General features: G+C 68.0%; 37 protein-coding genes. 24 read left to right on the forward strand and 13 right to left on the reverse strand.

Features of this window, described 5'->3' with window-relative positions:
- Nucleotides 1-239 precede the first annotated feature (239 nt).
- A complete protein-coding gene (gene eccE / locus ACWGCN_RS31510) occupies nt 240-1,979 on the reverse strand; it encodes a type VII secretion protein EccE (RefSeq protein ID WP_387448975.1) in 1,740 nt (579 codons plus the stop codon).
- 118 nt (nt 1,980-2,097) lie between these two features.
- Between eccE (ACWGCN_RS31510) and eccB (ACWGCN_RS31515) the strand changes: the two genes are divergently transcribed.
- Nucleotides 2,098-3,606 (forward strand): type VII secretion protein EccB, encoded by a 1,509-nt coding sequence (gene eccB / locus ACWGCN_RS31515; RefSeq protein ID WP_452458428.1) that lies wholly within the window; start codon nt 2,098-2,100, stop codon nt 3,604-3,606.
- Between the two features lie 49 nt (nt 3,607-3,655).
- Here the strand turns inward: eccB (ACWGCN_RS31515) and eccA are convergent, their stop codons facing one another.
- Nucleotides 3,656-5,497 (reverse strand): type VII secretion AAA-ATPase EccA, encoded by a 1,842-nt coding sequence (gene eccA, locus ACWGCN_RS31520; RefSeq protein ID WP_378993622.1) that lies wholly within the window; start codon nt 5,495-5,497, stop codon nt 3,656-3,658.
- 157 nt (nt 5,498-5,654) lie between these two features.
- Between eccA and eccD (ACWGCN_RS31525) the strand changes: the two genes are divergently transcribed.
- From eccD (ACWGCN_RS31525) to eccCa (ACWGCN_RS31535), 3 genes are read left to right on the forward strand one after another with little or no spacing between them, the layout of a single operon-like run.
- The gene (eccD, locus tag ACWGCN_RS31525) at nt 5,655-7,115 is read left to right on the forward strand and encodes a type VII secretion integral membrane protein EccD (RefSeq protein ID WP_378993621.1); all 1,461 of its coding nucleotides are present in this window, start codon (nt 5,655-5,657) and stop codon (nt 7,113-7,115) included.
- Nucleotides 7,112-8,524, forward strand: coding sequence for a type VII secretion-associated serine protease mycosin (gene mycP / locus ACWGCN_RS31530; protein ID WP_378993620.1), 1,413 nt, complete (start codon nt 7,112-7,114; stop codon nt 8,522-8,524). Before eccD (ACWGCN_RS31525) ends, mycP (ACWGCN_RS31530) begins: the two co-directional genes overlap by 4 nt.
- An 8-nt stretch (nt 8,525-8,532) precedes the next feature.
- Entirely contained in the window at nt 8,533-12,600 is a 4,068-nt protein-coding gene (gene eccCa, locus ACWGCN_RS31535; protein ID WP_378993619.1) for a type VII secretion protein EccCa, read from the forward strand.
- An 8-nt stretch (nt 12,601-12,608) separates the two neighbouring features.
- On the opposite strand, the gene ACWGCN_RS31540 is transcribed toward eccCa (ACWGCN_RS31535), so the two are convergent.
- Both ACWGCN_RS31540 and ACWGCN_RS31545 read right to left on the reverse strand, forming a co-directional pair.
- The gene (locus tag ACWGCN_RS31540; RefSeq protein WP_378993618.1) at nt 12,609-13,208 is read right to left on the reverse strand and encodes a GNAT family N-acetyltransferase; all 600 of its coding nucleotides are present in this window, start codon (nt 13,206-13,208) and stop codon (nt 12,609-12,611) included.
- Nucleotides 13,205-14,014, reverse strand: a complete 810-nt coding sequence (locus ACWGCN_RS31545; protein WP_452458429.1) for a GntR family transcriptional regulator — start codon at nt 14,012-14,014, stop codon at nt 13,205-13,207. Before ACWGCN_RS31545 ends, ACWGCN_RS31540 begins: the two co-directional genes overlap by 4 nt.
- A 281-nt stretch (nt 14,015-14,295) precedes the next feature.
- Between ACWGCN_RS31545 and ACWGCN_RS31550 the strand changes: the two genes are divergently transcribed.
- On the forward strand, nt 14,296-14,688 hold the full coding sequence (locus tag ACWGCN_RS31550; protein ID WP_379314823.1) for a DUF4254 domain-containing protein: 393 nt from the start codon (nt 14,296-14,298) through the stop codon (nt 14,686-14,688).
- A gap of 53 nt (nt 14,689-14,741) precedes the next feature.
- On the opposite strand, the gene ACWGCN_RS31555 is transcribed toward ACWGCN_RS31550, so the two are convergent.
- Entirely contained in the window at nt 14,742-17,924 is a 3,183-nt protein-coding gene (locus tag ACWGCN_RS31555) for a nucleotide-binding protein (RefSeq protein ID WP_452458430.1), read from the reverse strand.
- A gap of 337 nt (nt 17,925-18,261) precedes the next feature.
- Here ACWGCN_RS31555 and infA point away from each other — a divergent pair, with 337 nt between their 5' ends.
- The 11 genes from infA (at nt 18,262) to ACWGCN_RS31610 (ending at nt 26,529) form a co-directional block, all read left to right on the forward strand.
- Nucleotides 18,262-18,483 carry a translation initiation factor IF-1 gene (infA, locus tag ACWGCN_RS31560; RefSeq protein WP_003418601.1) on the forward strand — a complete coding sequence of 74 codons (222 nt, stop codon included), beginning with the start codon at nt 18,262-18,264 and terminating at the stop codon, nt 18,481-18,483.
- Nucleotides 18,484-18,628: 145 nt separating this feature from the next.
- Entirely contained in the window at nt 18,629-18,742 is a 114-nt protein-coding gene (rpmJ, locus tag ACWGCN_RS31565; protein WP_056818299.1) for a 50S ribosomal protein L36, read from the forward strand.
- 180 nt (nt 18,743-18,922) lie between these two features.
- The gene (gene rpsM, locus ACWGCN_RS31570) at nt 18,923-19,294 is read left to right on the forward strand and encodes a 30S ribosomal protein S13 (protein WP_067448181.1); all 372 of its coding nucleotides are present in this window, start codon (nt 18,923-18,925) and stop codon (nt 19,292-19,294) included.
- Between the two features lie 9 nt (nt 19,295-19,303).
- Nucleotides 19,304-19,717 (forward strand): 30S ribosomal protein S11, encoded by a 414-nt coding sequence (gene rpsK / locus ACWGCN_RS31575; protein WP_019045110.1) that lies wholly within the window; start codon nt 19,304-19,306, stop codon nt 19,715-19,717.
- A 24-nt stretch (nt 19,718-19,741) separates the two neighbouring features.
- Nucleotides 19,742-20,347 carry a 30S ribosomal protein S4 gene (gene rpsD, locus ACWGCN_RS31580; protein WP_301904992.1) on the forward strand — a complete coding sequence of 202 codons (606 nt, stop codon included), beginning with the start codon at nt 19,742-19,744 and terminating at the stop codon, nt 20,345-20,347.
- Nucleotides 20,348-20,438: 91 nt separating this feature from the next.
- Nucleotides 20,439-21,497, forward strand: coding sequence for a DNA-directed RNA polymerase subunit alpha (locus tag ACWGCN_RS31585; protein ID WP_056818293.1), 1,059 nt, complete (start codon nt 20,439-20,441; stop codon nt 21,495-21,497).
- Nucleotides 21,498-21,518: 21 nt separating this feature from the next.
- Nucleotides 21,519-22,031: a 50S ribosomal protein L17 gene (gene rplQ / locus ACWGCN_RS31590; protein WP_378661942.1), complete on the forward strand. Its 513-nt coding sequence runs from the start codon at nt 21,519-21,521 to the stop codon at nt 22,029-22,031.
- Between the two features lie 91 nt (nt 22,032-22,122).
- A complete protein-coding gene (truA, locus tag ACWGCN_RS31595; protein ID WP_452458445.1) occupies nt 22,123-22,935 on the forward strand; it encodes a tRNA pseudouridine(38-40) synthase TruA in 813 nt (270 codons plus the stop codon).
- Between the two features lie 304 nt (nt 22,936-23,239).
- Nucleotides 23,240-24,217 (forward strand): AraC-like ligand-binding domain-containing protein, encoded by a 978-nt coding sequence (locus ACWGCN_RS31600; RefSeq protein WP_387448995.1) that lies wholly within the window; start codon nt 23,240-23,242, stop codon nt 24,215-24,217.
- Nucleotides 24,218-24,463: 246 nt separating this feature from the next.
- On the forward strand, nt 24,464-25,414 hold the full coding sequence (locus ACWGCN_RS31605) for an AraC-like ligand-binding domain-containing protein (RefSeq protein WP_387448998.1): 951 nt from the start codon (nt 24,464-24,466) through the stop codon (nt 25,412-25,414).
- Between the two features lie 167 nt (nt 25,415-25,581).
- Nucleotides 25,582-26,529, forward strand: coding sequence for a nitrilase-related carbon-nitrogen hydrolase (locus ACWGCN_RS31610; RefSeq protein ID WP_452458431.1), 948 nt, complete (start codon nt 25,582-25,584; stop codon nt 26,527-26,529).
- A 38-nt stretch (nt 26,530-26,567) separates the two neighbouring features.
- On the opposite strand, the gene ACWGCN_RS31615 is transcribed toward ACWGCN_RS31610, so the two are convergent.
- Complete coding sequence (locus ACWGCN_RS31615; RefSeq protein ID WP_452458432.1) at nt 26,568-27,944, reverse strand: ATP-binding protein; 1,377 nt, start codon at nt 27,942-27,944, stop codon at nt 26,568-26,570.
- 281 nt (nt 27,945-28,225) lie between these two features.
- Here ACWGCN_RS31615 and ACWGCN_RS31620 point away from each other — a divergent pair, with 281 nt between their 5' ends.
- Nucleotides 28,226-29,191 carry a helix-turn-helix domain-containing protein gene (locus tag ACWGCN_RS31620; RefSeq protein WP_449969580.1) on the forward strand — a complete coding sequence of 322 codons (966 nt, stop codon included), beginning with the start codon at nt 28,226-28,228 and terminating at the stop codon, nt 29,189-29,191.
- A 122-nt stretch (nt 29,192-29,313) separates the two neighbouring features.
- Here the strand turns inward: ACWGCN_RS31620 and ACWGCN_RS31625 are convergent, their stop codons facing one another.
- Entirely contained in the window at nt 29,314-29,610 is a 297-nt protein-coding gene (locus ACWGCN_RS31625; RefSeq protein WP_452458433.1) for a hypothetical protein, read from the reverse strand.
- 105 nt (nt 29,611-29,715) lie between these two features.
- Nucleotides 29,716-30,051, reverse strand: a complete 336-nt coding sequence (locus ACWGCN_RS31630) for a metal-sensitive transcriptional regulator (protein WP_378993608.1) — start codon at nt 30,049-30,051, stop codon at nt 29,716-29,718.
- Nucleotides 30,052-30,184: 133 nt separating this feature from the next.
- Between ACWGCN_RS31630 and ACWGCN_RS31635 the strand changes: the two genes are divergently transcribed.
- Nucleotides 30,185-30,991, forward strand: coding sequence for an S-methyl-5'-thioadenosine phosphorylase (locus ACWGCN_RS31635; protein ID WP_378993607.1), 807 nt, complete (start codon nt 30,185-30,187; stop codon nt 30,989-30,991).
- Here the strand turns inward: ACWGCN_RS31635 and ACWGCN_RS31640 are convergent, their stop codons facing one another.
- Entirely contained in the window at nt 30,992-32,023 is a 1,032-nt protein-coding gene (locus tag ACWGCN_RS31640) for a GAF domain-containing protein (protein ID WP_452458434.1), read from the reverse strand.
- Between the two features lie 55 nt (nt 32,024-32,078).
- Between ACWGCN_RS31640 and ACWGCN_RS31645 the strand changes: the two genes are divergently transcribed.
- Nucleotides 32,079-32,639, forward strand: a complete 561-nt coding sequence (locus ACWGCN_RS31645) for an NADPH-dependent FMN reductase (protein WP_452458435.1) — start codon at nt 32,079-32,081, stop codon at nt 32,637-32,639.
- A 48-nt stretch (nt 32,640-32,687) separates the two neighbouring features.
- On the opposite strand, the gene eccE (ACWGCN_RS31650) is transcribed toward ACWGCN_RS31645, so the two are convergent.
- Nucleotides 32,688-34,331: a type VII secretion protein EccE gene (gene eccE, locus ACWGCN_RS31650; protein WP_378993604.1), complete on the reverse strand. Its 1,644-nt coding sequence runs from the start codon at nt 34,329-34,331 to the stop codon at nt 32,688-32,690.
- Between the two features lie 113 nt (nt 34,332-34,444).
- On the opposite strand from eccE (ACWGCN_RS31650), the gene eccB (ACWGCN_RS31655) reads away from it, so the two are divergent.
- Nucleotides 34,445-35,923, forward strand: coding sequence for a type VII secretion protein EccB (gene eccB / locus ACWGCN_RS31655; protein WP_452458436.1), 1,479 nt, complete (start codon nt 34,445-34,447; stop codon nt 35,921-35,923).
- Here eccB (ACWGCN_RS31655) and ACWGCN_RS31660 read toward each other — a convergent pair.
- The 3 genes from ACWGCN_RS31660 to eccD (ACWGCN_RS31670) form a co-directional block, all read right to left on the reverse strand.
- Nucleotides 35,920-36,687, reverse strand: coding sequence for a potassium channel family protein (locus ACWGCN_RS31660; RefSeq protein ID WP_378993602.1), 768 nt, complete (start codon nt 36,685-36,687; stop codon nt 35,920-35,922). The two genes, eccB (ACWGCN_RS31655) and ACWGCN_RS31660, sit on opposite strands and share 4 nt — an antisense overlap.
- A gap of 62 nt (nt 36,688-36,749) precedes the next feature.
- Nucleotides 36,750-38,168: a type VII secretion-associated serine protease mycosin gene (mycP, locus tag ACWGCN_RS31665; RefSeq protein WP_378993601.1), complete on the reverse strand. Its 1,419-nt coding sequence runs from the start codon at nt 38,166-38,168 to the stop codon at nt 36,750-36,752.
- On the reverse strand, nt 38,165-39,631 hold the full coding sequence (eccD, locus tag ACWGCN_RS31670; protein ID WP_378993600.1) for a type VII secretion integral membrane protein EccD: 1,467 nt from the start codon (nt 39,629-39,631) through the stop codon (nt 38,165-38,167). Before eccD (ACWGCN_RS31670) ends, mycP (ACWGCN_RS31665) begins: the two co-directional genes overlap by 4 nt.
- Nucleotides 39,632-39,817: 186 nt before the next feature.
- On the opposite strand from eccD (ACWGCN_RS31670), the gene eccCa (ACWGCN_RS31675) reads away from it, so the two are divergent.
- The 4 genes from eccCa (ACWGCN_RS31675) to ACWGCN_RS31690 all read left to right on the forward strand — a co-directional run bounded on the left by eccCa (ACWGCN_RS31675) (nt 39,818) and on the right by ACWGCN_RS31690 (nt 46,772).
- Nucleotides 39,818-43,855 carry a type VII secretion protein EccCa gene (gene eccCa / locus ACWGCN_RS31675; protein WP_378993599.1) on the forward strand — a complete coding sequence of 1,346 codons (4,038 nt, stop codon included), beginning with the start codon at nt 39,818-39,820 and terminating at the stop codon, nt 43,853-43,855.
- Entirely contained in the window at nt 43,852-45,282 is a 1,431-nt protein-coding gene (locus ACWGCN_RS31680; RefSeq protein ID WP_452458437.1) for a type VII secretion-associated protein, read from the forward strand. The genes eccCa (ACWGCN_RS31675) and ACWGCN_RS31680 overlap by 4 nt, the downstream gene beginning before the upstream one ends.
- Nucleotides 45,279-45,836: a hypothetical protein gene (locus ACWGCN_RS31685; protein ID WP_452458438.1), complete on the forward strand. Its 558-nt coding sequence runs from the start codon at nt 45,279-45,281 to the stop codon at nt 45,834-45,836. Before ACWGCN_RS31680 ends, ACWGCN_RS31685 begins: the two co-directional genes overlap by 4 nt.
- 99 nt (nt 45,837-45,935) lie before the next feature.
- Complete coding sequence (locus ACWGCN_RS31690) at nt 45,936-46,772, forward strand: hypothetical protein (protein WP_452458439.1); 837 nt, start codon at nt 45,936-45,938, stop codon at nt 46,770-46,772.
- Nucleotides 46,773-46,812: the final 40 nt, after the last annotated feature.

The raw sequence follows: 46,812 nt of genomic DNA on the forward strand, positions 1-46,812 counted from the left end.
GGACTCGTGCCTTCGGCACTTTGTCCCGCCCCGTTTTTCGGGTGGCCGGGCCGCTACGCCCGCTGCGCGGGCGAGGGCCTCCTCGAGGTCGGCCCGTGGGGGTTGGGTTGTGCGGGTCGGGCTCGTACGGGGTGGACCCGTGCGAGGTCGGCCCGTGTGGGGTTCGGTTGTGCGGGTGGGTGGCTGGTGCTGGGTTCGCGGTGCGGTTTTCCCGAACTGGGTGTGAAGTCGGGCGATTCTCAGCGGGCCGCGAGTGATTCGCCGATGTAGTGCATTTCGTCGGGGGTGGTCACCATCGACACCGTCGCGCTGCCGGTGCTGGTTCGGACCGTGATCCGGTTCGGGGCGTACGGGTCCTGGATGAGGGTCACGTCGGGTGGCAGCGCGTCCGGATCACGTTCGGTGGTGCGGATTTCGACGAAGGTCGCACCGCCCAGGTGGGTGGTCGGCGCGATGCCGTCGAACACCAGGACGGTGGTGGTCGGATACGGCGCCGCGGGGACGGGTGGCGGGCCGGGGGGCGCCTGTGGGGTCGCGCCCGCGGCGCGTGGCGCGATCGACAGCAGCTGGGGGGTAGCCAGATTGGCGACCATCGACTGCCACGCCTGCGGGCGCGTGGTGTGCACGACGGCGTGCGCGCCGAGCGCGGTGGCCCGCAGGACCACCTGCTGAGCCAGGTCCAGGTTCCCGATCACGTCGACATGGCGTGTGCCCGCGCCGATCAGCGGGACGGCGATGCCCTGGCCGCGTTCGTCGGCGCCGATCAGCTGGCCGCAGCCGGTCGTCGGCACGGCGATGTCGGTGAGTGCGGTGAGGGTGCCTCGGTAGCCGTCCCGGCCACCGAGGGCGTCGGCGGCGCCGATGGGCAAGGTATCGAGCAGGATTCGCCGCTGGCTGCCGGGGAGCTCGCGCAGACCGGCGATCGGCGCCTTGTCGTAGGGCTCCACCGAATCGAAGCGGACCACGGCGTTGAGCACGACGGTCCCCGCCTTGTCGTCCGCCCGGCCGATCCGGCCCGCGCCGGGGTGCAGGCGCAGGGTGACTGTGGTCGACAACGTGGGCAGCGACCAGATCTCGGCCAGCCCGTTGGTGCCGATCATCGGTGCGGTGAGCTGGTAGTGGGTGAGATGCCTGCCGTACTCGGATTCCAGGCCGTGCGCCGACTCGGTCAGCCGCAGCGGATCGAAGCCGTAGGACAGTTCGCGTAGCGCGCTGTTCATCTCGGTCGCGGTGAGCACCGCGGCGTCGATGCCCTGGGTGGCCAGCCGATTCGCGACCCGGCGGGTGGCGATGATCATGGTGCGCAGCGCACCGGTCGCACCGCCGCCGCGCTTGTCCACCGCGGTCGCGTTGGCCACGGGGTCCAGGCGCAGCACGAGCCAGCAGGTGCGGTGCGCGATGGCGGGCAGCGGGCCGAGAATCCGGTTGTACAGCTGTGCGGCCGCACCGGTGCCCGCGGTGCGCGCGCCGGTGGAGATCACATCGATGCTCACCAGGCCCACATCGAATTGCTCGAGGCAGCGCGCCACTTCGGTGAGCGGCAGCAGCTGGTCGGCACTGAGCGAGCCGCGACGCAGGAGAGTGAGGGTGTCCGGCGGCGGGTCGATCCGCAGCATGGTGAGCAGCAGGTCGCCGTCCCAGCGCACCCCGCAACCGCCGCCCTCCGGCAGCGGTACGTCGAACGCGGGCGCCCGATCGAGGGTGTCTGCGCGGCCGCGCAGGCGACGGGCCAACCAGTCGCCGATGCGGACCGCCGGGGGCCGTCGCCGGATCGGCACGAGCCCGATCAACAGCACGACCGCGGCGCCGCCGATCGCGCCGTAGACCGAATCCGTCGTCGCCAGCACGATCCAGGCCACGATCGCCGCGAGTATCGCGGTCGGCACACACGCACGCAGCGGGTACATCCGGAACAACCAGAATTCCGGGTCACGCAGGGTGTCGTAGACGTGTGCGCTGCCGGTTTGCCCGGCGTTCATACTGTTGTTCAAAGCCGTTGTCCCCGCTTGGCGTACGTCGAATCATGGTGAAGGACAAGTTCCGGATTTACGGTACCGTGTCCGACGAGATGGTGATCAACTCAGCAATGGAGTCCCTGTGCCGGCACAGCTGACAACCAAAGCCCAGGTCAACGGTTATCGCTTTCTGCTACGCAGGCTCGATCATGCCCTGGTCCGCCGTGACGTGCGCATGTTGCACGATCCGATGAAGTCGCAGAGCCGGTCGCTGATGGTCGGCGCGGTCCTCGGTCTGATCATCGTGGCAGGGGCGGCCATCCTCGGCTTTCTGAAACCACAGGGCGCGATCGGCGACGCGCTGATCGTCACCGGGAAGCAGAGCGGCGCCATGTATGTGGTCGTCGAGGCGAAAGAGGGCGAGAAGACCCTCCACCCGGTGCTCAATCTGGCCTCGGCCCGGCTCATCGCCGGCGACGCGCAAGCCCCGAAATCGGTGAAGGACGACAAGCTCGGTTCGATGCCACGTGGTCCGCTGCTCGGCATTCCCGGCGCCCCGGCGGCCATGCCGGGGTCCAAGCAGGGGTCGAGCTCGAATTGGACGCTGTGCGAGACCACCCCGCTCTCGGCCGCGGGGAGCGCGTCCGGCGCGGGCGGTGGCCTCACCACCGCCATCGTCGGCAAGCTCGAGACCGGCGACCGGATCGGCGCGGTCGGCGCCGACGACGCCATGCTGATGCGCCACAGCGACAAGACCTTCCTCCTGTACAAGGGCGCGAGGGCCGAGGTCGACCCGACCAACTCGGTGCTCGCCAGGACGCTCGGGCTGACCGGTCAGCAGGTCCGTCCGATCGGTAGCGCTGTGCTCGGCGCGACCACCCAGGCCCCGCCGCTCGCCGTGCCGACCATCGACCGCGCGGGCGAACCCGGCCCCGGCAAACTGTCGAATGTGCCGATCGGCGGGATCATCTCGGTGACCGGCGTGGAGGCCGCGGGCAAGGAGACGATGTACGTGGTGCTCGCCGACGGCGTGCAGCGCGTCTCGGAGTTCACCGCCGACCTGCTGCGCAACGCCGATTCGCGGGGTATGCGCGAGATCGCCGAGCTGGCGCCGGATGTACTCGACCGGATGCCGATGCTGCACACCTTGCCGATCGACGCCTTTCCCGAACACAAGCCCCGGATCCTGTCCGCCGAGGACGCCCCCGTGGCGTGCGTGAACTGGGCCAAGGACCCCGGTGAGGCGACCGCGCAGGGCAAGTCGGTGGACGGGCCGACCGAACGCGCCACGGTGACGTTGCTCGCCGGAACGAAACTGCCGCTGGCCGGATCGGCCAAGCCGGTGACTCTCGCGACCGCCGACGGTTCGGGCAACCGAATGGATGCCGTGTACCTGGCGCCGAGCACCGGCGAATTCGTGCAGGTCACCGGTGTCGAGCCGGGGAGCTTGCGGCGTGAATCGCTGTTCTATGTGGCCGACAACGGGATTCGCTACGGCATCCCCGACGCCGCGACCGCCGCGGTACTCGGCCTCGGGGACAAGCCGAAGCTCGCACCGTGGTCGATCATCGGCCAGCTCGTCCCCGGCCCGACGCTGTCCGCGAAAGACGCACTGACCAGCTACGATTCGTTGCCCTCGGCCAGTAAGTAGCCGAAAAGAGCGGGGCCTGGCGCGCATTCGCACCGGGCCCCTTCGGCGTTCAGCCCAGGTTCGGGATCTGTCCGATATTGAGGGTGGCGACGATCCCGGCGAGCGCGGTCCGCATGTCCGGCTCCTCGATGCGCATCAGCACGTCGTCGTCGACCTCGGCCAGGTCGAGCCCGTCGGTATTGGCCAGCCGGAACTCGCGTTCCTCTTCCGCCGACTCGATCACATTGCGGATGAAGCGACCGTTGCCTGCCAGGTCCACACCGCGGCGCGGTTGTCCGCTCTGGTCGGTGCTCTCCAGGTTGTACAGGTAGTCGCAGGTCTCGATCAGGGTGGCCAGCGACTCCGGCGAGAGTTGGGAATCCCGGCTGCCGGCCACGATTTCGCCGATCTGCCCGAGTTCGGCGGCCGTGTAGGAGGGGAACTGCAGTCGCTTGGCGAAACGCGAGGCCAAGCCGTCGTTGGCGGCGAGCAACCGGTCGATCTCGCCGTCGTATCCGGCGATGATCACCACGAGCCGATCGCGGTCGTTCTCCATGCGCGCCAGCAGCGTGTCCACGGCCTCGCGACCGAACGCGTCACCGCCCGAAAGTCCGGTCTGGATCAGCGTGTAGGCCTCGTCGATGAACAGCACGCCGTCCATCGCGCTGTCGATCAGCTTCTCGGACTTGATCGCCGTGCCGCCGAGGTTCTGGCTCACGAAGTCGACACGCTTGGCCTCGACCACCTTGTCGGTCTTCAACAGCCCGACACCGCAATAGATCTTGGCGACCACTCGCGCGATGGTGGTCTTACCGGTACCGGGCGGGCCGGTGAAGGCCAGGTGCTGGCCACGGGACTGACTCGACAGGCCCTTGCCCGCACGGATCTTGGCCAGCTGCGCCGAGGACTGCAGCTTGGCCACCTGGTTCTTCACCGAGGCCAGTCCGACCTGCTTGTCGAGCTGTGCGCGGGCCTCGGCGAGCACGGTCTTCGCCCGGTCCTCGGCGGCGGCTTCGTTCATCGAGGCCAGCGTCGGCGCCGAGCCGGAATCCCACTTGTCGGTGCGCGCGTCGATCACCTCGCGGCTGGTGACCACGATCCGGAAGGTGCGGTCGCGCATGGCGGTCGTGTTGGCGGCGAAATCGGGCAGCTGCGAGTAGACCTGCTCGAACAGCTTCTGGGCCTCGGCCTCGTTGCCCGATTCCCGCAGGCACAGGCCACGGTTGTACATGGCGGTGAACTTGGCCGACGGAATCGGGCCCGCCTCGGCCTGTTCCATCCGCCGGATCGCCTCGCCGAACAATCCCAGCTGCGCGCACGCGGTGCCCACCATCACATTCGCGCCGGTGGCCAGATAGGGGTCTTTCCAGCTTTCCGAGCCGGCCAGCACGGTCATCACATCCGACCAGCGCTGCGTGTTGTAGTGCAGGATGCCGCGGATGTAGGAGCTGATCCGATCGTCGATCTGCTTGTCGGGGTCGTCGGCGCGACCGCCGCGCAACCTCGCCAGTTCGTCGAGAACCTGCTCGGCCTGGTCGTAGTCGGTGTCGGCGATCAGCTGCGATGCCCAGGCCAGCCAGATCTCGGTGAGCCCGGCCAGCGGGTAGTCGATGTAGAGCCCGGGCAGGAACCGGCCGGCCATGGCGCGCGGGGCGAGGCCGATCCTGCGCTGCTCGCGACCGAGTGAATCAAGGCTGGTCCGGTGCAGATTGAACAGCACCTCCTTGGTCACCTCGCCGGCGGCCGCGCGGCCCAGCCACGCGTCGCACATCGACGAATCCCATTCCGTCGCGCGCTGGAAGGCCAGCTTCGCGTACTCCTCGTCGCGCGCGGACTCCTGACCGTCGATGGACAGACCGAGCGAGAGGACGCCCGCGTCGAAGGCGCGCTGAGCCTGGCGAATGTCTGGCATGTGGTGTCGGACCCCGAAATCTTCCTCTGATGGACAGCTGGTGTTCAATCCGGCGGTAGGACTTCGATCGCGCCGGTTTGCCCTGTCCGTTAGATTAGGTAACGCTGCCGTGTGGTCGCAACGGAAGTAGTCAGCTACGACTGAGAGTTCATCACTGGTGTCGACGTTGTTAGGCAATGAGCCCGAACTATGCCGAGTTTCAGTGATCGGGGGTGATACGCAGCTCGACATAGGTCTGCCCGCCACGGTGCCGATCGCCGGATTCATCGGTGATCTGGTGGCGCTGATCCGTTCGCGGGATCCGCGCCTGCCCGACGGCGACGAGGACTCCGCTCCGATTCGCGCCCAGCACTGGACGCTGGCGCGACTCGGGCAGGACCCCCTCGCGCCGAGCCGCACGCTCACCGAGGCCGAGGTCTACGACGGTGAGCTGCTGGTGCTGAGCCCGGTGACCCGCAGGGAGTCGCCCGCGCTGTTCGACGACGTCATCGACGCCGTATCCCGGCTCACCGCAGGCGAGTTCCGCGGTTGGTCCGGATCGGCGGCCCGCTGGGCCGGGCTCGTGCTGGCGACCGTTTCGATCATCGCCGCGCTCGCGCTGTTGATCGTCTCGCGCACCCATACCGATCCGCTCGCCCCGGCGTTCGCGCTGCTCGGTACGGGGATCGCCGCGTCGGCGGCGGCCGGAATCGCCGCGCGGAAATTCACGGATTCGATTACCGCGAACTGGCTTTCGCTGGACGCGCTGCTGCTGTTGTTCGGCGGTGGTGCACTGGTGGTGCCGGGCGTGCTCGGTGCGGGCAGCCTGTTGCTCGGCAGCGTGATGCTCCTGGTCGCCGCGGTGATCGGGTATCGGGTCACCGGAATCGGAGCCGGATTGTTCGCCGCCGCGATCACGCTCAGCGTGTTCGGCGCGGTGTCGGGTGTGATCTACCTGATCTGGCATCCGGGGCTGGCCAAGCTGTTCGCCGGGGTGCTCGTGGCGGCGGTGATGCTGCTGTCGTCGGTGCCACGGCTCGCCGCGGTGACGGCACGGCTGCCTATTCCGCCGGTGCCCACGGCGGGCGGGGCGATCGATCCCGCCGATCACGAACAGCGCCCCACCATCGAGGGCGTCGGCGCGGTCGGCGCGATCGCGCTGCCTTCGGCGGCCGGGCTCGGCGAACGTGCCCGGGTCGCGAATCAGATCCAGACCGGCCTCGTCGTCGCCTGCGCGCTCGCCGCGCTGATCGGTGCCGTGGGCGCGGCCGACCCGTTCGGCTCGTTCCACTCCGGCGGCGTCGCGCTCGCGGCGGTCGCGGGGATCGTGCTGTGTCTGCGCGGTCGCTCCTACGCCGACCTGGTGCAGGCCGCGACGCTGATCATCGCGGGCGCGCTCACTCTGTTCGCGTTGCTCACGGGCCTCGGCCTCGGCCACGAATCGCTCGAATTCGTCGCGGTGGCACTGCTGTTGGCGACCGCGGGTGCTGTGATCGGGTTCGGCGTCATCGGACCCCATGTCGAAGTGACACCGGTGACGCGGCGGATGATCGAGATCTTCGAGTACCTGTTGATCATCACGATGATCCCGCTCGCGCTGTGGGTAATGGATGTGTACTCGACCGCCCGCAACATATGACCGGCGCAGCCATGCGGCGCGCGCTGCTGCGGCTCACCTGTGCGGCGACCGTGCTCGGTACGGTCGCCGGATTCCCGGCGCCCGCGGGCGCCATCGCTCCGCCACGCATCGATCCGGGCGCGCTCGACGCCGCGCTGGCGCTGAGTGGTAGGCCGGCTCCACTCGAGGCGACCGAACAGCGCGAACTGTGTGCCGAACCGGTGCTGCGCGGCAACGCCCCGGTCGAACCGCCGATGTCGCAGCAGGTCCTCGATCTGCCCTCGGCCTGGCAGTTCAGCCGGGGGGCCGGGCAGAAGGTGGCCGTGATCGATACCGGCGTCAACCGGCATCCGCGCCTGCCCGCGCTGCAAGCGGGCGGCGACTACGTGAGCGATACCGACGGCACCGTCGACTGCGACGGCCACGGCACACTGGTGGCGGGCATCATCGCCGCCCGGCCCTCACCCGACGACGCGTTCGTCGGGGTCGCCCCGGACGCGGAGATCCTGGCCATCCGCCAGCTCAGCCTCGCCTACGACCGCAAGGACCGGGCGGGTTCGGTCAAGGAGGACGGTGCGCTGCGCAGCGACGGCTACGGCAGTGTGCTCACCCTCGCCGGTGCGGTCGTGCGCGCGGTGGACATGGGCGCCACCGTGATCAACATCTCCGAAGTGGCTTGCACCGCAGCCGGTTCCAATACCGCCGACGGCGCGCTCGGCGCCGCCGTGAAGTACGCCTACGACCGCAACGTGGTGGTCGTGGCGGCGGCGGGCAATGTGGAGCAGGGCGGGCCGTGCCAGAACCAGAACGAGGGGTCCGGCTGGAGTTCGGTGACCACTGTCCCGTCCCCGGCGTGGTTCACCCCGTACGTGCTGTCGGTCGGTTCGGTCGACGCCGACGGCCAGCCCTCGGCGCTGTCGCTGCGCGGGCCGTGGGTCGGGGCCGCCGCGATCGGCCGCAACATCGTGTCGCTGGACAGCAAGCCCGGTGGCACCGGGCTGGTCGACGGCGTGCAGACGATGGAGGGTGTGCAGCCGGTCGACGGAACCAGTTTCGCCGCACCGTATGTCGCGGGGTTGGCCGCGCTGATCCGGTCGCGCTTTCCGGACCTGTCCGCCCAGCAGGTGATCGAACGGATCACCCGCACCGCGCACGCACCGGGGCGCGGCCGTGACGACGCCATCGGCGCCGGTCTGATCGACCCGCTCGCGGCGCTCACCGCACCGTTGTCCGCCGAGCCGCCCAGCAGGGGCGCCGACATCGGCCATCCGATCGCCGAACCCTACGTGGCGCCGGAACCGGATTCCCGCCCGCGCCAGGTCGCGATCGCCGGATCGCTGTTGCTGTTGGCCGCCTTGGGAATCGGCGCCGCGTTCGGGTTCCCGTTCCGCCGCCGCGGTGTTGACCTCAATCAGGAATTCGAGGAGTAGAGGGTTCGATGGCAACCGAAGGTTTCGTCCGTCGCCCCCGGATCGCGCCGCCGCGCGCACCGGGTGGTGAAGTAGCGCTCACCCCGCCGCCGGAGATCCAGCGCGCCATCCCGTCGCCGCTGATGATGAAGCTGATGCCCGTCATCATGGTGGTGGCGGTGGTCGGCATGATCGCGATGATGGTCACGATGGGCCGCAATCTGCTGGCCAATCCGATGATGATGATGTTCCCGATGATGATGCTCATGTCGATGGTCGGCATGATGGCGGGCATGCGCGGCGGTGGTCCCAAGCGCGCCGTCGAGCTCAACGAGGAACGCAAGGACTACTTCCGGTATCTCGACCAGGTGCGCAAGGACGTGCGCACCACCGGCACCAAACAGCTCGAGACGCTCGGCTGGAGTCATCCCGAACCCGCCGATCTGCCCTCGCTGATCGGTAGCAGGCGGATGTGGGAGCGCCGCCCCAACGACCCCGACTTCGGGCATGTGCGCGTCGGCGTCGGTAGCCACCGCCTCGCCACCAAGCTGGCCAGGCCCGAAACCGGCCCGCTCGAAGACCTCGAACCGGTGTCCACGGTGGCGCTGCGCCGTTTCGTCCGCACGCATTCGGTGGTGCACGAACTGCCGACCGCGGTCTCGCTGCGGGCCTTCCCCGCCATCAATATCGGTGGTGACCTCGACGAGGGCCGCGAGCTGGTGCGGGCGATGCTGATGGAACTGACCACCTTCCACGGGCCGGACAATCTCGTCGTCGCCATCGTCTGCGCCGATCCCGATACGCACTGGGCCTGGGCGAAATGGCTTCCGCACGTGCAGCATCCGTCGGTGCGCGACGGACTGGGCTCGGCGCGGATGATGTACACCTCGCTGGGCGAGCTCGAATCGGCGTTGCAGACCGAGCTGATGGAACGCGGCCGGTTCATGCGCAATCCGCAGCCCACCCAGGGCCGGTTGCACCTGGTGGTGGTGATCGATGACGGCTACATCAGCGGCAACGAGCGCACCATCAGCGAATCCGGCCTCGACTCGGTGACCGTGCTCGACCTGACCGCGCCGGAGAACGGGCTCGCGGCGCGCCGCGGCCTGCAACTGGTCGTCGCCGACGGCGCGGTGTCGGCGCGCAGTGCCGCCGGGGTGGAACGGTTCGCCACGGCCGACGAGGTCAGCTCGGCCGAGGCGGCGGCCTTCGCGCGCTCACTCGCCCGCTACCGGCTCGCGACGGCCGCGCAGATCGTCAGCCTGGGGGAGGGCACCACCAGCGACCCCGGCCTGATGGCCCTGCTGCGCATTCCCGACGCCGCCCAGATCGACCCGGCCAGGGTGTGGCGACCGCGGACCGCGCGGGAACGCCTGCGGGTGCCGATCGGCATCACCCCGGACGGCACGCCGGTCGAGATCGACATCAAGGAGTCGGCCGAGAACGGCATGGGCCCGCACGGCCTGTGCATCGGCGCCACCGGCTCGGGCAAGTCGGAGTTCCTTCGTACGCTGGTACTTTCGCTGGTCACCACGCATTCGCCGGATGCCCTCAACCTGGTGCTCGTCGACTTCAAGGGTGGCGCGACGTTCCTCGGCCTCGACTCGCTGCCGCACGTCGCGGCCGTGATCACCAACCTCGAGGACGAGCTCTCGCTGGTCGACCGCATGAAGGACGCGCTCGCCGGTGAGATGAACCGCCGCCAGGAGCTGCTGCGCTCGGCGGGCAACTACGCCAACGTCACCGACTACGAGAAGGCAAGGGCGGCAGGCGTTCCGCTCGATCCGCTACCCGCGCTGTTCGTGGTGGTCGACGAGTTCTCCGAATTGCTCTCGCAGAAACCGGATTTCGCCGAACTGTTCGTGATGATCGGCCGTCTCGGTCGCTCGCTGCACGTGCATCTGCTGCTGGCCTCGCAGCGCCTGGAGGAGAACAAGCTGCGCGGCCTGGAATCGCACCTGTCCTACCGGATCGGTCTGCGCACCTTCTCGGCCAACGAATCGCGCGCGGTACTCGGCATCACCGACGCCTACCACCTGCCCAGCGTGCCCGGCGCGGGCTACCTGAAAAGCGATGCCTCCGAACCACTTCGGTTCAACGCCAGTTACGTCTCGGGTTCCTATGTCGCGCCGGTCGGCACGGTCATCGACGACGACGGCGCGCCGGTCGGCGGGCAACGGCCCGTGGTTTTCACCGCGGCCCCCGTCGAAGCCGCCGAGCTCGAGCCGGAACACGAGGAGACCGACCCGATCCTGCGCGGTCGGCCGGAACTCCCACCACCGCCCCCGCCCGGTGGTCAGAGCGCCGAGGAGGGTATTCCGGATTCGTTGCTCGATGTGGTGGTCAAACGGCTGACCGGGCACGGCAGGCCCGCCCACGAAGTGTGGCTGCCACCGCTGGAGGAATCGCCGACCGCCGACATGTTGCTGCCCGACCCCGACTGGCGATCGCCGGTGAACCGGCACGGTCAGCTGTGGATGCCGATCGGTGTCATCGACAAGCCCTACGAGCAGCGCCGCGACGTGCTCACCATCAATCTCGCGGGCGCACAGGGCAATGTCGCGGTGGTCGGTGGCCCGCAGTCGGGCAAGTCGACCACCTTGCGCACGATCATCCTGGCCGCGGCCGCCACGCACACGCCCGAGCAGGTGCAGTTCTACTGCCTCGACTTCGGTGGCGGCAGCATGGCCGGTCTGGTCGGGATCCCGCACGTCGGTTCGGTTGCCGGTCGTCTCGACGGCGATCGGGTCCGGCGCACCATCGCCGAGCTCACCACCCTCATGCGGCAGCGCGAGGAACGATTCGCCGAGCTCGGCATCGAATCCATGGCCGAGTTCCGCCGTCGCAAGTTCTCCGCGCTCGAGGCGCGACAGATCAACGGGACCACCGCCGCACCGGGCGACCTGCTCGCCGCCGACCAGTTCGGTGACGTGTTCCTGGTGATCGACGGCTGGGGCGCCATCCGCGAGGAATTCGACATCCTCGAACCGCTGATCAATGCCATTGCCACCCAGGGTCTTTCCTTCGGCGTCCACCTGATGATCGGCGCCTCGCGCTGGGCCGAGATCCGGCCGGTGGTCAAGGACCAGGTCGGTACCAGGCTGGAGCTGCGCCTGGGCGACCCCGGTGACTCGGAGATGAATCGCCGCACCGCGCACCAGGTTCCGGTCGGCAGGCCGGGCCGGGGTCTCACCCGCGAACAGTTGCACATGCTGATCGCGTTGCCCCGCCTGGATTCGGACTCCGATCCGTCCACGGTCGCCGACGGTGTCACCAGGGCGCGCGAAGAGCTCATCGCGCTGTATCCGGGACGCCGTGCCCCGCAGGTGCGCATGCTGCCGCTGAGCTTCCCGCGCGACGAGGTCGTCGCCACCGCCAAGGGACAGGGCGTCAAGCTCGACCGCAGCAAGGTCGTCGTCGGTCTCGGCGAGTCCGAATTGCAGCCGCTGGTACTGGATTTCGGTCTCGAACCGCACTTCATGGCCTTCGCGGACGTGGAATGCGGCAAGACCACGCTGCTGCGCAACATCGTGATGAGCATCGCCGAACAGTCCGACGCGTCCGAGGCGCGGGTCATCCTGATCGACTACCGGCGCACCATGCTCGGTGTGCTCGAGGGCGATCAGCTGGCCGGATACTCGACCTCGTCACAGACCTGTGGGCCGATGATCGCCGAGGTGGCGGGCTATCTGGCCAAGCGAATTCCCGGTTCCGACATCACCCAGCAGCAACTGCGCGAACGCAGCTGGTGGTCGGGCCCGGAGATCTATGTCGTCGTCGACGACTACGACATGGTGGTCACCGGATCGGTCAACCCCTTCGCCCCGCTGCTCGAATACCTGCCGCAGGCACGCGATATCGGCCTGCACCTGGTCGTCACCCGCCGTATCGGTGGCGCGTCGCGGGCGCTGTACGACCCGGTACTCGGCGCGATGAAGAACCTGTCGGTGCAGACGCTGATCATGAGCGGTTCCCGGGACGAGGGAAAGCTGATCGGCGATGTCCGCCCGAGCAAGATGCCGCCCGGCCGAGGCACGCTGGTCTCCCGCAGCCAGGGCATCGAACTCGTGCACATCGCCGATCTGCCACCGCTGTAACCCCGCACTCAGCCGGGGAAGTGATCCATCAGCGGCAGTGCCGGGACGGAGCGCCGGTGCGCCGGGCGGCGGACCGGTGAACCGCACCAGCTGTCGGTGCGGCGTTCGAACAGCGCGCAGGACGGGCCCCTCGCCAGTGGGTCGGCGATGCGGGCCAGGGTGAAGCCGGCGCGGCGGTAGTAGTCGTGGAGGTGGCGGTTGGCAGTCCAGGCATCGAGGCGGACCCAGTCCCGGTGCTTCTGGTCGGCCAGCCGGGCGGCGTGGGCGAGCATCCGGTGCCCCACCTGCAGACCCGCGAACCGCAGGTCGACGATCATGAAGTGCACGATCACCGACTCGGCCAGCTCCCACGTCGACCACAGGCCGGGATCGGCTCGCTGGTTGACCGTGATCGTCCCGGCGGGCTCACTGTCGACCTCCGCGATCCACGTCTCACCGCGATCCAGCGCCCGCCCGACCGCCCCGGCGAAGATCTCGATCGGTCGACCGCGTCCCGCCACTGTCCACTGATCCGACCCGCGTGCCGTCAGCCACGACGTGCGCTGCACGCGCAGGCGGCAGATCAGCGGCAGGTCGCCCAGGGTGGCCGGGCGCAGGCGCACCGTCATGGCAGCGCGACGGCCAACCCGGGTGCGATGCCCAACGTGCGGGCGATGACGTCGGTGCCCGTGTTGTCGCCGAGCTGATAGGCCAGCTGGTTGCGGCCCGCCAGGGAACGGTGGCGGGTGGCGCGGGTGACGCGTTCATGGTTGGCGCCGATGCGCAGATGGTCGAGCAGGACGGTGCCGGTGGCGACGCCGAGCACTGCCGCTTCTTCGGCGGTGGCGGCGCGCGCCAGCACGGTGTCGCGGTGGGCGGTCTCGCCGTAGCCGCGATCGGCCAGGCGGCGGGTGGTGCCCTCGGGGATGTCGTGTGGCGAGTCGATGCCCGCGGCTTCGGCGAGGTCGCGGGGGTAGAAACTCACCTCCCACGACCACGGTTCGTTGTCCAGGTACTGCACCACCGTGCGCGCGAGCACCCAGGAATCGGTGGCGACACCGAGCCAGCGCGCGACTTCGGTGTTCGCGGGTTCCATCCTGGTGCTGAATTGCTTGGACGGTTCCCGGTTGGCCGCGCGCGCGATCTCCTCGAAGATGTCGTGTGCCGACCTGGGTCGATCGCGCCGGATGTGGTCGGTGACCACCGACTCCAGGACCTCCTGGTTGCGCACGATGGTGCCGCGGGAAGTTGCTGTGTAGACGAGATTTTCGGCGACGAGCACCTGAATCGCGTTGCGCGAGGTGGTGATCGAGACCTGCATCTGATCGGCGAGCTCGGAGTGGCTGGGTAACCGGTCGCCCGGTTTCCATGTGCCCGCGTGGATCTCCTCACGGAGGAGGTTCGCGATCCGGAGATAGGTCGGACCGTCCGCCATCATGCTCCTCGGTAGGTCGTGCAGGTAACGAAGTGTACTCGTATCGGTTACCTACGGCCGAGTAATGCTTGACAGAAAGCTTGCGAGGTTTATTGTAATGAACGTCCTGATCCGGTGCTCTGCGGCGATGACGGCGAGGCAACGTGGCTGGTTCGGAGAGTTCTACAGTTGTAATGGCTTTCCCCGACACAGTGCGGAGTGTCGATACCGCCGGGCTCCCGGCAGCTACCGGTCTGTTACCCCTCTCCGACATTCTCGTCCGGGCGTGTCGCGGACATCGGGTGGTCGGGGGACCGCTGCTGTGGTTCGCGCGTGATCTGGCCGTGCTGCACGAGAAACGGATCGTCGGGCGCGGGGGCCGAGTCGACACCGATCCGGTGGTCCTGCGCGAAATCGACTGCCGGCGTAGTGAACTGGTGCTGGCGATCGACGACTGGGTTCTGCGGGCCATCCCGCAGCACCGCCTCGGCGCCACGCTGCACACGGAGACCGTCGGCTCGGTCATCGACCGCATGGCCGAGGCTTCCGTGCGAGCGCACCACGCCCTGATGACGTTGGCGGCCAACGACGAAATGCTGCACTGCGCGTGGCATCACCTGGCCGAACTGGCCGACGCCTACGACGATCTGGTGCGTGACGTACTGGCCGGGCGCAGGCGGCTGCCCGAGTGGTGAGCTAGCCCTTCGACCGCACACCACGCCCCGCGGGGCGTGGTGTGTCGTGCGTGTCAGCCGAGGCGGTGGTGGTGGACGCCGAACTCGTCGGCCACCGTCGCCGCCAGTTCCACGTACGCGCGCTTGGTGGTCTTGTGCAAGCGGTGCAAGTCGATCTCGGCGCCCTCGGAGAGGTGCTCGTCGAACGGGATGATGTGAACGGCGCGGCAGCGGGACAGGAAGTACTCGCGCAGCTGCTGGACACCGACGTTCGGTGAGCCCTCGCGCGGGAGGTTGATCACGACCACCGCGTTGCGGACCAGATGGTCGTGGCCGTGCAGGGACAGCCAGTCCAGGGTCGCGGCGGCGCTGCGGGCGCCGTCGATGGCGGCCGAGGAGATGAGCACGAGCGAATGGGCGAGGTCGAGGACGCCGCTCATCGCCGAGTGCATCAGACCGGTGCCGCAGTCGGTGAGAATGATGTTGTAGAAGCGCTGCAGGATGCGGGCCACGGCCCGGTATTCCTCGTCGTTGAACGCTTCCGACGCGGCCGGATCGCGCTCGCTGGCAAGGACTTCCAGGCGACTCGAGCCCTGGGAGGTGTGCCTGCGGACGTCGGAGTAGCGCTGGATCGCCGGGTCGAGCAGCAGGTCGCGCACGGTCGAGCGGGTCTGGATCGCGACGCGCTGCGACAGGGTGCCGAAGTCGGGGTTGGCGTCGACGGCGATCACTCGGTCGCCGCGGATCGAGGCGAAGATCGAGCCGAGACCGGTGGTGGTGGTGGTCTTGCCGACGCCGCCCTTCAGCGAGAGGACCGCGATGCGGTAGTCGCCGCGCACAGGCTGGCGGATACGGGCCACGAGTTCCTGCAGACGCAGCTCCTCGGCGGACATCCCCGGGTTGATCGCACCGCCGGACACGTGATGCACGGCCTTGCGCCAACCACTGCCGGGAGCCTTCTTGGCGCGCTTGACCGGGACGTCGTCGAGCGAGGGCTGGTAGCCCTGTGGCTGTGCGCCCCAACCCGGTTGGCCGTAGGGCTGCTGGTTGCCCTGCTGGTAGTTGGCCGACTGCTGGTACTGCTGCGGCGCGTTCGGCTGCTGGTACTGCTGGGCCGGTGTGCCGTCGGGCTGGTACTGCGGGCCGGGCCCGTTGGGCTGGTTGTACTGCTGCGCGGGCGTGCCGTCGGGCTGGTACTGCTGACCGGGGCCTTGCGGCTGCTGGTACTGCTGTGCCGACGTGCCGTCGGGCTGGTACTGCGGCACGGGCGTGCCGTCGGACTGGTACTGCGGGGCCGGACCGTTCGGCGGGAACTGTTGCTGCGCCCCCTGATTCGGCTGCTGATAGTGCGGAGCGGGGGAGCCGTCCGGCCGATACTGCTGCACGGGGGCGCCGTCGGGCTGCTGCGCGGGTGCGGCATCGGGCCGATACTGCGGTGCCGCGCCGTCGGGCCGCTGGGCGACGCCGTCGGGACCGTACGTGGGCAGACCGTCGGGCTGCTGGTGCTGGGCCGGGGTGCCGTCGGGGCGGGGATACGGCGACGCGGTGTCGGCCGCCTGCACGAATTCACCCGAGCGATACCCGGTCTGCGCGGCGCGTGCTTGTTCCGCGGGGTTCGTGCCACCCTGCCGACTCGCCTGCCCGTGCTCACCCGGCGCACTGCCCTGTAGCCGCGGATCATCGGACCGGTACACCTCGGTCCGCCCATCCGGCGCATGCGTCGGCGCGACCGGTGTCGGGTCACCGGGGACCGAGTTGTACTGCGTCGCGGGGTAAGCCGACGGCGGCACGCGCTCGCCCGATGCGTACGGCGACCGCTGCTCGGTAGCCGGCGGCTGTTGCGGAGCTACGGACTCGGCGGAGCTGTACGGCGACCCGTGTCGTGACGCGACCGCGTCCTCATCGGGCGCGGACCGCCCGTCGGCCGAGTGGCGCGCACCGGTTGTCGGCGATTCGGTGGCCTCCGCAGCTGTTGTCGCCGGGGATGGTTCGGCCACCTCGGCCGCTGCGCGACGAGGCGGTGTGGCCTGCTCGGCTTCATGGAACGACGACGGCGGGCGTGGTTCCACATCGGCGGACTGCGCGACCTCGCTGGGCGCGGGTGTCGACGGTGTGTCTGTGGCGTGTTGTTCGACCTCGTCACGCGCGGTGACCGGCGATGGCGCATGGTCTGCCTGCTCGACCGCCTTATCGGCGCCGATCGGCTGCGGTTCGGCGGCGACCGGCCGGGATTCGGCGGTGGTCGGCTGCGGTTCGGCGGCGACCGGCAGGGGTTCGGCGGCGACCGGCCGGGGCTCGGCGGTAGTCGGCTGCGGCGGGACGGTCAGGCGCGGTGGGGCCTGGGTCGGACGCGCGGGCGGGTCCGGCAGCGGAGGGGGCGGGGGAAGGTCGGGGCGCTGCTGGTTCGGGCCGAGCGGGGTGAAGCCGGTCGACGGTGGCGCGGGCGTCCGGGTCGGGAGCGCGTTCGCGGCGTGGTCCACGGCCTCGCTGGTCGGCGCGGGTATTGCCGGGCCCGTGTGTGTGGGCACGCTGGTGGGCGACGGCGGGAGCGGAGGGGGTGTACCGGTGGATGTCGGCGCGTGATCTGCCGGTGGCTGACTTGCCGACCACGGAGCCGCTGTCGACGCCTGACCGCCTGCCCACGGCGCCGGATCCGCGGCCGAGGGCCCCGGAATCGACGACGGACCGTTGGCGTCCGGTCGCGGTGCCGGATCCGCCGATGACAACGGCGCGTTGACCGGGGGAGTCAGCGGGTTCGGGGCGGCCTGCCACCCGGCGTTCGGCTGTGGCCACCCGGCGTTCGGCTGTGCGGGCGCGGCCTGCTGGTATTGCGACGCGTCGCGGCCGGTCTGGGGTGCGGGCTGCTCGTAGGTGGGCTGCGGACGCGGTTGCTCGTCGCGGCGGGGCTGCTGGTGGGACGGGCCGGGGATCAGCGGGTCGGCGGGCTGCTGCGGGGTGGACCAGCCGGAACCGGACTGGTGGGTCGGCTCGGCGGGGCGGCGCTGATCGACAGCCTCGCCCGGACGTGGGGTGGCTGTCTCTTCCTCGGATTCGCGATCCTTGCGGCGGCGCCTGCCCTTTTCCTTGCGCGGCGCGTCGTCACCGCGCCCGCCCATGAAGCGGCGGCGTTTGGGTGCGTCGTCGATCTCGTCGTCCTGGGGCAGGTTCTCGACCGGAGCCTCGTAACCGACCTGTGTGACGTCGCTCTCCGACAGCCACGGCGGCAGCATGGGGAGGCTGTCGTTGTTGCGGCTCACCGGCACGCCTCGCTCACCAGGGTCCCCCGATCTGATCGACCCACTTCTCCGACGCCGGTGAGTTTACGCGACAACCCCCACGGCGTGGTGGCCGCCCGGTGGCTCGACACCGTGCTCAGGGCGGCGCGCGCGCAGGCCTCCCGATTGTGCGGCACGGGGCCCGGTCAGGGTGTACGGTTCGGGGCACTTTTGCCTCTGGCCGCCCGGCCCGGTAAGCTTGAGCGGCGGTGCACCTATGCGCCGACTGTTCGCATGCATGTCGACGGGCTCTTGGTTGACGCTACACACGCGGACGGCCATCAAACTCAGGTTGAGCGTAACCGGGATCGCGGAGGATATGGCGAAGAAAGACGGGGCCATCGAGGTCGAGGGTCGAGTTGTCGAGCCGCTGCCCAATGCGATGTTCCGGATCGAGCTCGAGAACGGTCACAAGGTTCTCGCGCACATCAGCGGAAAGATGCGGCAGCACTACATTCGTATCCTTCCGGAAGACCGCGTGGTCGTCGAGCTGTCGCCGTACGACCTCTCACGCGGCCGGATTGTCTACCGCTACAAGTGATGCCTGACGGCGTCGCGAGCCTCACCGGCGCGCGGCGTCGCACAGTGTCCCGGCAACGGGACGCACACCAGACTTCCCCGGTCCTCTGGCTGGGGAAAAACTGTGTTCACACCACCTGTGTGGACCAATACAAGATTGGACTGACGTGAAGGTTAATCCGAGCGTCAAGAAGATCTGCGAGAAGTGCAAGGTGATCCGCCGTCATGGTCGGGTCATGGTGATCTGCGACAACCTGCGCCACAAGCAGCGTCAGGGCTGATTCAGCCTCACCACCGGGCACCGATCGTCTGATCGGACTGACCGAAAGAAGCACTCCCAGTTCCAGCACGCACGCACTTGTGCGCGCCATCCACCGGCACGGAGGCCGGTGCCCCCACCTTTGTGAAGACGGGGGGACGGACGGGGAGCAGACCTCCGCAACCATTAAGGAACCTGCCACATGGCACGTCTGATGGGCGTTGATCTCCCGCGCGAAAAGCGCATGGAGATCGCGCTGACCTACATTTTCGGAATCGGGCGCACCCGCGCCACCCAGATCCTGGCCGAGACGGGCGTCAGCCCCGACCTGCGCTCCAAGGACCTGAACGACGACGACCTGGCGAAGCTCCGCGAGTACATCGAGGCTTCGGACTACAAGGTCGAAGGTGACCTGCGCCGCGAGGTTCAGGCCGATATTCGTCGCAAGATCGAGATCGGCTGCTACCAGGGCATCCGCCACCGTCGTGGCCTGCCCGTTCGTGGTCAGCGCACCAAGACCAACGCGCGTACGCGCAAGGGTCCGAAGAAGACCGTCGCCGGCAAGAAGAAGTAGGGATAGCGTATGCCTCCGAAGAGCCGGGCCGCTGGCCCGAAGAAGACTCAGAAGTCGCGTCGCCGGGATAAGAAGAACATCCCGCACGGCCACGCGCACATCAAGAGCACGTTCAACAACACCATCGTCTCGATCACCGACCCCGAGGGCAATGTCATCTCGTGGGCGTCGTCGGGTCACGTCGGTTTCAAGGGTTCGCGTAAGAGCACCCCGTTCGCCGCGCAGCTCGCTGCCGAGAACGCTGCCCGCAAGGCGCAGGAGAACGGCGTCAAGAAGGTCGACGTGTTCGTGAAGGGCCCGGGTTCGGGCCGCGAGACCGCGATCCGTTCGCTGCAGGCCGCCGGCCTGGAGGTCGGCTCGATCTCCGATGTCACTCCTCAGCCGCACAACGGCTGCCGTCCGCCCAAGCGGCGTCGCGTCTAATAGCGGGAAAGGAAAAAGCTCAAAATGGCACGTTATACAGGCCCCATCACCCGCAAGTCGCGTCGTCTGCGCGTCGACCTCGTCGGAGGCGACCAGGCGTTCGAGCGTCGTCCTTACCCGCCCGGCCAGCACGGCCGCGCGCGGATCAAGGAATCCGAGTACCTCATGCAGCTGCAGGAGAAGCAGAAGGCTCGCTTCTCGTACGGCGTCATGGAGAAGCAGTTCCGTCGTTACTACGAAGAGGCCAACCGCCTCAAGGGTAAGACCGGCGACAACCTGCTCCGTCTGCTCGAGTCGCGTCTGGACAACGTCGTGTACCGCGCCGGTCTGGCCCGTACCCGTCGTCAGGCCCGTCAGCTGGTCAGCCACGGTCACTTCATCGTCAACGGTGTCAAGGTGAACGTCCCCAGCTACCAGGTCTCCCAGTACGACATCATCGATGTCAAGGAGAAGTCGCTCCCGACGCTGCCGTTCCAGGTGGCTCGCGAGACCGTCGGCGACCGTCCGGTTCCCGGTTGGCTGCAGGTCGTCCCCGGCCGCCTGCGCATCCTGGTGCACCAGCTGCCCGAGCGCGCGCAGATCGATGTGCCGCTGCAGGAACAGCTCATCGTCGAGTACTACTCGAAGTAATCGCTTAACGGTGGGGGTCGCTACGCGGCGACCCCCGCAATCACTGACGAGGCATCAAATAGCGGATGCCCTGAACAGGAAGTAGATCCTCATGCTGATTTCCCAGCGTCCGACACTGACCGAAGAGGTTGTGGCGGAGAACCGCTCGAAGTTCACCATCGAACCCCTCGAGCCGGGCTTCGGTTACACCCTCGGCAACTCGCTGCGTCGTACCCTGCTGTCCTCCATCCCGGGGGCCGCGGTCACGAGCATCCGCATCGACGGCGTCCTGCACGAGTTCACCACCGTCCCCGGCGTGAAGGAAGATGTCACCGACATCATCCTGAACCTCAAGGGCCTGGTCGTGTCCTCCGAAGAGGACGAGCCGGTCACCATGTACGTGCGTAAGCAGGGCCCGGGCACCGTCACCGCCGGTGACATCGTTCCGCCTGCCGGCGTCATCGTGCACAACCCGGACATGCACATCGCCACCCTGAACGACAAGGGCAAGCTCGAGATCGAGCTCGTCGTCGAGCGGGGCCGCGGTTACGTGCCCGCCGTGCAGAACAAGGCGACCGGCGCGGAAATCGGCCGGATCCCGGTGGATTCGATCTACTCCCCGGTGCTCAAGGTGACCTACAAGGTCGAGGCCACCCGTGTCGAGCAGCGCACCGACTTCGACCGTCTCATCCTCGACGTGGAGACCAAGAACTCCATCACGGCTCGGGACGCGCTGGCTTCGGCCGGTAAGACCCTGGTCGAGCTCTTCGGCCTGGCCCGTGAGCTCAACGTCGAAGCCGAGGGCATCGAGATCGGCCCCAGCCCGGCCGAGGCAGATCACATCGCCTCGTTCGGTCTGCCGATCGAGGACCTGGACCTCACCGTCCGGTCCTACAACTGCCTCAAGCGCGAGGGTGTGCACACGGTGGGCGAGCTCGTTGCCCGCACCGAGTCGGACCTGCTCGACATCCGCAACTTCGGCCAGAAGTCCATCGACGAGGTGAAGGTCAAGCTGCACACGCTGGGCCTCTCGCTCAAGGACAGCCCGGCGTCGTTCGACCCGTCCTCCGTGGTGGGTTACGACGCGAGCACCGGAACGTGGAGCGACAGCGGCACGTTCAGTGATACCGACGGCGGCGAGCAGGACTACGCCGAAACCGAACAGCTTTAATACGCCCAGGAGAAACCCACAATGCCCAAGCCCAAGAAGGGCCGCCGGTTCGGCGGCTCGGCGTCGCACCAGAAGGCGATCTTCGCCAACCTGGCCACGGCGCTTTTCGAGCACGGTCGGATCACGACCACCGAGGCCAAGGCCAAGGCGGTGCGTCCCTACGCCGAGAAGATCATCACCAAGGCGAAGGGCGGCAGCCTTGCCGACCGTCGTGAGGTCATGAAGGACATCCGCAACAAGGACGTCGTGCACGTCCTGTTCGCGGACATCGGCCCCTCGTTCGAGGGTCGCGAGGGTGGCTACACCCGTATCACCAAGGCGCTGCCGCGCAAGGGTGACAACGCGCCGATGGCCATCATCGAACTCGTCCGCGAGAAGACCGTGACCAACGAGGCCGATCGGGCCCGTCGCGTCGCCGCTTCGCAGAAGACCGAAGAGGCCCCGGCCGCTGAGGTCGAGGAGACCGTCGCCGACGAGACCGTGGCTGACGCCCCGGCCGCCGACGAGGCCACCGAGGACAAGAAGGACGCCTGATTCTCAGGAGTTCTGCCGAGCCCGTCACCCTTCGTGGGTGGCGGGCTCGGTTCTTTTCCGCGTGCGAATTCAGGAGGATGGCATGACTCGGGTGCGGCTCGGGATCAGTTATGACGGCACCGATTTCACCGGCTGGGCACGTCAGCCGGGGTTGCGCACCGTGCAGGGCGTGCTGGAGGAGTCGCTGTCGAAGGTGTTGCGTGAGCCGCTGCAGCTGACGGTCGCCGGCCGCACGGACGCGGGTGTGCACGCCGAGGGACAGGTCGCGCACTTCGACACCGAGTCCGAGTTCGACGCCGACAAGTTGCTGTACCGGATGGCCAAGTTCCTGCCCAAGGACGTGCGGATCACCGAAATCCGTACCGCTGTGCCCGAGTTCGACGCCCGCTTCTCCGCGATGCGCCGCCACTACGCCTACCGGCTCACCACCGCCCCCTACGGCGCCCAGCCGTTGCAGGCGCGCGGGGTGGTGCCGTGCAAGCCCGGCGTAGAACTCGAGGCCATGCGCGCCGCTTCACGAAACCTGTTGGGCCTGCACAACTTCGCCGCCTTCTGCCGACGTCGCGAGGGCGCGACCACCATCCGCGAACTTCAGCGCTTCGACTGGGAACGTGACGGCGACCTGCTCACCGCCTACGTGAGCGCCGATGCCTTCTGCTGGTCGATGGTCCGCAGCCTCGTCGGCGCCGTCCTCGCGGTCGGCGAGGGCCGCCGCGACCCCGAATGGACTACGTCCCTGCTCGCCGAGACGGCACGTTCCAGCTCGGTGACGGTAGCTCCCGCCCACGGTTTGAGCCTCATCGCCGTCGACTATCCTGCCGACGCCGACCTCGCCGCGCGTAATGCCCAAACCCGGGAATCCAGAACTGTGCCGGTGCCAGAGGGCGGTTGCTGCGGCGATTAATAGCGGTATCCGTTCACCGAATTCTGTGACACCTGAACTGTCGAGTGGCGATCCGATATTTGTTCGAGACTTTCCCTAGTCGAAGAAAGTAAGGAAATTTTCTTGTCTCGGCCGCCGAGTTGTGGTGGCGGCGCTCACGTTATCGGTGTGGTAATCGGGGGCGATGCTAGATTTCCCAGACGATGGATACTTCCTCGGTCACCGCATTCGACGAGTGGCAGCGATCATGGCGGAGACACGAATGGCGTCAGCTGAATTCGGGGCGAGCGTGCGCCCTGTCGCGGTGGAATAGCGACGTCGGGCGATGACGTCGTTCGAAGGATTTCCCGAGATCTGCTCGACCGCGGAGATCGCGCCGCCGGACGCTTTCGCGCACTGGGAACAGCTGGTCGCCGGCGCGATCACCGAGGTGTCGATCGCGCCCACTGTGTCACGCGCGTTCGAGGGGCGGATCAGGTCGGCCGATTTCGGGGACATCTCTGTAGGCACCGTGGTGGCCGAGGGTCACGAATTGCGCCGCACGCGCAGGCATATCGCCAGGGCCGACGATTTCCACGTCATCGGTAGCGTGGTGCTCGCCGGCCACGCCCAGGTGGAGCACGCGGGCAACCGCGTCGAGCTGGCACCGGGCGCGATGATCTTCTACGACACCGAACAGCCGATTCGGTGGCGCTCGGAGGGCCTGATCGAGGATCTCACGGTCCGGGTGCCCCGGCAGCAGGTCGTCGACTACCTGGGTATCCGTGCTGATCTGCTGCCTGCCGGGATGGTGATCGGGGAAGGGGGCGTCGGGTTGATGCTCGCCAGATTCTTCCGCCAGGTCGCCCAGCTGCACAGCACCGATCCGGCGTCGGCGGCGGTGCTCGCGGGCAGCGGTATCGACCTCCTCGGTGCGGCGGCCACCATCGCGGCGGGCGAGCGACCCGGCCGGGCGCAGATCGCGGCGGTGAACGGGCAGCAGGTGCTGGACTATCTGCGCGCCCATTTCACCGACCCCGAACTGACGATCGAACGGATCGCGGACGGCTGCCGGGTGTCGCGGCGCACGCTCTATCGGGTGGTCGCGGAATTCGAGGGCGGGCTCGGGGCGGTCCTGCGCGGAATGCGGTTGGAGCGGGCGCGGGTGTTGCTCGTGGCGAGCGACTTCCGTTCGATCGCCGCGGTGGCGACCGCATCGGGATTCGCCACCGAGCGGCAGTTCTATCGTGCGTTCCACGCGGCGACGGGTATGACGCCGGGTGAGTACCGAGTAGTAGCTCGTTCCGGCGCCGATATCGGCTGACGATTGCCGTCAAGCCGGGTTAGGTGATGTGCCTCACATGGATGTTTCATATTGAAAGACCCGGGTCGGTTATCCGCTGGAATCGGCAGTGCTAGACGCATTTCCGATGTCGGCAAACCATCCCATTCGGAAACAGCTGATGGAAATTGGACGGTTGATCTGGCAGGCTCGGCCACGGGCGAGCCCGACGATTGTGCGACGCCAACTGTTTGCTGTTCGACTCGGATAGGAAGCGAGGTGGTTGGCATGGAGATCGCGCAGACGCGCGCCGGAGCACGCGAATCGTTTGCCGAATGGGAGTCGCTGCTGTCGGAGAGTTACGTCCCGCTGATGGCGGATCCGAGCGGTGACGGCACCTTCCACGGCCGCATCGAGCGCAGCAGTCACCCCGGCTTCGATCTGTCGACGGTCCGCGCGAGCGGCCAGCGCATCCGCCGCACCCCGCGCGGAATCGCGAAGACCGACGGTGAATTCCTCCTGGTCTCCATCCTGACCGAAGGTTCCGGACTGCTGCACCAAGACGATCGAGTCGCCTTGGTCCGCCCCGGCGACATGGTCTTCTACGACACCTCGCGCCCATACCACTGGGACCTGGAGGGTCCGTGGGCGCAAGTCGTGGTCCAGACGCCACTCGAGGTCCTGCGTCAGCAGCTCGGCCCGGGTGGATCCCCGTTGCCGACCGCGGTGACGGTCACCGCCGACAGCGCGGGTGGGGCGGTCGCCGGCTTCTTTCGCGATCTGGCCCGTATCCAGCAGAGCGCTCCCGGCCATGCGACTGTCCTGGCCGACAACGGGGTCAAACTGCTCGCCTCCGCGGTCCGGCTGGCCTCGGGGGAGATCCCGTCGGGTCAGCCCGCGCAGGCGCTGTCCCGCGAGCAGGTGCTGTCCTTCATGCGGACCCGGTGCGCCGACCCTGGCCTGACCATCGACGACATCGCCCGTGCCTGTCTGGTGTCGCGTCGAACGCTGTACCGGCTCTTCGGTGATGTGGAAGACGGACTCAGCGCCGTGCTGCGGCGTATGCGGGTGGAATGCGCGCGCACCCTGCTCACCCGCGACCCCGGCAGGGCGACCGCGACGGTCGCGCTCGCGTCCGGCTTCGCCTCCGAGCGACACTTCTTCCGGGCCTTCCGGCTGGAGACGGGGATGACTCCCGGCGAATTCCGCATGCTCGCGTCGAGCGCGCTGTCTATCTGATACCGCCGTTCTCACGCGATATTCGGTAGACATTCGGCGAAACTCATCGCAATCGGCGGATTGGCACAGACCGTCAGTCGGCTGGCACGGGATGACAGTTTGTGTGGCGCCATTCTGCGAGAGAGTGAATTGAACACTCTTCACTGGTTGAGCGACAAGGGGGCACGATGAGTCGGGTACGCGTGGCAGCGGTGCAAGCCGAGCCGAAGTGGTTGAATCTGTCTGCCGGAGTCGAACAGACAATCGAATACATCGCGTCGGCCGAACGCGGCGGCGCGCAAGTGATTGCTTTTCCGGAGACATTCCTGCCCGGATTCCCGTGGTGGATGTGGCTCAATTCGGTCGATTGGGGCGAGGAATTCCTGGCCAGGTATCTGGCCAACGCGCTGACCGCCGACGGCCCCGAACTGCGCGCCATCGCCTACGCCGCCCGGCGCACGGGCGTGCACGTCTCGATCGGCTTCGCCGAGCGGGCCGGACACGAGGTCTTCATGTCCCAGGCGCTGATCGATGCCGACGGCACCATCGCCGTCGCTCGCAAGGCGGAACCGACCGGGCTCGAGCGCACTGTCTTCAATGCCGCGCCCGGTGGGGGACCGCTGGTTCGTGACACCGTGCACGGCCGGATCGGCGTACTCGGCGGCGCCGATCATCTCCGTGCCGACCTGCGTGGACAGATGCACGATCAGCGCGAGCAGCTCCACATCGCCGCGTGGTCGGGCTTCACCGTGTACTACGGGGAGGGCAAGGAATGGGGGCCCGATCTCAATACCGCCGCCAGTGTTCGCTACGCGATGGACGGATCGACCCATGTCATCGCGCCCGTCGCGGTCGTGCCGGTGGCAGGCTGGGAGGTCGTCGACGCGCGGATGCCGGAGCGGCGCCTGCTGCGTGGCGGTGGCGGGGTCTCGCGGATCTTCGGGCCCGGCGGACTCGAACTCGCCGCACCGCTGGCCGAAGGTGACGAGGGACTGCTCTACGCCGATCTAGATCTTGGCCGCACCGTGCGCCCGGCCGCCGCGGCCGCGCCCCGCGGTGAGCGCCTGCCGCTCCGGGGACCGAGCGGTCGGATCGTGCGGCGTGAGCCGGTGCGCGTCGGCCTCACGGGGGCCTGAGACGACGGCCGCGAACCACAGTGCGACGAAGCCGGAGGTCATCGCAGCGGCACCGAGACATCGGCGCCCGCTTCACGGGTCAGCCGGGCGTTCACCTTGGCCAGTGCGGGCGTCGGGACGAATCCGCCCGCCAGCAACGCCTCACCCTGCCGGAACCAGGGCGCCTGGGCGAGCAGGCCGCTCGGCGCGTAGCCGAAGTAGGTGCCGAGTTCCTCCAGGTCGGAGGGGGAGGTCATCTTCATCAAGGCGAGGTTGTCGCACTGAGAGATGATGCCGGGGTGCACCTTTGACGGCCGCTGTGTCGACAGCAGCAACCACAGGCCGAATTTGCGCCCCTCGGCGGCGATCTGGATCAACCGCTCGCGCACCGCGACGGCCACCGGCGATTCGAGTCGGGGTGAGGCGAGGTTGTGCGCTTCGTCGATCACCAGCAGAACCGGGCGGCGTTCCTCGCGTTTGGCCCACAGATCGTCGAGCAGCGACAAGGCGACGACGAGTTGCTGTGCGGGCGTGGAGAATCCGCCGAGATCCAGGACTGTCACATCGGGGCGATCGGCGACGATCTCGGTGACCGCCTGGTCGGCTCCCGCCCAGACCTCCCAGTCGAGCAGCCCCAGATTCTCCACGCGCATCGCGAGCCGGCGGCGAGCCGTGTTCTCGACAGCGCGCAGGTTGTCCAGGACATCGTGGACTTCGCCGGACATCGCCGACGCCAGATGGATCAGTTCGTTGAACTCCTCCCTGTCGGCCACCGGATCCAGCTGCAGCACAGCGGCCTTCGAGGTCAAGGGCATGTCGATGAACTTCGCCCGCAGGCGGCCGGGTGGTTCGGATTTCGGTCGCAGGACGCGGATGTCGCGCTCGCGCAGGGCCTGCGCGGTGGGGCCGGTGGCGCCGGGGATCACCTCGCCGATGCGGACGAAATCGGAATTCGGGTCGAAGATGACGATCGGCAGCGCGGTGTGCGCGATCAACTGCTCGAGGACGACGCCGAGAGCATAGGTTTTGCCGGAACCGCTCTGTCCACACCAGAACGTGTGCCGGTTGAAGCGGGTGGGGAGCAGCCGGGCGGGGCCGCCGGGCGCCGACAGGCTCACGCCGACCTCGAGCTCGGCGCCGGTGATGTGGTGGAGCGCGGTGACGGTGTCGCGATCGGCGGGGCCGATCTCCCCGCCGTCGAACGCGTGACTGGCTCTGGTGTCGATCCCGTCATCGGTGAGTTCGCCGATCAACCTGCCCCGCAACCCGACGGGCACGGTCGCCGTGCGCTCCTCGACCAGCCCGAGCTGCCTGCGCCCCGCGCAACTGACCACGATCAGGGATCCGGCGGGGAAGGGGCTGGCCGCGGCGTTCTCGACGACGAACGAGCGGCCGTCCTCGGAGCGCACGGACAGGACGGCGGATTCGGCAGACATGGACGTGTCCTCCCGGTGGCGCGTCGACGAGCATCCTGCTGGCAACCACCAGTAAACACGGCCCGGTCACGTCTTCCGGTACACCGCGCGCACGTGTGTCGGGTGATGTCCGCGGCCCTCGTACCGGAGCGTGCTGAAAGAGGCTTGCGCAGAGAGGTTTTACCTGGTCAAGACTGAATGTAAGTACATTTGCAATTGCATTCGATGCGTGGAGCGGGGGTATTCTTCTGGACGATGCCGCACTGACGGCAGTACCCGATTCTCGTTTCCGGAGGTCGCCTGTGGCGAACGAAACGACGACGCTGGAGTTCTCGGCGCTGACACCGCGCAGTGCGGAGTTCGAGCAGTGGGAGGCGTTGATGACGAAGACGTATTTCCCACTCGCGCTCGATCCCACATTGGACGCGCCCACGTTCGGCAGGCTCACCAGCAGTGCCTTGCCCGGTGTCGCCGACTTCTCGCTGACCGCGCTCGCGGGTGGGAATCAGGAATTCCGGCGCACCAAGACGCATGTGGCGTGTGCCGACGAGGAATACCTGCTTGTCAGCATTCAGGTCGCCGGTCATGCCCGGCTCACCCAAGACGGCCGCTCGGTGCTACTGAAGCCGGGCGAGATGACGTTCCTCGACACCGCGCGGCCCTCGCTCTGGCACGACAGCGTGTCCTACGAGCAGGTGCTCGTGCGAGTGCCCACGCGACTGCTCCGCCTGCAGCCGGGTCTCGCCGAGGTCCGCATACCGACCGCCACCGCGATTGCTCCGGACAGCCCGGCGGGTGTGGTGGCCACCTACTTTCGTGAGCTCGCCCGGGTCCGCGCGCAATCGCCCGCACAGGCCGACATCCTGGCCAGGAGTGCGCTCGACCTCCTCGGCTCGGCGGTGCTGCTCGCCGCGGGGAGCGAACCTGTCGAGGCTCCTGCCGACGCGCTCAGTCGCGAACACGTCATGGTCTACCTCCGAAAGCGGTGCACCGACCCGGAATTGACCGTCGACGAGGTGGCCGCGGCCTGTCACATCTCGCGCCGCACGCTGTTCCGAATCTTCGACGGTACTGGCGACAGCCTCAGCACCACCCTGCGCAGATTGCGGATCATGCATGCGCGGAAGCTGCTGGCCCGCACGAGAAGCCATCCGCCCGCAGCGGTCGCTTACGCCTCGGGATTCGCCTCCGAACGGCACTTCTATCGGGTGTTCCAGCAGGAGACCGGGATGACGCCCGGCGAATATCGGCAGTCACACATCGGCTGATCAACGTGGCACTGATTGTCAGAGGCTTGGCGCGGGAGGACTGCCGGCACGATCGTTCTCGCAGCACACTGGATTTCGTTGGACCAGTGCGGTACGAGGAGCGATCACGATGCCGATTCGGATCAGGGCGGCAGCGGTGCAGGCCGAGCCCGCGTGGCTGCATCTGCCCGCAGGCGCAGGCGATCGGCTTCATCGAGGATGCCGGGGCCGGTGGAGCACAGCTCGTCGTGGTGGCGATGGCTGAAGTCGGTCGACCGGGGGTCCGAGTTCCAGTGACGCCACTGGAACGTGAAGTCTTCGCCGACGGTGTGGCGCCGTCGGCGGTTTACCACACCGAACTGGGCCGGGTCGGCGTCCTGGGGGGAGCCGACCATGTGTGCCCGGACCGGCGCGTGGACCTGTGGCGGGAGCAGGTCCACGTCGCCGCGTTCTTCGGATTCACCGTGTATCACCAGGTCGGCGACGACATCGTGGTCGCTGTGAACAGTACGGCTCGCGGGCTCACTGGTGATTTCGTGAGGCGGTCAGGACCTGACCAACCGGGCGATGGCGTCGGTGGCCTCTTTGATCTTGGCTTCGGCCTCGGGTCCACCGGCGATCGCCGCGTCGACGACGCAGTGTGAGATGTGATCCTCGAGCAGCCCCATCGCGACGGCCTGTAGTGCCTTGGTCATGGCGGAGACCTGGGTGAGGATGTCGATGCAGTACTTTTCCTCTTCGACCATCCGCTGGAGGCCGCGCGACTGACCTTCGATGCGGCGCAGTCGCTTGAGGTAGTCGTCCTTGGCGGTGATGTAGCCGTGGCCTGCGTGGCCCGCGTGCTCGTCGCCGGTCGCGGTGTCGGGGGTGGGTGTTGTCACCGTGGTCTCCTCGCCTGCCTGGTAGCTCGCGTGGCGAACTAATACCCCCCTAGGGTACAGTTTCGCGGTCGAAATGTCAGATGACAGGTCCCCGGTGCTGCGCGGGGTCGGCCCGGGCGGAAGAATCGGCGCTATGAGTTCGCTTCCCCGGCCCGCACTCGCCGTTATCGGCGGCAGCGGTTTCTATGACTTCTTCGACCACGACGCGGTGCACGTCGAGGTCGACACACCGTATGGCGCGCCGAGTGCGCCGGTCGCGATCGGGGAGGTCGAGGGCCGCGCCGTCGCCTTCCTGCCCCGGCACGGCAAGCAGCACGAGTTCGCGCCGCACACCCTGCCCTACCAGGCGAACATGTGGGCGCTGCGTTCGCTCGGGGTGCGCCGGGTGTTCGCGCCGTGCGCGGTCGGCAGCCTGCGCGCCGATTGGGGTCCCGGCACCGTGGCGGTGCCGGATCAGCTCGTCGATCGGACCTCGGGTCGCCCGCAGACCTACTTCGACGGCGGCGGTGTCCACGTCTCCTTCGCCGATCCCTACTGCGATGATCTGCGCGCCGCCGCGGTGAAGTCCGCCGGTGACCTTCGGGTCGAGGATTCCGGCACGATGGTCGTCGTTCAGGGCCCGCGCTTCTCGACCCGCGCCGAGAGCCGCTGGTTCGCCGGGCAGGGCTGGGACCTGGTCAACATGACCGGTCATCCCGAGGCCGTTCTCGCTCGCGAACTCGAAATGTGCTACGCGGCAGTCGCTCTCGTCACCGACTTGGATGCCGGTCTGGAAGAGGGCGACGGTGTGCACGCCGTCGATGTGTTCGCCGAATTCAAGAAGAACCTCGGACCTTTCAAAGAGCTCATGCGACGTGCGGTCACCGCGGTCGACGACACCGGCACCTGCGAACGCTGCCGCGTGCACGCCGGGGTGTCGCTGCCCTTCGAACTGCCCTGATCACCCCGGCTGCGCGGTGACCTGCACCTGAGCGAGCAGGAAAGCAGGCGCCGCGCCGCCGCCGGGCAGCGGTGATACCTCGACGTCGACGGTGAGCCAGCCACCCGCCTCGGCGGCCAGCCGCAACCCGCTCAACCCGGCGCGCGTGGCACCTGCCAGCACCTCGGCCCGCAGGGCGGCGATTCTGGGCCGGTCCTCGGGATGCGGGACGGTTCGCTCGTCGACTCCGCGCCATGTCAGCCCCGGCACCGGCTCGGTGACCCAGCGCACGGCGCGCACCTGGGCGGTGTCGACGATGACCAGGTACAGGCCCGGCTGGGACTCGCGCAGCAATTCCAGCGTCGCGGCCTCGAACGACTTGTGTTGCGGGGCGACACTGTCGGTGACATCGACGGACACGCCGCGCCACGCGAACCGCTGCTCGGCGTCGCCGTTGCGCGCGGCCACCAGCAGCGAACGCGGGCCGATCGCCGAATGCACGGTGGCAACGCCCGACCAGCGACTCCGAGGTTGCGAATGGTGCAGCGCGGCAACGAATTCCAGCGCGCGATCGAAACGCTCGACCCGCTCGAACGACTCGGCACCGCTGTATTCGACCGGGGCGGAACCGAAGTGAGATCCGAGCCCGGCAGGATGCATACGTACCACGCGGGCGTAGGCGTCGACCTGGAACGGGGCGACGCGAAGCTCGTCCGCCGGGACCTCCGGCCCCACCCACACCTTCACCGCATGCACGGACGTGTCCGGCCACAACACCGGCACGGCCCGAAAGTGCAACTCCGACCAGGGATTGCGCGACTTGGGCAACACCTCCTCCACCGGCGCCCCGGTCTCGTGCGCGGCCGCGATCAACGGCTGCAAACGGGCCGGAACAGCCCGCTGATACGAGGCCCACTCGCGCGGCGCGGTACCCGCGGTCAACATCGACCAATCCCGCGACGTCCCCAACGTCTCCACCAACTGCCAACGTCCGATAATCACGCGTGCGACCCCCTGCGCCCCATGAACGAAACCGACCGCCCTATCGTGCACGAGCCGGTCAGCGGCTCCGGTACCGGGGCATTTCGGGGTCGATAAGCTCGGCGGCATGAATGCACCGCTGCGGTTGGAGATCATCGTCGCCAGCACCCGGCCCGAACGATTCGCGCCCGTGGTGGCGGGCTGGCTGGTCACCGCGCTGGGGGAGCGGCCGGAATTCGAGGTGGGGGTGCTCGATCTGCGGGATCTGGCGTTGCCGGTGGACCTCACCGAGACGCCGGAGGTCGAGGCGTTTCGGGCCAGGTTGGCCGGTGCAGATGCGTTCGTCGCCGTCACCTCCGAGTACAACCACGGGTATCCGGCTTCGCTGAAGACCGCGCTCGACAGCGCCAAGCACGAGTGGCGGGCCAAGCCGATCGGGTTCGTGTCCTACGGCGGGTTGTCGGGTGGGTTGCGCGCGGTCGAGCAGTTGCGTCAGGTGGTCGCGGAACTGCACATGGTCTCGGTGCGCGAATCGGTGAGTTTCGCCCAGGCCAAACGCCGCTTCGACAAGACCGGCATGACCGACGACGACGCCGCGATCGATGCTTGCGATCGCATGTTGAACCAATTGGTTTGGTGGGGAACGACTTTGCGGGCAGCCCGCACGGTGGAACCCTATCCGGGCTGAGCCGGCGGTGGCATCGCCCGCGTGGTGACGCGAGCTACGGCGAACCGATCAGGCCGACGCCATCGCGCGCTGACCACGCGGCTGGCCGATGTAGGTCGACTCGCGCGGAATCGACACCAGCGTGAGGTTCACCCTGGTCGTTCCCGTACGCAGCACCACGCGGTTGCCGATCGCTCCCGGCTGGAAGATCTCCAGGTCGGGGCGAGAAGCGGGCCAGCCGTTCGGATCACCGGTGAGGTAGATCGTGGTGACACCGGCGTGCGGGGCGGGCGCGAGCACACCGTCCACCACCGTCGCGGTGAAACCCGCGTCGGACTGGTGTGTTTCGACGGCGATGGTCAGCCGCTCCGGATTGCCGACGGTGGTCACCAACTGCTCCCAGGCCTGCGCCCGGTCGGTGCGCACCAGCACCCGCTCGCCCACAGCGAGCGCGCGGAACACCAACTGCTGGGCCAGATACAGCTCACCGGCGACGTACACGGTGGAGATACCGGCGCCGACGATCCTGGTGGCGACGCCGTTGCCCTCGTCGTCGGAGCCCAGCAACTGCCCGCAACCCGACGACGGAAGGTGCAGCGCGCCGATGACGTCGATCGGGTACTCGATGGTCGGAATCGTGTCGTCGACACCGGGCACCGCGATCGGCAGGTGCGCCAGCAGTGCGTCGCGATGGCGTCCGCTCATCGACACCATGCCCTTGGACTTGGTCTTCTCGGGCAGCTCGCGCGCGGTCAATCGCCATGCGGCGCCGACACTCACGGATTCGGCGTCGCTACCGGGACGCAACCGCACAGCGACCGTCGTACCCCGCGACGGCGCGACCCACAGCTGGGCGAGCAGATCCGAACCCAGCTGCTTGGGATCCACCGCACTGCCGATGTTTACCGCGTTGCCGATCTCGGCGTACTTCCACCGCTGACTCAGCGTGCGCGGATCGAGACCCGCGGTGATCTGCTGTACGGCCTTGCGGATCTCGGGGGCGGTGAGGATGCGCGCGTTGCAGTCGGCGTCTTCGAGCGTGCGCATGATCCGCTGGGTGGCGATGGTGACCGAGCGGGAAGCGCCGTCGGTGCCCCCACCACGACGAGCCGTCGCATCCGGGCAGGCCACCGCGTCGAAGCTGATCGCGAGCCACACTGTGCGGTGCGCGGTCGCGGGCAGCGGGCCGAGCAGCGATTCGTAGATCGCGCCCGCGGGCGTGCCGGACCGGCTGCGGTGGCCGTGGCTGATGATGTCGATCCCGCTGAGCAGGATGTCGTGCTGGTTGAGGCACGCGGCCAGTTCGGGCAGCGGCAACAGGTGTGAGGCGTGCACGGCGGTGCGCGCGATACGGGTCAGCCCGCCGCGCGGCGGCAGTACCTCGACGACGGTGACCACGCGGCTGCCGTCCCAGTACAGGCCGAGCGAGCGCCCGTCGGTGTCACGGAAGTCGACGGTGTCGCCGAGTGTGTAGTCGCGCTTGGCGGAATACCGGCGGATGGTCGAGATCCAATCGAGGATCGTGCGCTTGCCGATCGGGATCAGCGGCACCAGCGCCACCACGACGGCGATGGCGAGCGACATCAGCGCATCGATGCGGCAGATCAGCGCGACAACCCCCGCGATCAGGCCGAGGACCTGCGCAATGAGTAGGTGCGGCAGCGAAATCCGACCGAACAGCGGGCGCGGTCCCGCCCCGGTGAACTCAGCCATTCGTTCCTCCCCCAGGTACCCATTTGTCGATCGGCCGATGGCCGAATGCGAACAACTGCTGCCGGGAACTGTACTGTGTTGCCCGGACGAGAGCACTGTTCGGGGGAGGAACCATGCCTTCAAAACCCACAACGCGCTGGCAGGTCAGCGGATACCGCTTCCTGGTGCGGCGAATGGAGCACGCCCTGGTGCGCCGGGATGTGCGCATGCTGCACGACCCGATGCGCGCGCAGACCCGTGCCTACGTGGTCGGACTGGTGCTCGGCATCGTGGTCCTCGCAGGTTGTGGCGTGCTCGCGCTGTTGCGCCCGCAGGACAAGATCGGCGACAGCAAGATCCTGATCGCGAAGGAATCCGGCGGCGTCTACGTGGTCGTCGACAATGTGGTGCATCCCGCGCTGAACCTGGCCTCGGCCCGGTTGGCGGCCGGTGAGGCGTCCAAGGCGGCGATCGTCAAGGAGTCCGAGCTCGGGAAGAAGCCCCGCGGTCAGCTGATCGGTATTCCGGGCGCCCCGTCGTCGATCCTCTACGACAAGGGCGGCAAGGGCCGCACCTGGACGGTGTGCGATCAGCTCAAGTCCGACGGCACAGCGGATCTGACCACGTCGGTGCTGGCCGGCGACCCGAATCTCGGCGCCAAGGCATCGAAGGTGGACACGGGCAAGGCCATGCTCGTGAAGGGCAAGGACGCCGTCTACCTGGTCTACGACGGCAAGCGTGCCCGCGTGAAGATGGACGATCCGGCCGTCACCCACGCGCTCGGGATCACCGGCGTGACTCCGCGTCCGATCAGCGAGGGCCTGCTCAACGCGATTCCCGAAGTGCTGCCGCTGATCACGCCGGTCATCGACAATCCCGGTGGCACACCGACTTACAACGTGAGCGGCCACAAGATCGGCGACGTGGTCCAGGTGTTCAACGAGCCCAACCAGAACTACGTGGTGCTCCAGAACGGACTGCAGGAGATTTCGGCGCTGACCGCCCAGATCATCCGCAACTTCTATCCGACCATGATGAACGGCACGACAATTCAGTCGACCGACCGCACCTACGCGACCATCGTCCAGACGCTGAAGGTGCAGGACTACCCGCGCGACCGGCCGACGCTGATCACCGCCAAGGACCAGCCGGTCAGCTGCATGTCGTGGAAGCCGATCGCGGGCGCCACCGACAACACCGACGCGACCGCACGCGCCGAGCTGACCTTGCTGACCGGCATCGATCTGCCGATCCCGGACAAGGCGAAGATGGTCGACCTCGCGCAGGCCGACGGCGCGGGCCCGAACGCGGACACCGTCTTCATTCCGCCGGCGTCCGGCGCCTACGTGCAGTCCACCGGCATCGAACCGAACAGCCGCCGCAAGGACAGCCTGTTCTACATCGCCGATACCGGCGTCCGCTTCGGCGTCAAGAACGCCGACGCGGTCAAGGCGCTCGGCCTGGAGGAAGTCAAGGCCGAACCGGCGCCGTGGCCGATCATCGGACTGCTCGCGGGTGGGCCGACGATGGGTCGGGAAGAGGCGATGGTCGCGCACGACGGTGTCGCGCCGGATCCGTCGCCCGCCAAAAAGCCTGTCGCCACGGTGAACTAGCCGGACGGGGTCGCCGACTTCGCGGAATCGGAGCGAAGTTCGGCGACCTCGGTCCGTAGGGCTCTGACCTCGTCGACCAGTTCGCGGAGCATGCTCTCGGCGCGGTCGGCGGCGTCGTCGACGGTCTTGAGTTGTTCGACGACCCAGCTGGTCATGGTGCCGATCGCGAAGGAGATCAGGCCGATGCCCAGCGTCATCAGCACCAGCGAGACCAGTCGGCCCTCGGTGGTCACCGGGTAGACGTCGCCGTAGCCGACCGTGGTCACCGAGACCGCCGACCACCACAGTGCGTCGCCGAAGGTCTCGATCTTGGAGTCGGGTGCGCCGTATTCGGCGTCGAAGAAGGCCAGACTCGACAGCAACAGGATCAGCAGGGAACTGGTGGCCACGAAGGTCACCAGGCGGGTGCGCGGGTGCGTCGCGCGGTTGAGAGCGTCGAGCAGCAGCAGCGAAGCACGGAGCAGCCGCAGCGGGCGAAACGGCGGTACGAGCACGACCAGCAGGTCGAGAGGATGCTTGCGGAGGAAGCGCAACCGGTCGCCCGAGAGCCGCAATCTGACCACGAAATCGACGAAGAACACCGCCCAGATCGCGATATCGGCCAGCACGAGACCGGTATCGAGGCGCGGTGACACATCGGTGTCGAGCACCCGCCACGCGTACATGACGACGAACACCACCGCGAGCGCCATCAACGGCAGATTGGTCGCGCGCTCCCACCGCTGCCTGCGGGTGAGTGGACGGTCGGTTGTTGACGAATTCATGCGGCTACCTGGGTCGACGGGCTCTGGCCCGCCGACCGTACCCTGCTCTTTGGTCGAGCAGGTCAGAGATCGTCGGCCGACATCCCGAATTTGCGCCGGATCGGGAACGACGCCAGGACGCCGAGGACCAGGATCAGACCGATGGCGCCGGAACCGATCAGCGCCACGTTGCGCGCGGTGTTGTCCGCGGGCGGCGGCGGTGCGGGCACCGCGAGCTGCAGGCTGCGCGCCGGGCTGGCCTGCTTCGGCGGAAGTTCCCTCGGCACTTCGTTGGTCAGCGCCGCGACGGGATCCACTGCGCCGTAACCGATGTACGGATTCCAGCCCTCTGCCGGTGCGTGGGCCGTGGCCTGCAACCGCTGGATGACCTGCTTGGCGGTCAGGTCCGGGAACCTGTCGCGCACCAGCGCGGCGACGCCTGCGACGTACGGCGAAGCGAAACTTGTTCCGCTGTAGGCCATGTACTTGCCCTGGTTGTCGTACTTGCCGTCGGAGATGCCGGCGGTCCTGGCATCGAGGGACGTAATGCCTTCTCCCGGTGCGGCAATGCCGACCCACGGACCGGGCACGGTGAACGACGACGGTGCGCCGTTGGCGCCGATGGAGCCGACCGAGAGCACATATTCGTCGTACCAGGCGGGATTCACATAGGTGCGGATCGTGCTCCACAGATCCTGTGCGGGCTTGAGCGGGTCCGGCCCGGGATTGCCCGACTTGCAGGCGTTGTCGGAGTTACCCGCCGAGCTGACGATCACCACGTCCTTCTCCAGCGCCGCGTACCGCACGGCCGCGCCGAGCGCGCCGAACGCCGCTTCATTGGCCGGGGAACCGCTGTTGCAGGCGACGAGCGAGATGTTGATCACGCGGGCGCCGAAGTCGGCCGCCCGCCGGATCGCGCTCGCGAGTGAGGAGACCTTGCCGTAGCCCTCGGGGAAATCGTCGGGCCCCTTGTTCCGGCCCGCGCCCTCGGACTGATAGAGGGAGCTGGTCTGGCGAATGCTGAGGATGCGGGCCTCGGGCGCGACACCGGAGAAACCCTGGTTGTCGATCTTGGTCGCGCCGATGATCCCGGCGACAACGGTGCCGTGCACGTCGCAGTCCTCGGTCCCGTTGCCGCCCGCGGCCACGTAGTCACCGCCCGCCCACAGATCGGGCAGGCGGGGATGGGGTTCCACGCCGGTGTCGATCACCGCGACGAGTTGTCCTGCGCCACGCGAGAATTCCCACGCCCGCTCCAGATCGAGGGAACGCTGGCTGGGAGGAATCACCGCCGTCGCGGTACTCGCCTGGGTGCGGAAGCACAGTCCGTTGGTACCGCTGCCGCGCTCGGTCTTGTCCGGCGGCGCAGCGGGATCTCCCGCGGGCAGCAGTCCGGGATCGATGGCCGGCGGCCGGTCCGCGTGCGCTGTGCCGTAGAGACCGAATCCGGCGTTCAGACCGACGACCAGAGCAACGGCCGTCAGTCGAAAGCCGAGCCTCACAGCCCGCGAACCAGCGAGTAGAGATCGGCGACCCAGAACACCAGCGGCAGCACCGCGGCGACGAACGCGTACTCGAGCAGTTCGACGGCCCGGCGCATCGGCGGCGTCGCGGACTGGTTCGGCACGATCAGGCCCATCACCAGCGCCGAGATCAGAATCACCAGCGCGGCACCGAAAACGACCAGCGGCTGGCGCATTTCGAGCGCGACGCCGACCAGCATGATCAGCACGATCGACGAGCCACCCGCGATCAGCACGATGGCCTGTTCGGCGCCCGCGTAGGTGCGGCTGCGGAACATCAGTACCACCGCGCACACCAGCGCGAGCGAGATGCCGGGCCAGTAGGGATCTTCGGAGCCCGCGTCGGTCGCCAGCAGCGCGCCGGCGACGGTGACCAGCGTGGTCGCGCTGACCAGGCCGGCGAGGTAGTTACGGGCCCGTTCCGACCGCGCCCGCAGGGCGTCGAGAGTCGGCAGGGCGCGGTGGTCGTCCGGATCGTCCTCGGTCGGATCGATCGGGGTGCCGGGGGAGGGGACCGGCGGCAACGGCAATTTGGCCAGCAGCATCGAAACACGCGGCGCGAGTGAGAGTCCGGCCAGACCGAGCGCGGCGACGACCGCGCCGATCGCCTTGACCGGCTGATCGGCGAGCAGCCCCACCAGGGCCGCGGGCACGCCGAACACCGAGACGGTCGCCGCGCCGATGAACAGCGCGAGGCCGATACCGGTGACGCGCCAGGCGAGTACCGCGATGGAACCGAGCAGCGCGAATCCGAGCAGCAGATGCGCCGCCCCGTAGTGATCGGGCACCAGCAGCATGCCGCCGGTGAACGCGGTCGGCAGCGCGCAGCCGGCGAGCACGAGCGCGGCCGAGGCGTCGCGGTACATGCGGCTCAGCACCGTGCCCGCCACCACGCAGAGGATCGCGACGAACAATGCGAGCGACCCGGAAACCCAGAACGGCAACGCATCCGGCGCGGCCAGCAGGCCGAAGCAGCCGACCAGCATGGTGAGCGCGGCGAGCACCGAACCGGTGACCCGGGCGGTCTTCGGCGTCCAGCTGCGGTAGTGCTCGGCGTCGGCGACCGCGACGTTGTACATGATGTCGTCGAACAGGGGCGTCGGCGCCGCGTGCGAGGCGCTCTCCAGCATCAGCAGTTCGCCGTCGCGTACGCCTTGTTCGCCGAGGCTCAGCGAGTTCGAGAACGGGGGGTGGCCGATGCGGGCGAGCACCCATTCGGCGGGTTCGTAGCGTTCGCCGTCGTTGTCGAAATCATTCGAGCGGCTGTGCTGCGCGACCATGTCGACCACGCTGGGGATGACGAGGGCGACCGGCACATCCACCGGAATAGCCATGTCTACCTGCGTGTGCTTGGCCAGGATGGTTACTCGGGCAAGGTCCGGCGCGCGCACGATGCCGCGCGCGGAGTCCTCTTCCACATGATCGAGTCGCGCGTGCGTCAAAACTCCCCCAGTTCCGTCTCTACCTCGTGTTTCCGCTCGACCGCTCACACGGTCGACAGTTTGCGGAACCCACCGTTCGGACAGCAGAATGCCTGACGAACCATACGACATGTCGGCCGCGACCTCTACACTGAGCCCGTCGCGACGACAGATGAGCGAGTAGTCAAGCAGGGGGAGTCTTCGACCATGAGCACCGTCAGGTTCCAGCGCCGTGCCCGGCGCGAGATGCCGCGTACACCCGGCGGCGAGGTCACGCTGCAGCCGCCGCCGGAGATCCCGCGGATCACCCCGGGCAACCTGCTCGCGAAGCTGATGCCCGTCGTCATGGTCGTCGGCATGGTCGGCATGATGGCGCTGATGTTCACCCAGGGCAGCGGCATGCTGTCCAACCCGATGTCGATGATGTTCCCGATGATGATGATCATGTCGATGGTCACCATGTTCGGACAGGGTGGTGGCAAGGGCGCCAAGGCCGCCGAAGCCAACGAGGACCGCAAGGACTATCTGCGCTACCTCGATCAGGTCCGTAAAGACGTCGACGAGACCGCCAAGCAGCAACGCGCCGCCGTCGAGTGGAGCCACCCCGAGCCCGGCCTGATCTGGATGCTCGCGGGCACCAGCCGGATGTGGGAGCGCCGCTCCGGCGACAAGGATTTCTGCCACGCGCGCATCGGTCTCGGCGGCCAGCGACTGGCGACCAGGCTGGTAGCCCCCGAAACCGGCCCCGTCGAAGAGCTGGAGCCCATCGCCGCGGTGTCGCTGCGCCGTTTCGTGCGCGCGCATTCCACGGTTCCCGATCTGCCCACCGCCATCGCGGTGAAGGGCTTCGGCACCGTCGCCCTCGACGGCGACCGCGCCCAAGCGCGCGACATGACGCGCGCGATGTTGTTGCAGCTGTGCATGTTCCAGGCGCCCGACCAGGTGCTCGTCGCCGTGGTCTGTGGCCCGGACACCGCCCGCGAGTGGGAGTGGACCAAGTGGCTCCCGCACACCCAGCACCCCGATTCCCAGGACGGCATCGGCACCCAGCGCATGTTCTACGGCTCCATCCGCGAGGCGATGAGCGGCCTGCATCCGCTGCTCGGCAACCGGGTCCGCTACTCGCGTAACCAGCCGAACAACCCGAACATGGTGCACGTGGTGATCGTCGTCGACGGTGGCCTGCTCGAGGCCGAGGACGACCAGCTGCGCGAGTCCGGGTATGAGGGCGTCACCATCATCGACCTGTGCAATTACGCACCGCGCCTTGCTGTTTCGCGCGGCATCAAGATGGTCGTCGAAGACGGTGAGTGCCTCGGCCGCGGCGCCACCGGCAACCAGGAACGCTTCGCCACCATCGACCGGGTCAGCGCCGAGCAGGCCCAGCAGCTGGCCCGCAGGCTCGCGCCCTACCGTGCGGCCACCCAGCGCAGCAGCGATGTCGAGACCGACGAGACCGAGACCATCTCCACCTGGTCGCAGCTGATGAACCTGGGCGATATCGGCAACTTCAACCCGGCCAGCGCCTGGCGTCCCCGCTACGGCCGCGAGCGTCTGCGCGTGCCGTTCGGCATCGGCGCCGACGGTGCACCGGTGGAGCTCGACATCAAGGAAGCCGCCGAGAACGGCATGGGCCCGCACGGCCTGTGCATCGGCGCGACCGGTTCCGGTAAGTCGGAATTCCTGCGCACCCTGGTGCTCAGCCTGCTCGCCACCCACTCGCCCGACCAGCTCAACCTGGTCCTCGTCGACTTCAAGGGTGGTGCGACGTTCCTCGGCCTGGACGGCGTTCCGCACGTCGCCGCGGTGATCACCAACCTCGAGGACGAAGCCGACCTCGTCGACCGTATGAAGGACGCGCTGGCGGGCGAGATGAACCGCCGCCAGGAAGTCCTGCGTCAGGCCGGTAACTTCGCCAATGTCTCCGAATACGAGAAGGCCCGCGCCGCCGGTGCCGACCTCGACCCGCTGCCCGCACTGTTCGTCGTGCTCGACGAGTTCTCCGAACTGCTCACCCAGCACCCCGACTTCGCCGAACTGTTCGTGATGATCGGCCGCCTGGGCCGCTCGCTGCAGGTCCACCTCCTGCTCGCCTCGCAGCGTCTGGAAGAGGGCAAGCTCAAGGGCCTGGAATCGCACCTGTCCTACCGCATCGGCCTGAAGACCTTCTCCGCCAACGAGTCCCGCCAGGTCCTCGGCGTCCCCGACGCCTACAACCTGCCGAGCACCCCCGGTGGCGGTTACCTGAAGTCCGACTCGGGTGAGATCCAGCGCTTCCAGGCCTCGTACGTGTCGGGTCCGTATGTCGGTGGTGGATCGGCGCGCGAGGTCACCAGCGCCGGCATCGTCGGCGGCGAGATCGACGTCAACGCACGGCCTTTCGCGGCGACCCACGTGGGCTTCCGCGCCGCCGATCGGGTTCCGCTGCCGGTGGAGGCCGAGTTCGAGCCGGAGCCGGTCGGCGACGACAACGAGCAGATGTCGAACCTGAACATGCTGGTCTCGCGCATCTCGGGCCACGGCCGACCTGCCCACGAGATCTGGTTGCCGCCGCTCGAGGAAGCGCCGACCATGGATCAGCTCGTGCCGCGCTCGATCCTTACCGGCGAATTCGCCGCGATCGCCACCCTGCGTGCCCCCATGGGCATCGTCGACCGCCCCTACGATCAGCGCCGCGACCCGTTCGTGGTCGACCTGTCCGGTTCGCGAGGCAATGTCGCGATCGTCGGCGGTCCGCAGTCGGGTAAGTCGACCGCCCTGCGTTCGATGATCATGGCGATGGCGTTGACCCACACCGCCGAGCAGGTGCAGTTCTACTGCCTCGACTTCGGTGGTGGCACGTTGACCAGCCTGCAGGGTCTGCCGCACGTCGGTTCGGTGGCAAGCCGCCTCGACGAGGACCAGGTCCGGCGCACCGTCGCCGAGATGACCACGATCGTTCGCACCCGTGAGGCGAAGTTCCGTCAGCTCGGCATCGAGTCGATGGTCGAGTTCCGTCGTCTGCGTTCGATGGACCCGGCGTCGAGCCCGGCTGCCCAGGGCGCGCACGAGGATCCGTTCGGTGACGTGTTCCTGGTGATCGATGGCTACGGCTCGATCCGCCAGGACTTCGACGCGCTCGAGCAGGTCATCATGAACCTTGCGGTGCAGGGTCTTTCGTATGGCGTGCACGTGGTGATCGCGCTCGCCCGCTGGGCGGAAGCCCGCCCCGCGCTCAAGGACCAGATCGGCACCCGCATCGAGCTGCGCCTCGGCGATCCGATGGATTCCGACCTCGGCCGCAAGTTCGCGTCGCTGGTTCCGCAGGGTCGCCCCGGCCGCGGTATGACCGCCGAGTGCCTGCATATGCTCACCGCGCTGCCGCGGATCGACGGCTCCGCCGATCCGTCCAATCTGGGCCAAGCGGTGTCGTCCGCGGTCGAGACGATCGCCCGGATGACGCCGGGCCGTCCCGCGCCGCAGGTCCGCATGCTGCCCGATCAGCTGCCCCGCGAACAGCTGCTGTACCTGGCGGGCAACTGGCCCTCGCGGGTCGATCCGGCGACCAAGTGCCTGCGAATCCCGATCGGTATCAACGAGGCCGAGCTCGCTCCGGTCTACATCGATTTCGCGGAAAGCCCGCACTTCATCATCATCGGCGACTCCGAGTCCGGTAAGACCACGCTGTTGCGCTCGATCATCGAGGGCATCGCCGCGTCGAACACCCCGAATGAGGCACGGTTCATCGTCGGCGACTACCGCCGCTCGATGCTGGGCATCATCCCCGAGGGTTACCAGGCCGGATACGGTTCCACCGCACCGCAATTCACCCAGAACATGGCCGACCTCGCGGCGTATGTCGCCAAGCGGACCCCCGGTCCCGAGGTGACGCCACAGCAGTTGCGCGAGCGTTCGTGGTGGACCGGTCCCGAGCTGTATGTGCTCGTCGACGACTACGACCTGGTGGCCACCTCGTCGGGCAACCCGGTCTCGGCGCTCGTCGAGCATCTGCCGCACGCTCGCGACCTCGGTTTCCACCTGATCATCGCTCGCCGCTCCGGTGGAGCCAGCCGCGCCATGTACGAGGCGACGCTGGCCCGGATGAAGGACCTCGGTTCGGCCGCACTGGTGATGAGCTGCAGCAAAGACGAAGGCGTCATGGTCGGTACCACGCGTCCCGGCCCCAAGCCCGCCGGGCGTGGCACCTTCGTCACGCGTAATACCGAGGGCCTGGTCCAGACCGCCTGGATGCCGCAACCGGAATGACCGTCGTCGAGCTCGTTGTCAGCGAAGCCAAAGTGTGGGCGCGTGGCGCCACCACCCACTGGGATGTCGCGCCGTCGGTTGTCTTGGGCAGCAACGGTTCCGATCTCGTCGTCGGTGAGCCGCTGACCCCGCCCACCCAGGCGGTGTCGGTGGTGCAGTACCTGGCCGGCGGTGTACTCGCGCTGCCACCTCGGATGCCGACGGTGGGCCAAGCCCTGTCCGCGCTGCTCGCGGCGATCATGGACACTCTGCGGGTGACGCCGCTGTGTGAGCAGATCGTCGTCGTGCATCCCACCTCGTGGGGGCAACCCGAACTCGATCTGTTCGGCACCGCCGCACAGCAATTCACCCACGAGGTGGCGTTCGAGGCCTGTGCCCTGCGGGCCTCGGCCGTCGATGTCACCGCCAGTCGTAGCCGCCGCACCGCGATCATCGAGTTCGGCATGCTGTCGACCTCGGCTTCGTCGGTCACCTACGACACGTACGGCACCCACGTCGAGGCGGTCGAGGTCGAACCGAACCTGGCGGCCTCGGAACTCGCCGACGAGGAAGGCTTCGGCCGGCTCACGGCACTTCTCGACCGGCTGCTCGCCGATCGCCCCGCCGACGTCGTCCAGGTGTTCGGCGCCACCGATCCGGCGGTACTGGCCTCGGTCACCGCCGCAGTCGAAAGTGTGTGCGGCGCAGGCGTTCCCGTCAGCCCGCTCACCGGAACAGACCTGGCGCGACCTACTCAGAAGACCCCCGCCTACACGCCGAACATCCCGCCCGCGGCCGAGTGGATGCAGCCCCTGCGTGAACGTGCCGCGGCGACCAACCCGGTCGATCGCCGCCCGCTCTACATCGGCGCCGCAGCTCTCGCCGCTGTTGTCGCCGCGGCAGCGATCGGTGGGTTCTTCCTGTTCGGATCCGGCGACCAACAGGCCACGGCTGCCGTCGCGACCACCTCGGCCCCCGTGGTGACGAGCGCAGCACCCCAGCCCACATCGGCGAAGCCGAAGCCGAAACCCACCACCGAGACGGTCGGCCGAGTCGTCATCGAGATCCCTGCGGGCTGGCACCGCACCACGGCCACCGAGGCCCGCGCCGACCTCGTCCCTGACGAGGCGGCCCGCCACCGCATCACCATCACCCAGAAGCCGGTCACCCCCGGTGCCGGCTACGACGAGGTCGCCGCCGACCTCAGCGCCCAAATCGCCAAAAAGCCCGCAGGCACCGTCACCCCGATGCGCCGAGACGTAGTCTTCGCCGGCCGCCCCGGACTCTCCTACGAAGAGCGTCCCGCCGACGGGTCAACGGTTCGCTGGCAGGTCCTCGTCGAACGGGGAATCCAGGTCAGCATCGGCTGCCAGTACGCCGAAAATGGTTGGGCCGGTGTGATGTCCGCCTGCGAGCAAGTCGTCGGAGGCGTCCACGTCGGGCCATGAGCCGCATCCTCTTCGCTGCGCTCCTGGCGTCCTGCACGCTGGCATGTACCCCGGCCGACCTGTCGACCTCCAGCACGCCCTCGTGCCCGACGGACGTTCCTTCGGCTACCACGGCCAACACCGCCGGCTTCACCATCAATGCCCCCCAACTCCCGGGCTGGTCGACCCAGCCGGTCGAAGGTGGTGGTCTCGTCCTCCACCGTTTCGAGACCATCGAAGGCGCCGACCCACCCTTCGGCATAGCCACGGTCACCGTCACCACCTTCAGCCCCGCGAATACCGCCGACGCCGCGAGCAACACTCTTCAGATCCTGCGCCCCCACGAATCCGACTGGCACCGAACACGTTCCGAAGAGGTGCGGATCTGCGGCACCCCCGCCCACCTCACCGCCGGAACCACCGCCAACTCCCACCACGACTACCTGGAGTTCGCCTACCCGGTGGGCGACAAGTTCTACCCCATCCAAATAACCACCCAAACCCCCATCACCAACGTCCCCCGCTACCGCTCAGATCTGGACACGATCCTCAGCGGTGTGCGGATCAGCGGGTAGCAGCGGATTGCCTCGATTCGGGTTCGACGGCGTGCGCAAGTACGCTCGCAGCGGGTCGCCGGTGTATCGCGCGCGGCCTGTGAATCGGGAGGGGAAACCATGACTTATCCACCGCCGCAGCAAGGTCCGGGTTGGGCACCCGGTCAGGGTGCGCCGCAGCAGTACGCCGGTCAGAAGCCGTATCCGCCGATGCAGCCGCCGCAGTACGGCTCGCATCCGCAGCCGGGCGGTCAGCCCCACCCGCAACAGGGTTGGGGTCAACCACCGCAGGGATGGCCCCAACCGCCGCACCAGAACCCGTGGTGGAAATCGCCTCTTGTGCTGGTCGGCGGTGCTGTTGTCGTCATCGGTGTGCTGGTGGTCGGCGCTGTCGCTTTCGCCGGCGGAGGCGACGACGAAGCGGGAACGGTCGCAGCGCCCCCATCGTCGGTCCAGGAAGCGCCCGCGGCGCCCACCGCTGCGAAGAGCACCTCCAAGCCCGCACCGACGACGACCAAGGCGGCCCCGCAACCTGTTTCGGCCGACGCCAAGATCGTCCTCGAAGCGTTGCCCGCGCCCCTGCGCGAAGTCGTCGCCGTCAACAACATCACCGAGAAGGCCCCGATCGGCAACGACCCGTACGCGGTCCGAGTGGTCTTCACGGTGCCCGCCAAGAACAGCTTGACGGTTGGCCTCCTCAGAACAGCCGTCGATATCGACCGCTACCCGATCGCCTGGATCGACACCAACCCGGACAAACTGCTCCGTCAGTGGAGCAGCCAGCACCCGGAATGGCTGATGGACAAGGGCGAGAAGAAGTTCCGCATCGATGACACGATCCCGGGCGGCGGGGCCACCGTGGAAACCTTCAACACGGCGACGAAGCTGTACACGGTGATGTCAGGATTCAAGGACAAAGACGCTGCCTTGAAATACCTCGAGCGCGCTGGATTCTAGGACAACTGGTCCTGAAACAAGTCAGGCCCCGGCTGTGAGC

The sequence above is a fragment of the Nocardia sp. NPDC055050 genome, assembly GCF_053608345.1.

What these genes read in the sequence shown, in the direction of transcription:
- eccE (WP_378993604.1), bottom strand. Translation starts at nt 34,331, where the DNA reads ATGGCTGAGTTCACCGGGGCGGGACCGCGCCCGCTGTTCGGTCGGATT.
- eccCa (WP_378993599.1), top strand. Translation starts at nt 39,818, where the DNA reads ATGAGCACCGTCAGGTTCCAGCGCCGTGCCCGGCGCGAGATGCCGCGT.
- eccB (WP_452458436.1), top strand. Translation starts at nt 34,445, where the DNA reads ATGCCTTCAAAACCCACAACGCGCTGGCAGGTCAGCGGATACCGCTTC.
- ACWGCN_RS31690 (WP_452458439.1), top strand. Translation starts at nt 45,936, where the DNA reads ATGACTTATCCACCGCCGCAGCAAGGTCCGGGTTGGGCACCCGGTCAG.
- ACWGCN_RS31585 (WP_056818293.1), top strand. Translation starts at nt 20,439, where the DNA reads ATGCTGATTTCCCAGCGTCCGACACTGACCGAAGAGGTTGTGGCGGAG.
- ACWGCN_RS31635 (WP_378993607.1), top strand. Translation starts at nt 30,185, where the DNA reads ATGAGTTCGCTTCCCCGGCCCGCACTCGCCGTTATCGGCGGCAGCGGT.
- rpsK (WP_019045110.1), top strand. Translation starts at nt 19,304, where the DNA reads ATGCCTCCGAAGAGCCGGGCCGCTGGCCCGAAGAAGACTCAGAAGTCG.
- ACWGCN_RS31605 (WP_387448998.1), top strand. Translation starts at nt 24,464, where the DNA reads ATGGAGATCGCGCAGACGCGCGCCGGAGCACGCGAATCGTTTGCCGAA.
- eccCa (WP_378993619.1), top strand. Translation starts at nt 8,533, where the DNA reads ATGGCAACCGAAGGTTTCGTCCGTCGCCCCCGGATCGCGCCGCCGCGC.
- rpsM (WP_067448181.1), top strand. Translation starts at nt 18,923, where the DNA reads ATGGCACGTCTGATGGGCGTTGATCTCCCGCGCGAAAAGCGCATGGAG.
- mycP (WP_378993620.1), top strand. Translation starts at nt 7,112, where the DNA reads ATGACCGGCGCAGCCATGCGGCGCGCGCTGCTGCGGCTCACCTGTGCG.
- ACWGCN_RS31685 (WP_452458438.1), top strand. Translation starts at nt 45,279, where the DNA reads ATGAGCCGCATCCTCTTCGCTGCGCTCCTGGCGTCCTGCACGCTGGCA.
- rplQ (WP_378661942.1), top strand. Translation starts at nt 21,519, where the DNA reads ATGCCCAAGCCCAAGAAGGGCCGCCGGTTCGGCGGCTCGGCGTCGCAC.
- ACWGCN_RS31645 (WP_452458435.1), top strand. Translation starts at nt 32,079, where the DNA reads ATGAATGCACCGCTGCGGTTGGAGATCATCGTCGCCAGCACCCGGCCC.
- ACWGCN_RS31680 (WP_452458437.1), top strand. Translation starts at nt 43,852, where the DNA reads ATGACCGTCGTCGAGCTCGTTGTCAGCGAAGCCAAAGTGTGGGCGCGT.
- ACWGCN_RS31660 (WP_378993602.1), bottom strand. Translation starts at nt 36,687, where the DNA reads ATGAATTCGTCAACAACCGACCGTCCACTCACCCGCAGGCAGCGGTGG.
- eccA (WP_378993622.1), bottom strand. Translation starts at nt 5,497, where the DNA reads ATGCCAGACATTCGCCAGGCTCAGCGCGCCTTCGACGCGGGCGTCCTC.
- infA (WP_003418601.1), top strand. Translation starts at nt 18,262, where the DNA reads ATGGCGAAGAAAGACGGGGCCATCGAGGTCGAGGGTCGAGTTGTCGAG.
- eccE (WP_387448975.1), bottom strand. Translation starts at nt 1,979, where the DNA reads ATGAACGCCGGGCAAACCGGCAGCGCACACGTCTACGACACCCTGCGT.
- ACWGCN_RS31615 (WP_452458432.1), bottom strand. Translation starts at nt 27,944, where the DNA reads ATGTCTGCCGAATCCGCCGTCCTGTCCGTGCGCTCCGAGGACGGCCGC.
- ACWGCN_RS31545 (WP_452458429.1), bottom strand. Translation starts at nt 14,014, where the DNA reads ATGGCGGACGGTCCGACCTATCTCCGGATCGCGAACCTCCTCCGTGAG.
- ACWGCN_RS31600 (WP_387448995.1), top strand. Translation starts at nt 23,240, where the DNA reads ATGACGTCGTTCGAAGGATTTCCCGAGATCTGCTCGACCGCGGAGATC.
- ACWGCN_RS31610 (WP_452458431.1), top strand. Translation starts at nt 25,582, where the DNA reads ATGAGTCGGGTACGCGTGGCAGCGGTGCAAGCCGAGCCGAAGTGGTTG.
- rpsD (WP_301904992.1), top strand. Translation starts at nt 19,742, where the DNA reads ATGGCACGTTATACAGGCCCCATCACCCGCAAGTCGCGTCGTCTGCGC.
- ACWGCN_RS31540 (WP_378993618.1), bottom strand. Translation starts at nt 13,208, where the DNA reads ATGACGGTGCGCCTGCGCCCGGCCACCCTGGGCGACCTGCCGCTGATC.